The 57545-nt window shown below is 74.0% G+C and carries 51 protein-coding genes and 1 tRNA gene (1 of these 52 running past the window's edge); 33 read left to right on the top strand and 19 right to left on the bottom strand.

Features of this window, described 5'->3' with window-relative positions:
- The 9 genes from ACI79S_RS12330 to ACI79S_RS12370 form a co-directional block, all read left to right on the top strand.
- Window positions 1-782: hypothetical protein (locus tag ACI79S_RS12330; RefSeq protein WP_456593729.1), on the top strand; the 782-nt coding region annotated here is incomplete at its 5' end.
- Window positions 775-1713 (top strand): NADH-quinone oxidoreductase subunit H, encoded by a 939-nt coding sequence (locus tag ACI79S_RS12335; protein WP_456593730.1) that lies wholly within the window; start codon window positions 775-777, stop codon window positions 1711-1713. The genes ACI79S_RS12330 and ACI79S_RS12335, both read left to right, overlap by 8 nt.
- Before the next feature lie 10 nt (window positions 1714-1723).
- Window positions 1724-2305, top strand: a complete 582-nt coding sequence (locus ACI79S_RS12340; RefSeq protein ID WP_456593731.1) for an NADH-quinone oxidoreductase subunit J — start codon at window positions 1724-1726, stop codon at window positions 2303-2305.
- Window positions 2302-2619, top strand: a complete 318-nt coding sequence (locus ACI79S_RS12345) for an NADH-quinone oxidoreductase subunit NuoK (RefSeq protein ID WP_456593732.1) — start codon at window positions 2302-2304, stop codon at window positions 2617-2619. Before ACI79S_RS12340 ends, ACI79S_RS12345 begins: the two co-directional genes overlap by 4 nt.
- On the top strand, window positions 2616-4553 hold the full coding sequence (locus ACI79S_RS12350; protein WP_456593733.1) for an NADH-quinone oxidoreductase subunit 5 family protein: 1938 nt from the start codon (window positions 2616-2618) through the stop codon (window positions 4551-4553). Before ACI79S_RS12345 ends, ACI79S_RS12350 begins: the two co-directional genes overlap by 4 nt.
- A gap of 2 nt (window positions 4554-4555) precedes the next feature.
- Window positions 4556-6175 (top strand): complex I subunit 4 family protein, encoded by a 1620-nt coding sequence (locus ACI79S_RS12355; RefSeq protein ID WP_456593734.1) that lies wholly within the window; start codon window positions 4556-4558, stop codon window positions 6173-6175.
- 5 nt (window positions 6176-6180) lie between these two features.
- Window positions 6181-7632 carry an NADH-quinone oxidoreductase subunit N gene (locus ACI79S_RS12360; RefSeq protein ID WP_456593735.1) on the top strand — a complete coding sequence of 484 codons (1452 nt, stop codon included), beginning with the start codon at window positions 6181-6183 and terminating at the stop codon, window positions 7630-7632.
- Between the two features lie 276 nt (window positions 7633-7908).
- Entirely contained in the window at window positions 7909-8124 is a 216-nt protein-coding gene (locus tag ACI79S_RS12365; RefSeq protein ID WP_456593736.1) for a hypothetical protein, read from the top strand.
- A gap of 133 nt (window positions 8125-8257) precedes the next feature.
- A complete protein-coding gene (locus tag ACI79S_RS12370; protein WP_456593858.1) occupies window positions 8258-8554 on the top strand; it encodes a DUF302 domain-containing protein in 297 nt (98 codons plus the stop codon).
- On the opposite strand, the gene ACI79S_RS12375 is transcribed toward ACI79S_RS12370, so the two are convergent.
- Together ACI79S_RS12375 and ACI79S_RS12380 are read right to left on the bottom strand one after the other, a co-directional pair.
- Window positions 8490-9098, bottom strand: coding sequence for a polysaccharide deacetylase family protein (locus ACI79S_RS12375; RefSeq protein WP_456593737.1), 609 nt, complete (start codon window positions 9096-9098; stop codon window positions 8490-8492). The genes ACI79S_RS12370 and ACI79S_RS12375 overlap by 65 nt on opposite strands.
- A gap of 302 nt (window positions 9099-9400) precedes the next feature.
- A complete protein-coding gene (locus tag ACI79S_RS12380) occupies window positions 9401-11674 on the bottom strand; it encodes a phosphatase PAP2 family protein (protein ID WP_456593738.1) in 2274 nt (757 codons plus the stop codon).
- 790 nt (window positions 11675-12464) lie between these two features.
- On the opposite strand from ACI79S_RS12380, the gene ACI79S_RS12385 reads away from it, so the two are divergent.
- The 3 genes from ACI79S_RS12385 to ACI79S_RS12395 all read left to right on the top strand — a co-directional run bounded on the left by ACI79S_RS12385 (window position 12465) and on the right by ACI79S_RS12395 (window position 16963).
- Complete coding sequence (locus ACI79S_RS12385; RefSeq protein WP_456593739.1) at window positions 12465-14024, top strand: phosphatase PAP2 family protein; 1560 nt, start codon at window positions 12465-12467, stop codon at window positions 14022-14024.
- 74 nt (window positions 14025-14098) lie between these two features.
- Window positions 14099-16492, top strand: a complete 2394-nt coding sequence (locus tag ACI79S_RS12390; protein ID WP_456593740.1) for an HAD-IC family P-type ATPase — start codon at window positions 14099-14101, stop codon at window positions 16490-16492.
- Window positions 16493-16525: 33 nt separating this feature from the next.
- Window positions 16526-16963, top strand: a complete 438-nt coding sequence (locus tag ACI79S_RS12395; protein ID WP_456593741.1) for a hypothetical protein — start codon at window positions 16526-16528, stop codon at window positions 16961-16963.
- A 668-nt stretch (window positions 16964-17631) separates the two neighbouring features.
- Here the strand turns inward: ACI79S_RS12395 and ACI79S_RS12400 are convergent.
- From ACI79S_RS12400 to ACI79S_RS12410, 3 genes are read right to left on the bottom strand one after another with little or no spacing between them, the layout of a single operon-like run.
- Complete coding sequence (locus tag ACI79S_RS12400; RefSeq protein ID WP_456593742.1) at window positions 17632-20451, bottom strand: alkaline phosphatase D family protein; 2820 nt, start codon at window positions 20449-20451, stop codon at window positions 17632-17634.
- Between the two features lie 22 nt (window positions 20452-20473).
- Complete coding sequence (locus ACI79S_RS12405; protein ID WP_456593743.1) at window positions 20474-22840, bottom strand: PEP/pyruvate-binding domain-containing protein; 2367 nt, start codon at window positions 22838-22840, stop codon at window positions 20474-20476.
- The gene (locus ACI79S_RS12410) at window positions 22837-23109 is read right to left on the bottom strand and encodes a hypothetical protein (protein ID WP_456593744.1); all 273 of its coding nucleotides are present in this window, start codon (window positions 23107-23109) and stop codon (window positions 22837-22839) included. The genes ACI79S_RS12405 and ACI79S_RS12410 overlap by 4 nt, the downstream gene beginning before the upstream one ends.
- Window positions 23110-23296: 187 nt before the next feature.
- On the opposite strand from ACI79S_RS12410, the gene ACI79S_RS12415 reads away from it, so the two are divergent.
- The gene (locus tag ACI79S_RS12415) at window positions 23297-24367 is read left to right on the top strand and encodes an alcohol dehydrogenase catalytic domain-containing protein (RefSeq protein WP_456593745.1); all 1071 of its coding nucleotides are present in this window, start codon (window positions 23297-23299) and stop codon (window positions 24365-24367) included.
- A gap of 65 nt (window positions 24368-24432) precedes the next feature.
- On the opposite strand, the gene ACI79S_RS12420 is transcribed toward ACI79S_RS12415, so the two are convergent.
- From ACI79S_RS12420 to ACI79S_RS12430, 3 genes are all read right to left on the bottom strand, one after another.
- Entirely contained in the window at window positions 24433-24804 is a 372-nt protein-coding gene (locus ACI79S_RS12420) for an alpha/beta fold hydrolase (protein ID WP_456593746.1), read from the bottom strand.
- Window positions 24805-24830: 26 nt separating this feature from the next.
- Window positions 24831-24918: transfer RNA gene (locus tag ACI79S_RS12425), tRNA-Leu, on the bottom strand.
- Between the two features lie 38 nt (window positions 24919-24956).
- Window positions 24957-26015, bottom strand: coding sequence for a diguanylate cyclase (locus ACI79S_RS12430; protein ID WP_456593859.1), 1059 nt, complete (start codon window positions 26013-26015; stop codon window positions 24957-24959).
- 96 nt (window positions 26016-26111) lie between these two features.
- Here ACI79S_RS12430 and ACI79S_RS12435 point away from each other — a divergent pair, with 96 nt between their 5' ends.
- Together ACI79S_RS12435 and ACI79S_RS12440 are read left to right on the top strand one after the other, a co-directional pair.
- The gene (locus ACI79S_RS12435) at window positions 26112-27437 is read left to right on the top strand and encodes a M20/M25/M40 family metallo-hydrolase (protein WP_456593747.1); all 1326 of its coding nucleotides are present in this window, start codon (window positions 26112-26114) and stop codon (window positions 27435-27437) included.
- 12 nt (window positions 27438-27449) lie between these two features.
- Complete coding sequence (locus tag ACI79S_RS12440; protein WP_456593748.1) at window positions 27450-28253, top strand: SDR family oxidoreductase; 804 nt, start codon at window positions 27450-27452, stop codon at window positions 28251-28253.
- 3 nt (window positions 28254-28256) lie between these two features.
- Here ACI79S_RS12440 and ACI79S_RS12445 read toward each other — a convergent pair whose 3' ends face one another.
- Entirely contained in the window at window positions 28257-28820 is a 564-nt protein-coding gene (locus ACI79S_RS12445) for a class I SAM-dependent methyltransferase (RefSeq protein WP_456593749.1), read from the bottom strand.
- Between the two features lie 178 nt (window positions 28821-28998).
- On the opposite strand from ACI79S_RS12445, the gene ACI79S_RS12450 reads away from it, so the two are divergent.
- Window positions 28999-29910 (top strand): NADPH:quinone oxidoreductase family protein, encoded by a 912-nt coding sequence (locus ACI79S_RS12450; RefSeq protein ID WP_456593750.1) that lies wholly within the window; start codon window positions 28999-29001, stop codon window positions 29908-29910.
- A 77-nt stretch (window positions 29911-29987) separates the two neighbouring features.
- Here ACI79S_RS12450 and ACI79S_RS12455 read toward each other — a convergent pair whose 3' ends face one another.
- Window positions 29988-30191: a DUF5703 family protein gene (locus tag ACI79S_RS12455; protein WP_014376466.1), complete on the bottom strand. Its 204-nt coding sequence runs from the start codon at window positions 30189-30191 to the stop codon at window positions 29988-29990.
- A 133-nt stretch (window positions 30192-30324) separates the two neighbouring features.
- Here ACI79S_RS12455 and ACI79S_RS12460 point away from each other — a divergent pair, with 133 nt between their 5' ends.
- The 3 genes from ACI79S_RS12460 to ACI79S_RS12470 all read left to right on the top strand — a co-directional run bounded on the left by ACI79S_RS12460 (window position 30325) and on the right by ACI79S_RS12470 (window position 32031).
- Window positions 30325-30597 (top strand): hypothetical protein, encoded by a 273-nt coding sequence (locus ACI79S_RS12460; protein WP_456593751.1) that lies wholly within the window; start codon window positions 30325-30327, stop codon window positions 30595-30597.
- A 99-nt stretch (window positions 30598-30696) separates the two neighbouring features.
- Window positions 30697-31017 carry a hypothetical protein gene (locus ACI79S_RS12465; protein WP_456593752.1) on the top strand — a complete coding sequence of 107 codons (321 nt, stop codon included), beginning with the start codon at window positions 30697-30699 and terminating at the stop codon, window positions 31015-31017.
- Between the two features lie 216 nt (window positions 31018-31233).
- The gene (locus ACI79S_RS12470; protein ID WP_456593753.1) at window positions 31234-32031 is read left to right on the top strand and encodes a DUF2470 domain-containing protein; all 798 of its coding nucleotides are present in this window, start codon (window positions 31234-31236) and stop codon (window positions 32029-32031) included.
- Here the strand turns inward: ACI79S_RS12470 and ACI79S_RS12475 are convergent.
- Entirely contained in the window at window positions 32028-33998 is a 1971-nt protein-coding gene (locus tag ACI79S_RS12475) for an AAA family ATPase (protein ID WP_456593754.1), read from the bottom strand. The genes ACI79S_RS12470 and ACI79S_RS12475 overlap by 4 nt on opposite strands.
- Window positions 33995-34975, bottom strand: a complete 981-nt coding sequence (locus ACI79S_RS12480) for an aldo/keto reductase (protein WP_456587886.1) — start codon at window positions 34973-34975, stop codon at window positions 33995-33997. The genes ACI79S_RS12475 and ACI79S_RS12480 overlap by 4 nt, the downstream gene beginning before the upstream one ends.
- A 161-nt stretch (window positions 34976-35136) precedes the next feature.
- Here ACI79S_RS12480 and ACI79S_RS12485 point away from each other — a divergent pair, with 161 nt between their 5' ends.
- The gene (locus ACI79S_RS12485; RefSeq protein WP_456593755.1) at window positions 35137-36003 is read left to right on the top strand and encodes an undecaprenyl-diphosphate phosphatase; all 867 of its coding nucleotides are present in this window, start codon (window positions 35137-35139) and stop codon (window positions 36001-36003) included.
- Between the two features lie 87 nt (window positions 36004-36090).
- Here the strand turns inward: ACI79S_RS12485 and ACI79S_RS12490 are convergent, their stop codons facing one another.
- Complete coding sequence (locus ACI79S_RS12490; protein ID WP_456593756.1) at window positions 36091-37641, bottom strand: AMIN-like domain-containing (lipo)protein; 1551 nt, start codon at window positions 37639-37641, stop codon at window positions 36091-36093.
- A gap of 269 nt (window positions 37642-37910) precedes the next feature.
- Between ACI79S_RS12490 and ACI79S_RS12495 the strand changes: the two genes are divergently transcribed.
- The 5 genes from ACI79S_RS12495 (at window position 37911) to ACI79S_RS12515 (ending at window position 40934) form a co-directional block, all read left to right on the top strand.
- Complete coding sequence (locus ACI79S_RS12495) at window positions 37911-38609, top strand: histidine phosphatase family protein (protein ID WP_456593757.1); 699 nt, start codon at window positions 37911-37913, stop codon at window positions 38607-38609.
- 9 nt (window positions 38610-38618) lie between these two features.
- On the top strand, window positions 38619-39170 hold the full coding sequence (locus tag ACI79S_RS12500) for a DUF3090 family protein (protein WP_456593758.1): 552 nt from the start codon (window positions 38619-38621) through the stop codon (window positions 39168-39170).
- Window positions 39171-39183: 13 nt separating this feature from the next.
- Complete coding sequence (locus tag ACI79S_RS12505; RefSeq protein ID WP_456593759.1) at window positions 39184-39936, top strand: SCO1664 family protein; 753 nt, start codon at window positions 39184-39186, stop codon at window positions 39934-39936.
- Between the two features lie 108 nt (window positions 39937-40044).
- Complete coding sequence (locus tag ACI79S_RS12510; protein ID WP_456593760.1) at window positions 40045-40431, top strand: VOC family protein; 387 nt, start codon at window positions 40045-40047, stop codon at window positions 40429-40431.
- Between the two features lie 32 nt (window positions 40432-40463).
- Complete coding sequence (locus tag ACI79S_RS12515; protein WP_456593761.1) at window positions 40464-40934, top strand: SAM-dependent methyltransferase; 471 nt, start codon at window positions 40464-40466, stop codon at window positions 40932-40934.
- 16 nt (window positions 40935-40950) lie between these two features.
- Here the strand turns inward: ACI79S_RS12515 and ACI79S_RS12520 are convergent, their stop codons facing one another.
- Window positions 40951-41667 (bottom strand): maleylpyruvate isomerase family mycothiol-dependent enzyme, encoded by a 717-nt coding sequence (locus ACI79S_RS12520; RefSeq protein ID WP_456593762.1) that lies wholly within the window; start codon window positions 41665-41667, stop codon window positions 40951-40953.
- A gap of 109 nt (window positions 41668-41776) precedes the next feature.
- Here ACI79S_RS12520 and mshC point away from each other — a divergent pair, with 109 nt between their 5' ends.
- The 3 genes from mshC (at window position 41777) to ACI79S_RS12535 (ending at window position 44333) form a co-directional block, all read left to right on the top strand.
- The gene (mshC, locus tag ACI79S_RS12525; RefSeq protein WP_456593763.1) at window positions 41777-43027 is read left to right on the top strand and encodes a cysteine--1-D-myo-inosityl 2-amino-2-deoxy-alpha-D-glucopyranoside ligase; all 1251 of its coding nucleotides are present in this window, start codon (window positions 41777-41779) and stop codon (window positions 43025-43027) included.
- On the top strand, window positions 43027-44073 hold the full coding sequence (locus ACI79S_RS12530) for an HD domain-containing protein (protein ID WP_456593764.1): 1047 nt from the start codon (window positions 43027-43029) through the stop codon (window positions 44071-44073). The genes mshC and ACI79S_RS12530 overlap by 1 nt, the downstream gene beginning before the upstream one ends.
- 83 nt (window positions 44074-44156) lie before the next feature.
- Window positions 44157-44333, top strand: a complete 177-nt coding sequence (locus ACI79S_RS12535; RefSeq protein WP_456593765.1) for a hypothetical protein — start codon at window positions 44157-44159, stop codon at window positions 44331-44333.
- Between the two features lie 9 nt (window positions 44334-44342).
- On the opposite strand, the gene ACI79S_RS12540 is transcribed toward ACI79S_RS12535, so the two are convergent.
- Complete coding sequence (locus tag ACI79S_RS12540; protein WP_456593766.1) at window positions 44343-44777, bottom strand: GyrI-like domain-containing protein; 435 nt, start codon at window positions 44775-44777, stop codon at window positions 44343-44345.
- 70 nt (window positions 44778-44847) lie between these two features.
- Window positions 44848-45717 (bottom strand): PAC2 family protein, encoded by an 870-nt coding sequence (locus ACI79S_RS12545; RefSeq protein ID WP_456593767.1) that lies wholly within the window; start codon window positions 45715-45717, stop codon window positions 44848-44850.
- 225 nt (window positions 45718-45942) lie between these two features.
- Between ACI79S_RS12545 and metH the strand changes: the two genes are divergently transcribed.
- Entirely contained in the window at window positions 45943-49737 is a 3795-nt protein-coding gene (gene metH, locus ACI79S_RS12550) for a methionine synthase (protein ID WP_456593768.1), read from the top strand.
- Window positions 49734-50456 carry an HAD family hydrolase gene (locus tag ACI79S_RS12555; protein WP_456593769.1) on the top strand — a complete coding sequence of 241 codons (723 nt, stop codon included), beginning with the start codon at window positions 49734-49736 and terminating at the stop codon, window positions 50454-50456. The genes metH and ACI79S_RS12555 overlap by 4 nt, the downstream gene beginning before the upstream one ends.
- A gap of 243 nt (window positions 50457-50699) precedes the next feature.
- Here the strand turns inward: ACI79S_RS12555 and ACI79S_RS12560 are convergent, their stop codons facing one another.
- Entirely contained in the window at window positions 50700-51143 is a 444-nt protein-coding gene (locus tag ACI79S_RS12560; protein WP_456593770.1) for an N-acetyltransferase family protein, read from the bottom strand.
- The gene (locus ACI79S_RS12565; RefSeq protein ID WP_456593771.1) at window positions 51140-52096 is read right to left on the bottom strand and encodes a RecB family exonuclease; all 957 of its coding nucleotides are present in this window, start codon (window positions 52094-52096) and stop codon (window positions 51140-51142) included. The genes ACI79S_RS12560 and ACI79S_RS12565 overlap by 4 nt, the downstream gene beginning before the upstream one ends.
- 95 nt (window positions 52097-52191) lie before the next feature.
- Here ACI79S_RS12565 and ACI79S_RS12570 point away from each other — a divergent pair, with 95 nt between their 5' ends.
- Both ACI79S_RS12570 and arc read left to right on the top strand, forming a co-directional pair.
- Window positions 52192-53133 (top strand): tRNA (adenine-N1)-methyltransferase, encoded by a 942-nt coding sequence (locus tag ACI79S_RS12570; protein ID WP_456593772.1) that lies wholly within the window; start codon window positions 52192-52194, stop codon window positions 53131-53133.
- Window positions 53134-53272: 139 nt separating this feature from the next.
- Window positions 53273-55048, top strand: coding sequence for a proteasome ATPase (gene arc / locus ACI79S_RS12575; RefSeq protein WP_456593773.1), 1776 nt, complete (start codon window positions 53273-53275; stop codon window positions 55046-55048).
- Between the two features lie 201 nt (window positions 55049-55249).
- On the opposite strand, the gene ACI79S_RS12580 is transcribed toward arc, so the two are convergent.
- Window positions 55250-55873 carry a transglycosylase family protein gene (locus ACI79S_RS12580; protein ID WP_456593774.1) on the bottom strand — a complete coding sequence of 208 codons (624 nt, stop codon included), beginning with the start codon at window positions 55871-55873 and terminating at the stop codon, window positions 55250-55252.
- Window positions 55874-56164: 291 nt separating this feature from the next.
- Here ACI79S_RS12580 and dop point away from each other — a divergent pair, with 291 nt between their 5' ends.
- On the top strand, window positions 56165-57545 hold the 5' portion of the coding sequence (gene dop / locus ACI79S_RS12585) for a depupylase/deamidase Dop (RefSeq protein ID WP_456593775.1). 125 nt of this gene lie beyond the right edge of the window; the window shows 1381 of its 1506 coding nt (coding positions 1-1381); the start codon lies at window positions 56165-56167; its stop codon lies beyond the right edge, outside the window.

The raw sequence follows: 57545 nt of genomic DNA on the forward strand, positions 1-57545 counted from the left end.
ACGGCGGTGGTCACGAGGGCATGGACCACGGCGGTGGTCACGAGGGCATGGACCACGGCGGTGGTCACGAGGGCATGGACCACGGCGGTGGTCACGAGGGCATGGACCACGGCGGTGGTCACGAGGGTCACCACATGCACCACGGTGGTGAGGTGGCCGGGCTGCCGATGGCCTCGACCGGGCCGGACAGGGACGGTCTCGAGCTCGACGTCCTCCGGGTGGCGCTCGGGCCGGTCCTTCCCGGCTGGCCGACCGGTCTGGTCCTACGGGCGGACCTGCAGGGTGACATCCTCGGGTCCGCCGAGCTGGCCTGGCTCGATGCCGGCATTCTTCCCGCTGCGTCCCCGCCTCCGGACCCCCAGCGGGCGGCGCTGGATCGGCTCGCCCGATTCCTGGACGTTGCCAGCTGGCCGACCGCTGCCCGTGACGCACGCCGCGCCCGGGACGGGCTCGTCACCCACGGGTCCGGTCACGGTGGAGCGCAACGGCTCGCCGAGGCCGTGGCGCAGCGAGTGGGCCGGTCGCGAATCCTGTCGTGGGCGGCCGGTGGTATCGGGCAGATCCCGACGGAGCGCGGTTCCGATGAGGACGTCCTGGACCGCGTCCGGCGCTGGTGCGACATCGCGTCGGGGCAGCCGGTCGAGGAACCGCCCGCTCCCTCGCTGGAGGAGGTCGCGGCCCTGGTGGAGGGCGCGGAGGTCGGCAGCGCGCGCCTGATCGTGGCGAGCCTCGACCTGACCCCCGTGCCCGCGGCGCCGGCTCCGGAGCACGCGCATGCATGAGCCGAGCCTGGCGGAGGCATGGGGACTGGCGCCGGCGGTCCTCGGCATCGTGGTGATCGGCCTGGTCCTGGGTCTGTTGGTGGCGGCTGCCGACCGCGCCGTGGTCTTCGGCGCGCTGGGGAGCGCCCCTGAGCCGATCCGCTCGGGCGTGCGCCTGCTGATCGAGCAGCGGCGCACCACGGTGGCCCCGGACCGGCTCCTCTGGCGGCTGGGCTGCGCGGCGGTGCCGGCCCTGGCGCTGCTGTCACTGGCCGTCGTCCCGATCGGCGGCCGCACGCTGTGGTCCACCAGCGCCGACCTCGTGTGGTTCAACGCCATGGAGGCGCTGCTGTGGGCGGCGGTGTGGCTGGTCGGCTGGGGCCCCAACGCCGTCCACGCGCTGATCGGCGGCTATCGCTTCCTCGCGCAGGGACTGGCCTACGAGCTCCCCCTGATGTTCGCGCTCATCACGGCCGGCCTGGCAGCCGGATCGCTGCGGACGACGGACATCCTCGCCGCGCAGCAGGACCTGTGGTTCGTGGTCACGATGCCCGTCGCCTTCGTGGTCTTCGTGGCGAGCGCCGCGGCCTTCGCGTTCTGGGGGCCGTTCGCCGCGCCCACAGCCGCCGACATCGCCGGTGGTGTCGCCTCCGAGCTGTCCGGGGTGGACCGGCTGCTGGTCGAGGCAGGTCGCGCGGTCTTTCTCGGCGCCACGGCGGCAATGGCGGCGGCATTGTTCCTCGGCGGCGGTTCTGGCCCCGTGCTGCCCGGCCCGTTGTGGCACCTGCTGAAGACCCTCGGCGTCGTCGCTGCCCTGATCTGGGTGGGAAGACGGCTCCCGGTGCTGCGACCCGACCGGACGGTGGAGGTCGGCTGGATGGTGCTCGTCCCGGCGACCCTGCTCCAGACGTTGGTCGTCGCCGTGCTCGTTCTCAACGGGTTCTACGCGTGAGGAGGAGCCGATGCTGAGCGAACTCTCCGGCTGGGCGATCACCGCCGTCGCCGTTCTCGGGGTGCTGGCGGTCGCTGCGGGGATCGCCGTCTTCGTCGTCGACTCGATGGCCCGGGCGACCTTCGCCCTGCTGGTGTCGTTTCTCGCGGTGGCCGGGATCCTGCTGGCCCTCGATCTCGTCTACCTCGCCATCGTGACGGCGTTGATGATGACGATCGAGATGGCGATCATGGCCGTCTTCATGATCGCTTTCATGATGAACCCTGCCGGGCTCATGCCGATGACGATGGTGCACAACGCCAAGGGTTCGGCCGTCATGGGTGCGAGCGCGTTCGTCGTCCTCGCGGCCGGGATCTGGACGATTGACTGGCCGACGCGGAACCCGGTGCGCCCGGCCGACAGCACCCGGCAGCTCGGCGAGGCGATCATGGGCAGCCACATGCTGGTCATGCTGGTCGTCGGCATCGCGCTGTTCGCGACGATCCTGGCCGGCACGATCCTGGCCACCGCCCGCGGTCGCTACGACCGGCTCGGCCCCGGGCTGGACGCGACGCGCCCGGACGACCCGGTACCCGGGGGTTTGCCGCGATGACCTCCGAGTTGGTGCTGCAGATCGTGCTGACCGTGGCCGTCGCGCTGGTCGGCGTGGGCCTGTTCGGTGCGCTGTCCCAGCAGTCGATCGTCATGGTGATGATGGGCCTCGAGCTCGTGCTCAACGGGGTGCTGCTGGCCGGGGGAGCGGCGTGGTACTTCCTCGCGCCCGAACTGCCCGACGCCCAGATGCTCGTCGTTGTCGCGCTGGTGGTCATGGCGGTGGAGATGGCGATGGGCTTCGCCGTCACCGTCGCCATCTACCGGGCCAGGCAAGTGGACATGGTCGACATGGCCACGGACCTGCGCGGATGAGCGGCGCGCTCGCAGCCCTCGTCCTGCTGCCTGCCGTGTGCGGAGCGGGTCTGCTGGTCACTGGGCGGGGGGCCGACCGCATCGCCGGCCCGGTCGCCGTGGGTGTCACCGGCGGCGGCGTCGTGCTCGCGGCCCTGGTGGCGGCCGGCCGGCCGAGCGTCTCGGCGCCGTTCCTGGGCATCGTCGACGGCGGCGACCTGCGGCTGGTCGTCGACGGCCTGTCCGCGGTGCTCGTGGTGCTGGTCGCGGGTATCGCCCTGCTGGTCACCGTCTTCGCCGTCGCGGACCTGCCGGAAGACACGGCGCGGGCCCGGTTCTTCGGCTACCTGCTGCTGTTCGTGGCGGCGATGCTGGCAACGGTCACGGCGGCGACGCTTCCGGCCCTGCTGCTGTCGTGGGAGGTGATGGGAGCGACTTCGTACGCACTGATCGGCTTCCGCTGGGAGGAGCCAGGCAAGCTAGCGGCCGGCACGCGGGCCTTCGTGACCACCCGCGCCGGGGACCTCGGCCTGTACGTCGCCGCCGGCGCCGCCCTGGCGGCCACGGGGAGCCTGGCGCTTGCAGACCTCGGCGCGGTCGACGGCGGCTGGGCGGACGTGGCCGCGGCCGGAGTGCTTGTCGCCGCGCTGGGCAAGTCGGCTCAGCTGCCCTTCTCGGCCTGGCTGTCGGCGGCCATGCAAGGCCCCAGCCCGGTGAGCGCCCTGCTGCACTCGGCGACCATGGTGGCCGCCGGCGGGTACCTGCTGATCCGGCTGCAGCCATTGCTGACCGGGACCGGCTGGGCGTCGACGGCGGCGGCGTGGACCGGCGCACTCACCGCCCTCCTGCTGGGCGCGGTGGCGGTGGCGCAGACCGACCTCAAGCAGCTGCTGGCGGCGAGCACCGCCGCGCAGATCGGTTTCGTCGTCCTCGCCGCCGGCGTGGGTGCCACGGCGGGCGGCACCGCCCAGCTGGTCGCGCACGCCGCGGTCAAGGCCGGACTGTTCGTCGCCGCCGGCGCGTGGCTCACCGCGCTGGGCACCAAGGACCTCGCCGACCTGCGGGGTGCGGCGCGGCGCTACCCGGGCGTCGGGGCAGCGGCCGTCGTGGCAGCCCTCGCGCTGGCCGGAGTGCCGCCGCTGTCGCTGTGGGCCACCAAGGACGAGGTGCTCGCCGGGGTCGACGGGACGGCGCTGCACGTCGTCGGCCTCGCCGCCGCCGCGGTCTCGGCCGTGTACGCCGGCCGGATCCTGGCCGTCCTCCTCGCCCCGCCGGCGGGGGACGAGGCCGTCGACACCGAGGAGACCGGTACCCGCCGGATCCCGGTCCTGACCACCGCCGTCGCCGGTGTGCTGGCCGTGTTCGCCGCCGGGCTGGGTGTGCTCGCGCTCCCGGCCGTGGCCGAGGAGCTGAAGGCGGTCCTCGACGCGGGCGGGGAGCCGTCCCCAGGGCTGGGGGAGCTGCTGTTCTCCGGTGCGCTGGCGCTCGTCGTTCTCGGACTGACCGTCGTCGCTGTGTGCGCCCGTCCGGCCGTCGTGGACCAGCTCGTCCGGAGCCCGCTCGGCTCGTGGGCCGGGCTGGGCGGGTTGCTGTCACCTCGGCCGGCGATGGCGCTGGCCCGGGCGCTGGCCCGCGTGGACGACCGGGTCCTCGACCGGGCCGTCATGGGGGTCGCGGCGGGCGGGCGCCGCCTCGCGGTTCTGGCGGCCCGGGCCGATGACGGCGTCCTGGACGGCGCGGTGTCGGGAGTGGGCGCGGCGACACGACGGACCGCGGACGGGTCCGCGCGGATCGACGCCGGACTGGTGGACGGAGCGGTCCGGGCGACGGCGAGGGCGTTCGGCCGCGCGGGCAGCGCCGCGCGTCGTCCTCAGACCGGGCTGCTGCACCAGTACTACGCCCAGGCCGTCGTCGGCCTCGGGTTCCTGCTCGTCCTCCTGCTGGTGGTGAGGTAGTCGTGCTGCTGACCGTCGTCATCTTCCTGCCGCTGGTGGCCGCCGGCGTGCTCCTCGGGGCACGTGGACTCGGTGGCCGGGCGGCGATCTCCGTGTGGGTGGCGGCCTCGGCCGTCGACCTCGCTCTCGTCGGCTGGATGTGGTGGCGGTTCGACCCCGGCGACGGCGCCTCGGGCGTCGTCGACGGGCTGGCGTACGAGGCCGACCTGCAGTGGATCCCGACGGTGGACGCGGGCTACCACGTCGGCGTCGACGGGCTGTCGCTGCCGCTGCTGGCGCTGACCGGGGTGCTCTTCCTGGCCTGCGCGGTCTATTCGCTCCGGGAGCCCGACCGGCCGCGCACCTACGCCGCGCTGTTCCTGTTCCTGCAGACCGCCTGCCTGGGCACGTTCGCCTCGCTCGACCTCATCCTCTTCTTCGTCTTCTTCGACCTGACGATCGTCGGGATGTACTTCGTCATCGCCGGCTGGGGGCACGGCAACGCCCGGCGCAGCGCGCTCAAGTTCTTCCTCTACACGTTCGTCGGGTCGCTGGCGCTGCTGGTGGGCTTCATCGGGCTGTTCCTCGGCAGCGAGGAGCGGACCTTCGACATGGTCGCGCTGGCGGCGAACCCGCCGCTGGCCGACTCCCCGGTGGCCGGCGGACTGGTGCTGCTGGCGATCGGACTGGGGCTGGCGGTGAAGACGCCGCTGTTCCCGTTCCACACGTGGCTTCCCGACGCGCACACCGACGCCCCTGCCGCCGGCTCGGCCGTCCTCGCCGGCATCCTGCTCAAGCTGGGCACGTACGGCTTCGTGCGGATCGCCATGCCGATCCTGCCCGAAGCCTGGCAGCGATGGGCGATGGTGGCCGTCGTCGTCGGGGTGATCAGCGTGCTGTGGGGCGCGTTCGTCGCACTCGCCCAGACCGACGTCAAGCGGATGATCGCCTACACCTCGGTCAACCACATGGGCTACGTCCTGCTCGGGCTCGGTGCCGCAGGTCTGGTGGCATCCGCCGACGAGGCAGCACGGACCGTGGCCACCGTCGGCGCGATGTACCAGATGGTCAGCCATGGACTCCTCACCGGAGCGCTGTTCCTGCTCAGCGGCTGGCTGTGGTCCCGCGGGCGCTCCTACGCGTTCGACCGGTGGGGTGGGCTGGCCGGTCCCGCACCGGTGTTCGCCGCTTGCCTCGCGGTGGCCGCCTTCGGGTCGCTGGGGCTGCCCGGGTTCTCCGGGTTCATCGCCGAGTTCCAGGTCTTCACCGGGGCCCTGCAAGCCACGCCGGTGGCCACGGTGATCGCCGTCGTCGGCATCCTGGTCACCGCCGGGCTGTTCCTGCTCGCGCTGCAGCGGTTGCTCACCGGCGACACCGTCGCTCCGGAGGAGGCGGACGTCGGCCCCGTGACCGACGCCGACCAGAAGGGGGAGGGGCCGGCTCCGTCCCCGGCCCGCGCGGGCGGCAGCGCGATCGCCACCGAGGCCCGCGGGGCGACTCGGCTGCGTGACCTGCGCGGCCACGAGGTGGTCTCGATCGTCCCGTTGCTGGCGCTCGCCGTGGTGCTGGGGCTGTTCCCGCGCGTCCTGCTCGACGTCCTCGAGCCGGCAGCGATGGCGGTGGTGGAGCTGGTGGCCCGGTGACAGGCATGTCCGGGAGCGGGGAGGCCTGGTCGGCGCTGGTGCCGGAGGCGCTGCTGCTGCTGGGCGCGGTGGGCGGGCTGCTCCTCGGCCTGTGGACGCCCCAGCGGCAGCAGTGGCGGGTGCGGCTGCTGGTCACTGTCGCTTGCCTGGCCAGCGCGGTCGCGGCGGCAGCCGCGTTGCGCGATCCCGCCCAGCGGCTCTTCGAGGGCACCTGGGTCGTCGACACCTCCACCGGCGTCGTCCGCATCGTCGTCGCCCTCGGTGTTGCGGTCCTCGTGTGGCTGGCCGCCCCGTCGGTGGCTGGGCATCCCCGCGAGACCGAGGCCTACGTGCTCATGCTGCTCGGCGCGCTCGGCACGAACGCCTTGGCCGCCAGTGGCGACCTGCTGCTACTCGTCGCCGCCTACCTGCTGGCCAGCGTCCCGCTCTACGCCCTGGCCGGCTTCGCCAAGGAGTCGTCCGGGACCGAGGCGACGATGAAGTACTACCTGATGGGCGCCTTCGTGGGTGTCCTCCTGCTGGTCGGCGTCGCCGCCCTGGTGCTCGCCGCCGGCACCACCGGCTACGTGGAGCTGGCCGGTCTGCTCCCGGATGCCGCACCCGGCCTGCTGGCGGTCGGCGTCGTCGGCGTGCTCGCCGGGGTCGCCTTCAAGGCCGGCGCGGTACCGGTGCACTTCTGGGTTCCCGACGTCACCGCCGGCACCCTGCCGCCGATGGCGGCGTACATCACCACCATCCCGAAGATCGGCGCGGTAGCCGCAGCCTTCCGGCTGCTTGCCGAGCCCTTCGCCGACATACCGCTCGACGTGCCGCTCCTCGTCGCCGCGATCGCCGCGGCGAGCATGACGCTGGGCAACCTGGCCGCCTTCGCCCAAACCGACGTCCTCCGGCTGCTGGCCTACTCCACGGTCAGCCAGGTCGGCTACCTGTTCATGGTCGTCGCCGTCGCCGCGCGCAGCGACCTCGCGGTTCCGGCCCTCTCCCTCTACCTGGCCGGCTACGCCGTCACCAACATCGGCGCCTTCGCCGCCGTGGCAGCCACACCCACGGCGCGCACGATCACGGACTGGGCGACCGCAGTCGGGCGGCACCGCTGGATCGTGGTCAGCCTGGTCGTCTGCCTGCTCGGCCTGGTCGGGACTCCGCCGACGGCGGTGTTCGTCGGCAAGCTGGCCGTCTTCGCCGCCGCCTGGGACGGTGCTCTGGTCTGGCTGGTGGTCGTGGCGGCGGTCAACACCGTCGCCAGTCTCTTCTACTACCTGCGCTGGATCGCCCCCGCGTTCGCCGGCGTACCCGCCACGGCTGCCGTGGCCGCGGAGCCGGAGTGCACGGGTCCGCGGACCTCGGCTGGTACCGCGCAGAGGGTCCGCCGGATCCCGGCGCTGATCCTCCATGCGGCTGCGGTCGGGTCGGTCCTGCTGGGCGTGGGTGCCGGTGCGTGGTTGGGGGTGACGTGAGCGCACGTGATGGGCAACGGTGCTGTCAGCCTGCACCTCGGCCAACTGGTGCCCTCTCGCGCGTGGACCCGTCGGCGGAGGGTCGGAGGTCCCGCAGTCGCGACGAGGGTCCCGGTGCGGGGAGTCGTTGGGCCCTGCTCGCCCGGACGGGTCGCGGGGAAGCGTGTGAGGTGCGGACGTCCCGCGCGGAGCCGGACGGGGACCGCGGGCACGGAGGTGGACATGAACACGCACATGAGAAGGGTTGTGCTGCGGCGTCCCGTTCGACTGGGACCTGTGGCCGGCGGGCCGGTAGCGCTGCGAGCCGTCGCGGCCGGTGCGCTGGCCCTGGGGTCGTTCGCCGTCGGCGCGTTGGCGGTCGGCTCGATGGCCGTGGGCCGGCTGGCGGTGGGCCGGGCCGACCTCAAGCGGGTCCGCATCGCCCGGCTGGAGGTCGACGAGCTCGTCGTCCGGTCGGTCACCGGGCTGCCGGCCGCCGAGAACGCACGGTGAGCGGCTACGCCATAACGACGACGCTCGACCTCCCTTCGCCAAGGTGGTGGCGCGCACCGGCGAGGCGCGGGCCGACCAGTGGTTCGGCGTCCTCACCGAGATCGACGTCGCTGCCACGACGCGGGGAAGCTCGGTGTCGAGGTGCCGGCGCAAGTCGTCCTCGGCCCACCGCGGCCTGACGGCCGAGCCCGATCTCGGCCTCCTGCTGCCGTGCAACGTCGTCATCCGCGCCGACGAGCCGGGCGGCGTCCGGGTCACGGCGGTCGACCCTGGCGTGCTCGTCGCGATCTCGGGCAACCCTGAGCTGGCCGCGGTCGCCGACGGGGCGCAGACCCGCCTACGGCCGTCATCGACGCGCTGTCCGCTCAGCCGCCGGTCACTGCGTCGAGCGTCACGAAGGTGTAGCCGGCCGCACGCATCCGGTCGATGACGACTGGCAGCGCATCGGCATCGAACATCGTCCCGTCGTCGGGGTTGGACCCGATGTGCATGAGGGCGATCTCCCCGGGCTGCAGGGCCGCCACGGCGCGGTCGGCGACCGACCGGGCGCTCGCGCCGCCGGCCGTGCCCTGCCAGCCGAGCGTGTCCACCGTCCAGCGCACCGGAACGTAGCCCAGCGCGTTCACCGCGGCGATGGTGTGCGCGTCGCGGTCGCCGTACGGGAAGCGGAACAGCGGCCGCGGGTCGGGGCCGGCCGCGCGGAGGACCTGCTCCGCGCCGGACACCTCGTCGGCGACGGCCGCGTCGGACATCCCGGTCAGGTGCGGGTGTGTCATCGAGTGGTTGCCGATGCGGTGCCCGCCCGCGCGGATTGCGGCCACGCCGGCGGGGTCTGCCTGCGCCCACCGGCCGGTGAGGAAGAACGTCGCCTGCACACCCCGGTCGGCCAGCGTGGCCAGGATGCTCGGCAGGCCTGCGCTGTTCGCCCCGGCGTCGAATGTCAGCGCCACCACGTGCTCATCGGTGGGCAGCACCGTCACGTCCACCCCGCGCAGCGCAGGTGGGATTCCGGGGGGTGTCGTGGTCTGCGGCGTCGGGATGGGCGGGGGGACGGTGGTGGAGGGGGCGGACGGCTCCCAAACGGGTGTCGCCGTGCTCGTCGGCGCCGCCGGCGTGGTCGCCGTACCGGGCGACGCGGACGCCGACGGCCCCGCTGCGGGCTCGCCTGCGTCGTCGTCGCCACCGCTCAGGAAGATCACCAAAAGCACGGCGGCAAGCAGCACGACCGCGGTTCCGGTGGCGGCCACCCCCCACGGGTGCGTGGCTCGCTGCCGCATCACCACCTCGGCCCTCGTCGGGCGGTCACGGCCCCCAGCGCGGCGGGGAACCAGAAGGTCAGCGCCCGGGTGATCAGCACGGCCGCGCAGGCGTCGGCCAGCGGCACGCCGAGCGCGACGAGCAGGGCGAGCAGCGCGGCCTCTGCGGCGCCGGGGAGCCCGGTCAGTGGAAGGGCGGTCCACAGCAGGCGTAGGCCGGCGTACCCGGCGGCGACGGCGAGGACCGCGGCGCGACCTCCGGCCGCCTCGACCGCACAGACCAGGACGGCGGCCTCCAAGGCCGTCGCGGTCGCTGCCCAGCCCACCTGCGCGGCCCATCGCGGAGGCGGCGCGAGCAGGCGAGGCGGGCGCACGAGCAACCGCTCCCGCGCCGATCCGCCCTGGCCGGCGAGCACCTGCCCCGCCGCCACCAGGCAGGCCGCGCCCAGCGCGATGAGGGCCGGCCGGAGTGCATCCGCGGGCGACTGCCAGTGGCCGAGCCCAGGTCGGGCGAGCCCCAGGGCCAACGCGGTGATCAGCACGACGGCCGCGCCGGCCACGGTCCCGACGACCGTCCGTCGCACCGCTCGAACGGCGGCGTCGGGAAGCACCCCGGCGCTCTCGAGGAGGCGTTCGGCGGCCCGGCGCCGCCCGGCCCGGCCGTGCAGGAGCGAGGCGCTGTCCTGGACGGCCCGGACGCCCAGGATGCGTCCGACGGCGATCCGTCGGTCGACGGTGGCCAGCACCGCTGCCGCGGCCGCTACCCGGGCGAGGCCGGCGAGCACGACGGCACCGCCGAGCCAGCGCCAGCCGACGCCCTCGAGGGTGTCCAGGAAGGCGGTCCCGGACTCGATCAGGAGCAGGCCGAGGACCACGGCGCTGCCCACCGCCACCGCGGCCACCGCCGCCCGTCCGGGGCGGGGCCACGCAGACCGTGCTGGATCGGGCAGCCCCAGCCGGGCGCGCACCGCATCGCGCACCTCGGTCAGTTGCTCCGGCCGGTCGCGCAGCCGGCCACGGGTCTCCGCGGAAAGCGTCAGGGGGGCGAGGGATGGCAGCGCGCTCTCGACCGGCCCGGCCCCCAGCACTGCCACGGCGCCGTCGACCACGCGCGCCGGGTCGAGGCGGACGGCGAGCGAGGCCAGCAGCTCGGCGACGTCGTCGGCCATGGCGTCGTCGGAGGCGCCGGTCCGGGCGTTGCCGAAGTCGACGAGCCAAGGCTGGCCGTCACCGTCGACCAGGACGTTGGCGGCCACCAGGTCGTGGTGGGCGACACGGGCGTCGTGCAGCAGGTCCACCTGCTCCCACACCGCGCGCAGCAACTCGGGGGTCACCTCGGCGGGCTCCAGGGTGTCCAGCGGCCGGCCGGCCACGTGCTCTTGGACGACGACGGCGTCCCGGTCGGTGCCCGTGGCCACGATCAGCTCCGGTACCCGCACGCCCCGGGCGTGCGCGGTCATCGCGGCGACGGCCTCGTGCTCGGCCTGGTGCCCTAGCGGCGCGAGGGCATCGTCGTCCTTCACGTCCCGGACGGAGAGCAGCCGCCACAGCCGGTGCAGCCAGTCGCGCTCGGCGCGGTCGGGCTCCAGGTATTTCACGTACAGCACGCGGCCTCCGGGGGCGACCCCGAGGAGCGGGTGCGAGCTCCGGGCCTGCACCGGCGCCGGCCGCACTCGGGTGCCGGCGAGGCCCACGGCTGCGAGCAGCGCCTCCACCCGGTCGGGGCGCACGGTCCGGCGCGGGATGCCGAACATCAGGTGCACCGCGGAGCCGATCGCCCAGCCCAGCGCCAGGCCGCCCAGGATGTCCAGCGGCAGGTGGGCGCCGACGTAGACCCGCGCGAGGGCGACACTCCAGGCCAGGCACCACGCGATGCGCCTGCCCCGGCGGGTGAGATAGGGCGCCGCGGCGGTGGCCAGGGCCGCCGCCACGGCCGAATGCCCGGACACGAACCCGATGCCACCGATCGTGCCCTCGTGCAGCACGGCGCCGACCGGCAGGCCGCCTGGCCGCTCGCGCCCGACGATCGACTTCACCAGGTCGGCGGCGGCGTAGGCCAGCAGGCCCGAGACCAGCAGGTCCCGGGCCGCGCGCAGCCGCCGCAGCAGCGCCGCGACGGCCGCGAGCGCCGGGACCGCGACGAGATTGCCGAGCTGCATGATCGCCCAGACGGCCGGCAGGAACAGACCCGGCAGGTCGTTCAGGAGCCGGAACGCGTCGCGCTCGATGGTCGAGAGCTCGCCTTGCTGCGTCAGCAGGAAGCCGACGCCGAGGACGGCCAGGCCCAGTCCCACGCGTACCAGGTCCGTCGGGAGCCGGACGATGCGCGCCGGCCCGACCCCTACGGGGGCCGGCGCTTCGGCCGCGGGCACGTCGGGAGCCAGGCGAGTGGTCACCGGACCAGTGCAGCGGTCGCCGTGGCCGGAGGCTGCTGACCACTGGCCCCTCGCGTAGGGACGGAGGTCCCTACTGACGGCCGGCGCCGGTGACCAAGATCGTCGGCATGTCGCTCGTCGCTCCCGCCCTGGTGGACCCGCCGACCTCCCGTCGCTCCGCGCCGTCGATCGTCGTGCCGGTCACCGCCGGCCTGGACGCGCCCGCGGCCCTGGTGTGGGCGCTGCGTGAGGCGGCCCGCCGGGAGGCGATAGCGACATGCCCGACCGGCTGCGCACCGCGGCGCTGGCCACGCTCGACGCGACCGTCCTCGAGGCGGTCGGACTCACCGGCGTCCACGGCCGCGCCCGCACCGCGCTGATGGACCCACTCGTCTACGAGGCGCTCGTCGGGGCTGCGCGCGGCGGCGACCTCGTCGTCGTCAGGCCCGATGGGCAAGACGCTGCTTCGTCCGGCCACGCCTCGGCCGCCGGCTGCCCGTCCGCTCACCCGGGCCGCGTGAGCGCAGGGACCTCCGACCCACCGGGCGGGGCCCGGAGGCCCGGGCCCGGTGACGCACCAGGCGCGCACGATGACGAGGTGGCCGACCTGAGTTCCGCACTACCCGGTCCCGGGATCCGGCGGCCGTCGTGGCCGGACGGCGGGGGCGGCCGCCGGCCTTCAGGCCGGGAGCGGCTTCTGCGCCGGCCCGTGCCGCCCCAGGTGTGGGCGTGGCTGGCCGCCCTGACCGCCGCCGCACTGTTGCTGGTCCTCTGGTCCGGACGGCCGGGTGGGCTGCCCCCGCTCGACGGGGCGGCCACCGACCTGCTGGCGCCCGTCGGGCGACACCCGGACCTGGCCGCCGACCTGGCCCGGTTCGATGCCGAGGTGGGCTACCGGGTGCTGTGGGTTCCCACGGCGCTCGTCCTGGTCTGGACCGCGCGGTGGCGGCACCTGCTGGTCTACCTGGGCACCATCTCCGTGGTGGCCGCCCTGGCGCAGCTCGCCGCGGGGGAGGCCGTGCTCGTCAGGGCGGTTCGCGAGGGGCTGACCGGTTCCCCCGACGCGTTCACTCTCTCCGCCTGGCCGGACGTCGTCCTCGCCACGGTCGCGGTCGCGACTCTGTACGTGCTCACGCCCGCCGGCCGGGCCCGGCGATGGGGGTGGGTGGCCGTCGTCCTTCTGCTCGCCGCCTGCATCGCGCCCCGCATCGCCCTCGGGCTGGACGACGCCTCGACCGCCGTCGCCAGCGCCGTGCTGGGGAGCAGCGCCGCCGCTGTCGCCTTCTCCGTGCTGGCCCCGGAGGGCGCCTTCCCGGTCACCTACCGCCGCCGGGTCAAGGCGCACCTGGACCTCGACGCGCAGCGCACCGCGCACGTCCGCGCCGCCGTGCGCGACCAGCTGGGCCTCGAGCTGACGGCCATCGAGCCGTACCGCCTGGACGGCTCCGCCGGTTCCACGCCGTGCCAGCTGCACGTGGCCGGCGGACCGCCCGACGTGCTCTTCGGCAAGCTGTACTCGCTGACCCATCTGCGGTCCGACCGCTGGTACAAGCTCTTCCGGGTGCTGCGCTACGGCCGGCTGGAGGACGAGGCCCCCTTCTCCTCGGTGCGCCGGCTGGTGGAGCACGAGGACTACATGGTGCGGCTGCTGCGCGACGGCGGCGTCCGCGTGCCCGCCCCGGTCGGCGTGGTGGAGGTGGTGCCGGGCCGCGAGTACCTGCTGGTCACCGAGCTGGTCCTAGGTGCGGTGGAGATTCTGGACTCCGGCATGGGGGACCCGGTCGTGGACGACGCCCTGCAGCAGGTGCGGCTGCTGTGGGCCGCCGGCGCCGCCCACCGCGACATCAAGCCCTCGAACGTGCTGGCCCAGGGCGACCACGTCGTCCTCGTCGACGTCTCCTTCGGCGAGCTGCGGCCCTCGCGCTGGCGGCAGGCCGTGGACCTGGCCAACATGCTCCTGGTGTGCGCGCTGGTCGCCGGCCCCGATCGGGTCCTCGACCGGGCACTGCGCAGCTTCACCCCTGCTGAGTTGGCGGAGGCCTTCGCCACGACGAGCTCCCTGACCGTGCCGCGGCAGCTGCGCCGGTTGATGCAGGCCGACGGGCGTGACCTCGTCGAGGAGTTCCGCCGGCGACTGCCCGACCATCCGCGCATCCGGGTGCAGCGCTGGAGCGCCCGCCGCCTCCTGCTCGCGGTCGGGACGGTCGGGGGAGTGCTGCTCGCCGCCTGGGTCGTTGCGCTGAATCTGCGGGCCGGGGGCCTGCTGTGACGGCGGGCCCCGAGGCACCGGCACCAGCAGCGACCGGTCACGTCACGTCGTCGGCCGGCCTCACCGCCGCAGAGGTGGCCGAACGCGTGGCCGCCGGCGCGGTCAACGCCACGGCAGCGCGGACCAGCCGCACGCTGGGGGAGATCCTGTGGACCAACGTGTTCACGTTCTTCAACGGCCTGCTGGCCGCCCTATGGGTGGTGGCCGTGCTCGCGGGCCGCTGGCAGAACGCGCTGTTCGGCGGGGTCGTCGTCGCCAACTCGGCCATCGGCATCGTGCAGGAGTTGCGCGCCAAGCGGACGCTGGACCGCCTCGCCGTCCTGAGCGCTCCGCGGGCCCGGCCGGTGCGGGACGGCCGCGAGCAGGAGACGCCGGTCGAGGACGTCGTCCTCGACGATCTGCTCGTGGTGCAGGCCGGCGACCAGGTCCCGGTCGACGGCGTCCTGCGCGAGGGAGCAGGGCTGTCGGTTGACGAGTCGCTGCTCACCGGCGAGGCAGACGCCATCGCCAAGGCACCCGGGGACGAGCTGCTGTCGGGCTCCGTCGTGCTGGCCGGTAGCGGGCGGATGCAGGCCACGGCCGTGGGCGACGCCGCCTACGCCGCGCGGTTGGCAGCGGAGGCTCGAGCTTTCACCCGCACCCGGTCAGAGCTGCAGGCCGGGACGAACCGGATCCTGCGCTGGATCGCGGTCGGGCTGCTCGTCGTCGGACCGCTGGTGTTGTGGAGCCAGTTCCGCACCGCGGACAACGAGGACTGGCGCGACGCCGTCACCGGCACCGTCGGTGCGCTCGTCGGCATGGTCCCCGAGGGGCTGGTCCTGCTCACCACGCTCGCCTTCCTCGTCGCCACGGTCGGGCTGGCCCGTCGGCAGGTGCTGGTGCAGGAGCTGCCCGCCGTGGAGGGGCTCGCCCGCGTCGACGTCGTCTGCCTGGACAAGACCGGCACCCTCACCCACGGTGACGTCGGCTTCGACCACCTGGAGTCGCTTGCCGACGACGCGGCGAGCGCGCAGGCGCTGGCGCTGCTGGCCGTGGCCGACGGCGGCAACGCCACCGCGCGTGCCCTGGCCGCGGCCTTCCCCGCGCCGGACGGCGAGCGGGTGACAGACGGCGTGCCGTTCTCCTCGGCGCGCAAGTGGTCGGCCGTCCGTACCGCCGGTGGGGCCAGCTGGGTCCTCGGCGCGCCGGAGATGGTGCTGCCGGCGCCGGGCGCCTCCGCGCAGCGCGACGCACGGGCCCGCGCCGACGGGCTCGCCGCCGCAGGTCGCCGCGTCCTCCTGTTGGCCCGGTCATCCGAGCCATGGGCAGGGAGCGCGGCCGAGCCGGACCTGCCACCGGGCCTCGAGCCGGTCGCCCTCGTGGTGCTGGCGGAGCGCATCCGGGACGACGCCGCCGAGGTCCTGCGCTACTTCACCGACCAGGGCGTCGCCCTCAAGGTCATCTCCGGCGACAACCCGCGCACCGTCGGTGCCGTGGCCGCCGCCGTCGGCGTGCCCGGGGTGACCGGCGCCGCGGACGCCGTCGACGCCCGGAGCTTGCCCGAGGACCCCGACGAGCTCGGCGCCGTTCTGGAGACGGCGAGCGTCTTCGGCCGCGTCACCCCGCACCAGAAGCGGGCCATGGTGAGGGCGCTGCGGGCACGCGGTCATGTCGTCGCCATGACCGGGGACGGCGTGAACGACGCCCTCGCGCTCAAGGACGCCGACATCGGGGTCGCCATGGGCAACGGGGCGCCGGCTACGCGGGCGGTCGCGCAGCTGGTCCTGCTGGACGGGCGGTTCGCGCACCTGCCGCACGCCGTCGCCGAGGGCCGCCGGGTGATCGCCAACATCGAGCGCGCGGCGAACCTGTTCCTGGTCAAGAACGTCTACAGCCTGGTGCTGGCCCTGGTCACCGTCGCGACGCTGGTGGCGTACCCGCTGGAGCCGGTGCAGTTGACACTGATCTCGACGCTCACGATCGGGGTGCCCGGCTTCTTCCTCGCGCTGGCGCCCAACCGCCGCCGCTACGTGCCCGGCTTCGTCGGCCGGGTGCTGCGTTTCTCCGTGCCGACCGGGCTGGTGATCGGCGCCGCCGCCTACGCGGGGTACGCAGCCACCCGCTGGCTCGATCCGGGTGGCGGCGTGGCGGCGGCCCGGACGACCGCGACTGTCGTCGTCCTCGTCGTCGCGCTGTGGGCCCTCGCCGTCCTGGCCCGGCCGTTCACCGCGGGCAAGGCGGCCCTGCTCGCGGGCATGGCCGGGCTCGCCGCACTCGCCGTCTCACTGCCGGCGTTCCGCGAGAACGTCCTGCTGCTGAGGCCATCGGCGCCCGCGTTGCTGCTGGCGGCCGGGCTCGGGGCGGCCGGCGCGTTGCTCGTGGAGGTCATCGCCCGGGCCGGCGCAGTGGACCATGCACCGGAGGTCGGGGCTTCCGGCCCCGCGCCGGCGGACCTCCGGCCCGGGCCGGGACCCCGTCCCCGCTCCTAGCGTCGATCCTGATCCGACGATCCGGGAGAGACCATGACCGAGCTCCGCACCGCCCCTACACCCACCGCCGCGGGGCGCGTCCTCGGACACCTGCTGGGGGCCCTCGTGAACGGGGTACTGCTCCTGGCCATCCACGCCTGGCCGGGGTGGGAGGTCGTACCGTTCCTCACCGGCGAGACGCCGCAGGTGCTCGGGGTGATCGATGCAGCGCTCGTCGTCGGCATCGTCGTCCACCTCGTGCAGCTGGCCGGCGGCCCAGGCTGGGTGACCCCGGCCGGCCTCGTCATCACGTCGGCGTTCGGCGGCGCGGCGACGCTGCGTGTGCTCCAGGTGTTCCCGTTCGACCTCTCAGGGGGCTGGGAGACCGTCGCGCACGTCGTCCTCGTCGTGGGGGTGGTCGGCGCCGCGATCGGCGTGGTGGCGGCGTTGGTGTCGCTGGTTCGGCTCCGCAGCGCGGAGTGGGACCGCTGACACGCCGCCGCGGCACCTGCGCTGCCTCGTCTGACTGCGCGCGTGGGTGCGGACGCACCCCGACGGTGACCGCTACGAAGTGTCGAAGAACGCCTGTGCCGCTGCGGCAGGCGGACAGGGCCGCCGGAGATCCCCCGGGGTTCTTCTCCGGCGTGGGGACCGGCGGCGGCACGGCCTGGCCCGGGCGTGCGTCAATGTGTGAGCGACCCGGCTTGCTCCGCGGCCTCCGTGAGCCGGTCAGTCGCCTCGTCGATCTCTGAGGGATCAGCGAGCCCGGGGTGCTGTTTCCAGTCGGTCGGGTTGGGGAGGACCACCTGCACGCGCAGAGAGGAAGTGCCGGTCGAACGCCAAGGCGAGGACGACGTCCGCCGAGGGGTGCGCACGTGCCGGTACGGGACCCAGAGATAGGGGACGCCCCCGCCGACATACCCACCGGTCCGCCGGTCACGTGATCAGACCGGGACAGACCTGGCCCAGGACGAGGGCGGCGACGGCGAGCACGAGGTGAGTCAGCCAGCGGCGCAGGGCGGTCGGTGTCCAGCCGCGCTTCGGCACGCGAGGCCGCGAGGCCTGCAGCGCCGCACGTTGCCGGGACCGCCATGCACCGCGCAGGGCGCGCCGGTCGGAAGCTGCCCGAACGGCATCCGCACGCCCAGCTGACGCCCCGGTCAGACCGCCGGCGCCGGCAGCGTCACGGTGAGGCTGGCCAGCACCTCACCCGTGTGGGTCCGGCCCGCCAATCCGACATGAACGGTGGCGCCGCCGTCGTCGGTGACGGTCACGGTGCCGAACTGCCCGGCGCCCGGGAACGTCCCCTCGCTGTAGGGGCCGCCCTTCACGTGGCCGGGTGAGTCCAGCGCCGCCGCCTGGAGCAGTGGGAACCCCGCGCCGCCCGAGGTGCTGTAGTCGGTGTGGGAGCCGTCGTCGATGGCGACCATGTGGGCGTCCCCACTGAGCATGACCAGGTCGTCGACGCCGGCCGCGGCCAACGTGTCGGCGATGTGGCGGCGCTCGTCGGCGTAGCCACCCCAGTCGTCCCGGCCCGGCTGGTCGGGCGCGATCCACGGGGTCGGGTTCACCCACAGCACGAGGGCGTGGCTACGGCTGGCCGTCACCAGTTCCTGCTCCAGCCAGGCCAGTTGCCGGGCGCCGAGCATGGTGGTGTCGGTGCGCTCCGAACGGGTGTCGCTCACCACGACCCGGACCCGGCCCAGGGTGAAGGCGTGGTAGATGGCGCCGCCGGGCCCCTCGGCCAGCTCGTGGTGCGGGACGTAGGTGCGGTAGGCCTCCCGGGCGGCCGAGCGCGCCGGGGACGAGGCGTCGGAGCTCTCCGGCCCGAAGTCGTGGTCGTCCCACACGTAGTCGATCGGCACGTCCCGGTAGAGGGCGGCCTGCGCCGGGGCGGTGAGGACGTCCTCGTACCGGTCACCGAAGAGCGCGGGGTCATCGCGCTCAATGTTGGCGTAGTGCAGATCGCCGGTGTGCAGGAACAGCAGCGGGTCCACGGCGCGGATGGCGTCGAAGACCGCGCCGCTGGACCCGGTCCGGGCACACGAGGCGACGGCGAGGGTGAACGACGCCGGACCCTCCGGCGCGGTCGTCAGGCGGCCGCGGCCACGGGAGTCGTCGGGGTCACCGTCCACCTCCACGGTCCAGCGGTACGGGGTGCCGGGCTCCAGACCACCCACCTCGAGGCGCACGACACCCTCCGCGGACGGCTTGGCGGGTGCGGACCGGACTCGGTCGCCGCCGGCGGCCGGGACCACGGCCAGGCGCGCCGTTCCGCCGCCTGAGCTGAGCTCCGCCACCACCTGGGCCGAACGGCCGGTGACGGCGCCCGACCACGCCCACTCGACGGAGTCCACGGGCAGGACGACGGTCGCCGAGCGGGGGTGCAGCGGCCCGAAGAAGTAGTCGTTCGCCGCCGTCGCCCCGCCGAAGGTGCCCGCGAGTAGCACCGCCGTGGTCGTCGCCAGGATCACCACCGAGCGCATCGACCGGCGGTGCTGCCAGGCCACCCACATGAGGAACGCCGGGAGCAGGAACGCCGCGGCGACCAGCAGACTCACCCACGGCTGGTAGGTGGTCGCCGCGAAGACGGCCAGGGTGGTGCCGGCGAGCGCGGCCACCGCGGCGCCGACAGCGTGCCAGCGCAGCGCCACGAACCAGGCGAGCGCCGCCAGGCCGAGCAGTCCCAGCTGCAACTGCCGCGTCAGGGCCGGCCCGATGGCTTCGCCCTCCCGGCTGACCGGCAGGCCCTCGACCAGCGCCAGCCCGAGGAACAGCAGCACAGTCGCGGCCAGCCACCACCGGGCGGCGCGGCGCAGCACCCGTTCTTCTGCCGGTGTGACCGGCAGGAGTCCTGGTCCGGCCGCGGCGTCGTCCGCGGCCTCCCAGGGGCACACCGAGCAGCGCCGGTGCCGACGCGGCTGCTCCAGCGCCCACCAGGTCGCCAATACCAGGGCCAGCCCGATCAGGACGCCGGCCCCGGCGTCCGATGGCCAGGCCAGCCGAACCCGCACGACCTCGACCGCGACGACGAGGGCTCCCGTGCCGGTCAGCGCCAGCGTGACAAGCGCTGGGCCGCGTCGGCGGGTTCGCACGTAGACGGCCAGGGGCAGCAGTCCTGCGAAGAGCGTTGCCTGGAGCACCGGTGCGCTGGGCAGCGACCCGGTGAGCCCGGCCATCGCCCCGTCCGCCGGGTACGCGCGCTCCAGTCGGTCGGCGAGCACGGCGGTGCCGACCAGAGCCGCCGCCACGACGGTCAGCTGGCCGAGGGCGAAGGTCACGCAGCGCAGTCCCACGAGGCCGACGATGGCGGAGAGCACGATCGCCACGGGCACGGTGCCCAACTGACCCCACGGCAGGACGGGGGCGACGGGCGCGGTGATCTCGTCGTCGATCTCGGCGAGCATCTGCGGCGCGCCGGCGGTGGTGAAGACGAACTGCGCCGCCGCCACGGCGGCGATGACTGCCGCCCAGCCGAGCAGCAGCACCCCGCGCCGGGCACCGCCGCCCGGGGCCTGCCCCAGCGGCGTGCTCGCCAGCAGCGGACGCAGCCACCGGGGTGGACCGGGCCAGGTGGTGGCCGCGACCGCGGAGAGCACGGCGACGACCGCCATCCCGGCCGCGACCAGCAGCAGAAGGGCGTACATCCAGGCCAGGCCCTCGAACATGCCGCTGCGGGCCGGGGCGTAGTTCTTGGTCGCCCCACGAGCCCCGTAGACGGCCAGAGCGCCAGTGACCAGCGCCAGGAGCACGTAGTGCACCCGCGGGCGCAGGCCGACGGCGAGCGCGCCGTCGGGCGGCTCCCCGGTCCGGACGAACCGGGCCACGGCGGCGGCCTCGAGCGCGGTGGCGCGGGTCCGGCCGCGGCGATTCCGGCCGTGCAGGGCATCGCGCACGAGCGTGAACGCGGAGACGAGCAGGCCCGCGCCCATGATGGCCGGGACGAAGATCTGCCGCGGTCGATGTCGGCGTCGGACCACCAGTCCTCGCGGACGCGGCGCTTCACCGGTCCTCCTCCGGCTGGACGTCGACGGTGCCGGCGTCGCCGTCGACGGTGACGAGGCGGCCGTCGAGAGCCTCGGTTGCCCCGGCGACGTTGAGGACGGCGGGCAGGCCGAGCTCTCGCGCGACGATCGCCGCGTGCGAGAGCGGTCCACCGCGCTCGACGACGATCGCGCCGGCGCGGAGGAACACCGGGGACCAGCCGGCGTCGGTCGCCGCAGCCACGAGGACCTCCCCGGGCGCCAGCAGCTCGGGCTCCGGTGCGGCGAGCGTGCGGGCGAGGCCGGTGTGCCGCCCCGGGGCCGCCGCCCACCCGGTCAGCCGGTTCCCGGCGGGCGCGGCGGGCGGGGCGGCGTCCGGCGTCCCGGTGAAGCGCAGCGGCAGCGGGGGATCGGCCGCCCGCTGTTCCAGCCACCGCCGCCGGCGGGCCAGCTCGGCCGGCGCCGGCGGGGCGCCGGCCACCGCAGGTGCGAGCTCGGCGTCCCGCAGCAGGTCGACCTCGGGGGGGCCGGCGAGGACACCGAGCTCGGCCGTCAGCCGCCGGCCGAGCTCTTGGTGCGCACGGCGCACCTCGCCGCCGACGGCGAACACGGCCGCCTTGACCTCCTCTCGGCGGGTCAGCCCCTCGGCGGCGTCCGCGATCTCGCGACGGAGCACGTGCAGCCGGACGTCGACGAGCTGCCCCGTCAAGACGCGGACCCGCCGCCACCGCTTCTGGCCGGTCAGCGCCTCCTCCAGATCCCGGCGGGCCGCGTCGGGGTCCGGCCGAGCGGACCCCCCAGCCGGAGCCTGCACCCCGCCGGACTCGGCCCAGGTGGGGCCGGCGAACACCGACCTGTTGTCGGCAGGGCGGGGAGCGTGACGGGCGCCGGCGCCTGCGGTGACCCGCTGTGCCGCGGCCGCCGCGCCCACCTCGCCGAGGTACCCGGCGAGCCGGGCCTCGAGCCCTTGGTAGGCCGCCACCGCCGCAGAGGCGACGGCCAGCTCCACGGTCATGGCCCGGGCCCCGAGGTCGACGAGCCGGCGGCGGTAGGCCAGCAGCTCGTCGTCGGTCAGGTCCGCGAGCTGCGGTGGGTCGTCGAGCAGCGCCGGGACGGCGGCGAGGAGGATGCCGGCCTCGGTCGTGGCGCGGCGGCGGGCGGTGCCGGCGCGCAGCTGCAGCGAGATCGTGCGCCACCACGGGGCGGGAGAGCCCTCGTCGGCCTCCGGCAGCGCGGCGCCGAAGTACTGGCGCTCCAGCTCGGCCTCGGAGCCGCCGGGGAGGCAGCGCGCGGCGGCGCGCAGCGCGTCCAGGTCGAGCGCGGCGCGGCCGCGCACCCGGCGGATCAGGTCGTGCGGGCCATCGCGACCGTCGCCGAGGCCCCAGAGACGGCCGAGCACTTCGCGGAAGGCCTCCTCCACCAGGAAGGAGGAGACGTCCCAGACCAGCGGCGGGAGCACTCCGGGCAAGGTCTCGCCGATGCCGGCGGTCGTGAGTTCCGCATCGTCCTGCGGGGTGTCGCAGCCGTCGTCGGCCCGGGCGGGCCCCGTGGTGATCGGCCGCGCCTGCACCAGCCAGGTGCGCTCGCCATCCCAGGCCCACTCGATGTCCTGCGGCCGGCCGCCTTCAGCCCTCTCCACCTCGAGCGCGAGGGCTGCCGCCTCGCGGACCTGGGCGGGCGCGACCCCGTCGGCTGCGCCGTTGCGGGGGAGCAGCCACACGTCGGGTGTCCGGGCCACGGAGACGAGCGACTCGCCGAGCTCGGGCACCGCCTCCACACGCATCCGACCGGCTACGCCGCCCGGGTCGACGGTGAACACCACGCCGGCCGATCTCGCCGGCACCATCCGCATGAGGACGGCCGGCATGGCGATGTCGTCGTCCGAGATGCCCCACGCCCGTCGATACGCGCACGGAGCCGGGTGCCACAGGGAGGCCCAGGTCAGGCGGACGGCCTGCAGCGCCGACGCTGGACCGATGTCGAGGCTGGAACGGTACTGTCCCGCGAACGACGCGCCGGCCATGTCCTCCACCGTGGCCGAGGAGCGGATCGCCACGGGCCCGTCGCCGCCGGTCTCGGCGACCGCTGCGACGATCTCGGTCGCGATGCCGTCGGGCACCGGGACGGCCAGGAATGCGGCGTCGACCTCGGGGCCCGGCACGACCTCGCCGGCCCGCAGCCGGGCCAGCAGGTCCGCCAGGTCAGGATGCGCGGCGACGGTCCGGTACGCGGTCGCCGTGACGACCGCCGTGGGCGGCACCGGGAATCCGGCCTGCACCAAGCGGTCGAGTGATGCACCCTTGCCGCCGAGCTGCTCCGACGGGGCGGGGGCGCCTGGGCGGAGGGCGATGACGGCCGACAGGGTGGTCGACGGGGCGGCACTCACGCCCGGTCCCGCGGCTCGCCAACGAGGCCGGCGCGGTAGGCGGCGACGCAGCGGTCGGCCAGCCGGTCGAGCGGCTCACCGGTGGCGGCGGTCTGCCGCCGTAGCCAGGCGGCGAGGTCTGGGCGCAGGGCGACCGCGGACCGGCCGCGCAGGCAGGCGGCGAGGGCGGCGAGCTGCACGACCGCCACCGCCCCCAACAGGAGCGCGAGGTCGGTGTCGGCGTCGCGGAGAGCGTCGACCAGCGCGAGGGCGACACCGATCAGCGCCACGACCTGGAGGAGCGGGAGGGGCTACACGAGTGCCGTCCGGGGCGTCGGGGGAGGGACCTCTCGGACGCTAGGCGGCGGCGAGTTCCCGGTCCGGGGCCGAGGGACCCGTCCCGACGGGACCTTCGGCGCCTGCGTGTGAGGTGCTGAGAGCGGTGCACTGGGCGGACCGATAGTCAGGAGGTCCGCCATGAAGGCGTTGGTGTACTACGGCCCGGGCAAGCGGAGCTGGGAGGAGGTGCCCGATCCGCGGATCCAGGACCCGGAGGACGTCGTCGTCCGGGTCGACGGGTTCACCATCTGCGGCACCGACCTGCACATCCTCCGGGGCGACGTGCCCGAGGTCCCGTCCGGCACCGTCCTGGGCCACGAGGCCCTGGGCACCGTGACCGAGGTCGGGTCCGGCGTCCGCACCGTCGCGGCCGGGGACCGAGTCCTCGTTTCGTGCATCAGCTCGTGCGGCCGGTGCCCGTACTGCCGCGAGGGCCGCTACGGGCAGTGCCAGGGCGGCGGGGGCTGGATCCTGGGGCACACCACGCACGGGGTGCAGGCCGAGGCCGTGCGGGTCCCGTTCGCCGACGGATCGGTGCACCGGCTGCCCCATGGAGTGGCCGACGAGGCGGCGCTGATGCTGGCCGACATCCTCCCCACCTCCTACGAGGTCGGCGCGCTCAACGGCCGGGTCCGGCCCGGCGACACCGTCGTCATCGTGGGCGCGGGGCCGATCGGCCTGGCCGCGATCATGACCGCCGGCCTGTACACGCCGCAGCGCATCGTCGTCGTCGACCCGGTCGAGTCCCGGCGGGCAGCGGCAATCGCCTTCGGCGCGGACCTGGCCCTGTCGCCGGACGACGATGTACTGGCGGCGGTGCGTGACCTCACCGGTGGGCTGGGCGCCGACGTCGGCATCGAGGCGGTCGGAGTGCCGGCGGCGTTCGACCTGGCCGTCGACGTGGTGCGGCCGGGCGGGCGGGTCGCCAACGTCGGCGTGCACGGGAAGCCCACGACGCTGCACCTCGAGGACCTCTGGATCCGGGACGTCACCATCACCACCGGGTTGGTCGACACGGTCTCGACTCCGATGCTCCTGCGGATGCTGCAGGCCGGGAAGCTCGATGCGGGCCGGATGGTCACTCACCGCTTCGGCTTCGACCAGGTACCCGAGGCCTACGACTTGTTCGACGACCCGGTCGCCTCGGGCGCCCTGAAAGTCGCAGTCCTCGATGAGCCCTTATGTGAACTGGCGCCGACACGAGTTTGAAGCGGAAGGCCGTCGAGGGAAAGTACGTGGCGCTGCTCGACTAGGCGTACGAGCCCCGACGGCGGCTACCGGGTCAGCGTTGTCAGCATCTCGGTGAGGTGCCGCATCGAGCTCGGGTGTCCTTCCCCGGGGTAGACGACGAGGCGGGCATCGGCCAGATGTGCGGCCAGCCACCGGCCGTGGACGACGAAGATCGTCGAGTCCTGTTTCCCGTACCAGAGGTGGACCGGGCAGCGCACGGCGGACAGGTCGACGTCCCAGGGCCCGAGCCAGGCGACGTTGTCCCAGCCGCCGCCCGCGGCGCCCAGTCGAAGGCCCTCGCTGAGCATCGTGAACAGGTGGTGCCGCAGGACGGGGTCGACCAGGACGTCGGCGTCGCCGAAGGCGGCCTCCATGCCAGACATGGAGGTCGGCTCGTCGTCCTTGAAGGCGACCATGAGCTAAGTGGCAGCCGACCACTTAGTGGTGTCCGAGGGGGGACTTGAACCCCCACGCCCGATAAAGGGCACTAGCACCTCAAGCTAGCGCGTCTGCCATTCCGCCACCCGGACGAGTGCGTGGAGAAGACTACCCGACCACCGGGACCGGATCACGCACCCCCCATGCCCGCCGTGGCGGTCCCCACCGGCGCCAGGGCGACCCGACCACGCCCGGCCCGCTTGGCGTCGTAGAGGGCGGCATCGGCCGAGGTGTAGAGCCCCCGCCGATCCCGGGAGTGCTGCGGCACGTGGGCCACCCCGAGGCTGATCGACAGCGGCAGCTCCGTGCCGTCGGTGAGCACCAGCGGCTCCGACCGGACCGCCTGCAGCAGCTCCTCGGCGCGCCGGGCCGCAACGGCCCGATCACAACCGGGCAGCAGGACGGCCAGCTCGTCCCCGCCGAGGCGGGAGAGCACCGCATCGTGGATGCGGATGCGACCGCGCAGCACGGCGGCGAGGTGCACCAGGACGTCGTCGCCGACCGGGTGGCCGTGGTTGTCGTTGATCGCCTTGAACGAGTCGACGTCGATCAGCACCAGGGCCGTGCCCCGGGGCACCGACCGGCTGAGCGACCGCTCGAGCGCCTCGTCGAAGGCGCGCCGGGTCGCCAGCCCGGTCAGGGAGTCGACGGTGAGCTGGCGCTGCAGCGCATCGACGAGCACCTCCTGCGTGCGGTTCGCCCGCACGAGGAGGGTGGCCATGGCGACCAGCAGGGCGCCGAAGAAGAAGAAGTCGGCCAGCGCGGCAGCGGGCGGCAGGAGCACCAGCAGGGTGAGCAGGTCGGCGGCCAGCGCGCTCGCGGTCACCAGCACCACCGCCGGTGCTCGCAGGTGGACGGCCGTCCAGAGCACCGGAAAGGCGTAGAACGCCTGCGCGCCGGCCGACGTGTCCGACGTGAGCAGGTTGAGCGAGCCGGTGAGCGCCACGCCGGCCAGGCCGAGCGCCAGGAAGCCGTTCGCCTGGTCGATGCGCTCCGGCGGGAGCGTGCGGCAGAGCGCCGCGGCGCCCAGCAGCGCGGCCAGGCCCATCCAGTGCACGATTTGCGCCGGGGCGCCGCCGTCCGACTCGTAGAACAGCGGCAGGACGAACAGGACCGCCGCGCTGACCACCAGCAGGACCGAGGCGTTGGCGGCGGCGGCTCGGGGTTCACGGGCGCCGAAAGGGCGCATCGTCCTCACGGCCGGTCCATCGGCCGGGGGATTCGGACGGTGGAGTACCGTATCACTCGCCGGGGTGAGCACCGTCCAGGTGGCACGATCGCGGTCATGGCCGACACCCCCGCCCCGCTGGCCGGCGCCCAGGCCGAGGTGGCCGAGCTGCTCAGCGACCTTATCCGGATCGACACCACCAACACCGGCAGCACGTCGACCAGCGCGGGGGAGCGGACCGCCGCCGAGTGGGTCGCCGGCAAGCTCGACGAGGTCGGGATCGGCAGCGTCATCCACGAGTCCGAGCGCGGCCGGGCCAGCCTGGTCGCCCGCATCCCGGGCGCCGACCGCAGCCGGCCGGCCCTGCTGGTGCACGGCCACCTCGACGTCGTCCCGGCCGACCCGGCGGAGTGGAGCGTCCACCCGTTCTCCGGCGAGGAGCGGGACGGCTACATCTGGGGCCGCGGCGCGGTGGACATGAAGGACATGGACGCCATGGTGCTGGCGCTCGTGCGGGACTGGGCCCGCACCGGTGTGCAGCCGCCGCGCGACATCGTGCTGGCCTACGTCGCCGACGAGGAGGCCGGCGGGAAGCTCGGCGCGCACTTCCTCGTCGACGAGCACCCCGACCTGTTCGAGGGCTGCACCGAGGCGATCAGCGAGGTGGGCGGCTTCAGCATCACCGTCCGCGACGACCTGCGCCTCTACCTGGTGCAGACCGCGGAGAAGGGCCTGGCGTGGATGCGGCTGACCGCGGCCGGCAAGCCCGGGCACGGCTCCTTCGTGCACGACGACAACGCCGTCACCCGGCTCTGCGAGGCCGTCGCCCGCATCGGCAGCCACCGCTTCCCGCTCACCCTCACCCCGCCGATGCGGGAGTTCCTCGCCGCGGTCGAGGACGCCTACGGCATCGAGATCGACGCGGCCGAGCCCGAGCTCGCGCTGGCCCGTCTCGGCAGCATCAGCCGGATGATCGGTGCGGCGCTGCGCAACACCGCCAACCCGACGATGCTCGACGCCGGCTACAAGGCCAACGTCATCCCCGGCACGGCCAGCGCCACCGTCGACGGCCGCTTCCTCTACGGGCAGGAGGAGGAGTTCGAGCGCCAGCTCGCCTCGCTGATCGGTGAGGGGGTGCAGCGCGAGTGGCTGGTGCACGACCAGGCCGTGGAGACGACGTTCGACGGCCCGCTGGTCGACCAGATGGTCGCCGCACTCAAGGCCGAGGACGACGCCGCCCGCCCGGTGCCGTTCACCATGAGCGGCGGCACCGACGCCAAGAGCTTCCAGCGGCTGGGCATGCGCTGCTTCGGCTTCTCACCGCTGCGGCTGCCCGCCGACCTGGACTTCGCCTCGCTGTTCCACGGCATCGACGAGCGGGTGCCGGTGGAGTCGCTGCGGTTCGGCGTCCGGGTGCTCGACCGGTTCCTGCGCAACGCGTGATGTGATGCGGGGGTGACCTCTCCCACACCCCGCCCCGGTTCTGTCGCCCTGATCACCGGAGGGACCGGCGGCTTCGGCCGCGCCCTCGGTATGAAGCTCCGCGAGCGCGACGTCACCGTCGTCCTCGCCGACCTCGACAGCGAGCGCAACCGGCAGGTCGCCGCCGACCTCGGCTGCGAGTTCGCCGTCCTCGACGTCACCGATCGCGCGGCCAACGAGGCCCTCGTCGCCAAGATCGAGGCCGACCACGGGCGCCTGGACGCCGCCTACCTGAACGCCGGCATCTCCGCGGCCAAGAGCGACGACGCCCTCGACCTCGACGAGTTCATGCGCGTCGTCGACATCGACCTCTTCGGCGTGGTCTACGGCGTGGCGGCGGCCCGCCCGGCGATCAAGCGCGCCGGGGGCGGCGCCATGGTGGTCACCGCGTCGCTGGCCGGCCTCTCGCCCATGGCCACCGACCCCGGCTACAGCGTCGCCAAGGGCGGCGCCATCGCCTTCGTCCGCTCCATGGCGCCGCGGCTGGCCGCCGAGGGGACGACGATCTCGGCGATCTGCCCCGGCTTCGCCGACACCGCGATCATCGACCGCATCCGCGACCAGTTCACCGCTGCCGGCTTCCCGGTGCTCACGGCCGAGGAGGTCGCCGACGCGATGATCATGGCGTGGGGGTCGGCCGAGCCCGGTGCGGCCTACGTGATCCAGCCCGGCGTGGGCACGGTGCCCTACAAGTTCAAGGGCGTGCCCAGCGCCAGGACGACGACGGGCGAGACCGCCGTCGTGCCCGAGGCGCTGCGCCCGCCGTCGATGCGCTGAGGCTCAGTCCTGCCGGCAGGAGTACAGGAACGCCGGCGGCACGTTCCACGGCGTGATCCGCCACCGCACCGTCGTGAACCGCTTGCGGAGCTCGGGCAGCAGCAGCGGCGAGTACTGGATGACCACGGTGGTGCCGCCCGGCGCCATCGCCCGGGGGACCACGTCGAGGATCCGCCGCCGCAGGCCCGGCTCCAGCGAGGTGTAGGGCAGCGCGGAGACGACGACATCGGCGCGCGCGTCACCGAGGTGGGCCTCGAGGTTCTCCGCGGAGTCGCAGACCACCTGCACGCGGGGGTCGTCGAACCGCTCGTCCAGCAGCTTCGCCAGGCGCGGGTCGATCTCGAAGGTGATCAGCCGCGCGCCGGGGCGCAGCCGGGCCAGGATCTCCTGGGTCTGCGCCCCGGTGCCGGCGCCCAGCTCGACCACCAGCTCGGCGCCCGGCACGTCGGCCATGTCCAGCATGTCGCGCACCGCCGCACGCGAGGTGGGCAGCACCGCCCCCACCTGCCGCGGGTTGGCGAGGAAAGCGCCGAGGAAGCGCAACCGGTCGGTGAACTGCTCGATCATCGAATCCCCTCCTGGGCCGCCGCGGGGGAGGGCGGCCACCGTTGCGCACCCTGGCACGCCGGCCGCAGCACGGCTAGCCGGAGGGCGGGGGTCACGTGACGGCGGTCACCGGTGGTCTGGCAAGGTCGGGCCCATGCGTGCATGGCGGGTACACGAACTCGGTGATCCCTCGAAGGTCATGAGCCTCGACGAGGTCGACCAGCCCACACCGGGCGAGGGCCAGGTGCTGGTCAAGGTGCGGGCGGCGGCCCTGAACTTCCCCGACGTGCTCATGGCGATGGGCATGTACCAGGAGAAGCCGCCGCTGCCCTACACCCCGGGCGTCGAGCTGTGCGGGGAGATCGTCGAGACCGGCCAGCGGGTGATCGGCTCGCCGTCCGGCGGGCCGGGCGCGTTCGCCGAGTACGCGCTCATGGACGCCGCGGCCGCCTTCCCGGTGCCCGACGGCATGACCGACGAGAAGGCCGCCTCGCTCTACCTGACCTACCAGACCGGCTACGTCGGCCTGCACCGCCGCGCGCACCTGCAGGCGGGGGAGACGCTGCTGGTCCACGCCGGTGCCGGCGGCGTCGGCACGGCGGCGATCCAGCTGGGCAAGGCCGCCGGGGCCACGGTCATCGCCACCGCGGGCGGGGCGCGCAAGACCGAGGTGTGCAAGCAGTTGGGCGCCGACCACGTCATCGACTACACCAGCGAGGACTTCGTCTCCATCGTCAAGGACGTGACCGGCGGTCGCGGCGCCGACGTCGTCTACGACCCGGTCGGCGGCGACGTGTTCGACAAGTCCCGCAAGTGCATCGCCTTCGAGGGGCGCCTGGTCGTCGTCGGCTTCACCAGCGGTCGCATCCCCGAGGCCCCGGCCAACCACCTGCTGGTCAAGAACTACAGCGTCGTGGGGCTGCACTGGGGCCTGTACCGCAAGCACGACCCCTCCGTCTTCACCGAGACGCACGAGCAGCTGGTCCGGCTGGTCCAGGACGGGAAGGTCGACCCGCTGGTCGGCGAAATCCTGCCGCTGGACCAGGCGCCTCAGGCGCTGCTGAAGCTCGCCTCCCGCGACACCGTCGGCAAGGTCGTGCTCGTCCCGTAGGCAGCCCCGGCGCGTGCGCCGGCGCCCGGTTCCGACGCGCAGAACCGGGCGCCGGCGCACACGGCTCCGGGCTCGCCCTAGATGACCGGCTTCGGCAGGTAGGAGAGGCGGGCCCGGCGGCGCAGGATGACCTTGCGGGTGCCGTCGGCGTGCAGCTGCAAGCGGGCCAGCTCCCAGCCGCCGACGTCCGACTGCAGGCTGAGCATCGTCGCCGCCGCGGACCGGGAGGTGCCCGGCGGGATCCGCAGCGGCGCGAACTCGTAGTCCCCGGCGGTGTCCATCGGCCCGATTGTGCCCGCCGTTCGCCTCGACGGCACGTGTTGTTCGCCTCCCTCACCCCGCCCCGTCCTGCCGGTTCGCCGGTCGGACGGCACGATGGGGCGCAGACCGCACCCGCTTCTCAGGGAGGACGACGTGACCGAGCCCGGTTTCTCGAGCGACGTGCCCGACGCCGACCGCGCGGAGCAGGAGGCGCTCCTCGACCCGCCCGCCCCGTCGCGCGCGGGGGAGGCGACGCCGCCCTCCGGCGACGTGCCGGAGGCCGATGCGCTGGAGCAGCAGCTGGCCGCCCGCCCGGGCGAGGCCGGCGCCCCCCGCGGCCCGATCGGGTACCGCGAGGCCGACGATGCCGACGTGCTGGAGCAGGACGCCGACGTGCCCGTCGACGAGGACGACCCCCGGACCTGATCCCTCGCACGGTCCGCCGGTCGGGTGAATCACCCGCTCCGACCCGCCCCGGTCGGGCGGACCGGTGAGGGTGGGCGGTGGATCACGGGAGGTGGGCGGATGACCGGCGACGCGGACGGTCCGGCCGTCTCCGACGCCCAGGTGCAGGCGGCCGCCGAGCGGTGGGCGCGAGCCGCCGGCGTCCCGCTCTCGACCGTGCGGGGCACGGCACCGCAGAGCGGATCGGTGACCCTGCGCGTCCTGCGCGGTGTCCTGCTGGGCGCCGCGGCCGGCGTGTTCCTGATGGTCCTGGCGCGCGCTGACGGGGCCTCGGCCGCACTGTGGGGGCCGCTCGCACTCGGGGCCGGGCTGCTGGCCTGCCGGATGGCCGCCCAGCGGCGGAACCGCGTTCCCGGCCGGGCGGCACCGTCCCGGGGATGACCGCCGCGCTGGTCTCCAGCCTCGTCAGGTCCGGCTGCTCGTCGCCGTCCGGGTGCGGCGACCCGGGCACCTGCGCCGGGCGGTCGAGCTGAACACCGGTCCCATTCCCGCCGAGCCGGCGCGCCGCCCGTCCTGAACCCGGCCGGTCGCCGAGCGCACCACTTCCCGCCCGGCCGGCTCTTTGGTTAGGCTGCCCTAACTGATCGAGGAGGGGCCATGCCGAGCAGCCCGACCCACCCCGCGCCCGAGCGCCGTCCGGAGGCCGACGGGCTGCGGCCCGCGCCGGCCGAGCGCGCCCGCACCGTCGCCACCCGTTCCGCCGCGACCGTCTGCGCACCCGGCGTCGAGGGCGGCCGGCTGCTCGCCCACACCGTCACCCACGCCGGGCAGGTGCTGCTGGTCGTCCCCGCCGACGGCGACATCGCCGAGGCCGTCCACCGGGCGCCCGACCAGGACCTCTCGGCCCTGCTGATGGTCAGCGACCACGCACCCGTGCCGCTGCGCCGGCCGGTCCGGGCGCAGCTGTGGCTCTCCGGCTGGGCCACGCCGGTTCGGCCCGAGGACCAGCGGGCCGCCGTCCTCGCCTTCGCCGAGACCCGGCCCACCGAGGTCCTCCTCGACGTCGGCCGCACCGCGCGGCTGCTGCGCCTCGACCTCGCCGAGGTGGTACTGGGGGAGGGCGGCGACGGCGTCGACGTCAGCCCGCAGGAGTTCGCGGCGGCCCGCCCCGACCCGCTGGCGGCCATCGAGGCCGACCACCTGCGCCACCTCGCCGGAGCGCACGCCGACGTCCTCGCGCTCATGGCCGGCCGCATCCCGGCCGACGTGGTGGGCCCGGCCGGCGTCGTCCGCCCGCTGGGGCTGGACCGCTTCGGCTTCCGGCTGCGCGTCGAGCGGCCATTCGGCCACACCGACGTGCGGGTGCCGTTCACCCGCCCGCTCACCTGCGCCGGCCAGCTCGGCGCCGCCGTGGGGCAGCTGCTCTGCGCGGCCCGGGCGGTACCGCGCAGCTAGCCGGCGATCTCGCGCAGCAGCTCGGCCAGCCGGGTCCGCCGCGGCCGCACGTCGACGTCGCGCACCGCCCGGGCCAGGGCGGCCCCGCTGGCGTGCACGATCGACAGGTGCTTCTGCGCGCGGGTCAGCGCGGTGTAGACCAGCGGGCGGGACAGCATCCCGCCGGCCTCGGGCGGGAGCACCACGACGACGCCGGGCCACTCCGACCCCTGTGCGCGGTGCACGGTGATCGCCCAGCCGTGGCGCAGGTCGGGCAGCGCGTTGCCGGTGACCGTGACCGGGCCGGAGCTGAAGTCCACCGTCAGGGACCCGTCCCCGGTGCCGGTGACGACGCCGACCTCGCCGTTGGCGAAGCCGGTGGGCTCCAGGTCCAGGTGGTTCGCGGTGGCCACCACGCGGTCGCCGACGTCGAAGCCGAACACCGTGCCCTCACCCGGGTTCAGCTGCGCCTTGAGCGCCTTGTTCAGCTCGATGGTCCCGGACGGCCCGCGGTGCACCGGGGTGACGACCTGCACCCCGCCGGGGTCGATGCCCAGCGCACGCGGGATGGAGTCGGTGACCAGCTGCACCACGCGGCGGGCGGCCTCGCCGCTGCCGGTGGCCGGGACCACGACGACCTCGCGGTCGGGGGAGTCGACCGGCGGCAGCTGCCCCTCCCGCACGGCCGACGCCAGCCGCGCGATCGCCCCGCCCTCGGCCTGCCGGTAGAGGGTGGTCAGCTCCGTCACCGGGACGGCGCCGGAATCGATGAGGTCGCCCAGCACGTGCCCGGGGCCGATCGAGGGCAGCTGCGCCGGGTCGCCCACCAGCAGCAGGTGGGTGCCGTCGGGGCAGGCCTCCAGCAGCGCGGCGGTCAGCTCGACGTCGAGCATGGAGGCCTCGTCGACCACGACGACGTCGGCGTCCAGCGGCCACTCCTCGTTGCGGGAGAACCCACCGGAGGCGCCCTGCGCGCCGAGCAGCCGGTGCACGGTCACCGCCGGGTGGTCGGTGAGCTCCTCCAGGCGCTTGGCCGCCCGGCCGGTGGGCGCCGCGAGGGCGACGTCGGTGCCCTTGGTCCGCAGCAGCTGCACGACCGCGGCGACCGTACGGCTCTTCCCGGTGCCCGGGCCACCCGTGAGCAGGCTGACCCCGGCCGAGAGCACCTGGGCCACCGCCTTCTTCTGCGCCTCGTCCAGGCCCTTGGCCACCGAGCGCACCGAGGCGGGGTCGGCGATCCGCTCGGCGGCGGCGGCGAGCCGGGCCACGTTCTCGGCCACCGCCTCCTCGGCCATGCCGTAGCGGGCCAGCGACAGCATCCGCAGCGCGGGATCGGGTTCGGCGTCCTCTGCGTCGTCATCCCCACCCGCCCGGTCCTCGTCGAGCTCCGGCTCGGGGGGTTCGTGGTCGAGCACGTCTCCGGACTCGACGGCGGCGACGATCGCGGCCGCCGGGTCGGCGATGCCCTCGGCCTGCAGCGCGGCGACGACCAGGTCGACGGGCAGCACGGTGTGCCCGTCGCGGGTCGCCGTGCGCAGCGTGAGCCCCACGATGGCGCGGCCGCGCCGGGAGTCCTGCCGGTCGGCGCCCTTGAGGAGGGAGATCGCGAGCCGGTCGGCGTCGGTCAGCGTGACCCCGGAGAGCCCCAGCAGGGCCCACGGGTCGTCCCGCAGCCGGCGGGCGGCGTCCGGGCCCAGCGCGTCGGCGACCCCGGCGGCCAGCTTGGCCGGCAGCCCGGCGCGCACGAGCAGCTCGACCACCTCGTAGGTGGGGGCGGCGGCCAGGAAACTGGAGAACAGCCGCTCGGCGCGCTGCCGGCCCACCCGCGGCAGCTTCAGCAACCGGTCGGCGGTGACGTCGTCCGGGGTGGTGATGCTGGCGGCCGGCAGCTCGGCCGCGGCGCGCTTGCCGAGGCCCGGCCACAGTCCGGCCGTGCAGAAGGCGGCGAAGACCAGGTCCGGGCCCGGGGTCGTGGGGTCGGCGCTCACCGGTCCGACCGGCGATCGGGATAGCTGAAGTGCGGGGCGGAGACGTCCTCCAGCGCGGTGCGGATCGCGGCGGGCAGCCGCACGCCGTCGGAGTCCAGGGACGCCTGCAGCTGCTGGGCGGTGCGCGCGCCGACCACCGGGGCGACGACGCCGGGGCGGTCCCGCACCCAGGCCAGCGCCACGGCCAGCGGCGTGGTGCCCAGGCCCTGGGCCGCGGTGATCACCGCCTCGACGATGCGGTCGGCCGCGGCCGACCGGAGGTTGTCGATGAAGCCCTGCCACTGGGCCGATGCCCCACGGCTCTCCGACGGCGTGCTGTGGCGGTACTTGCCGGTCAGCAGGCCCCGGCCGAGCGGCGACCAGGCGAGCACGCCGAGGCCCAGCGCCTCGGCGGCCGGCACGACCTCCCGCTCCACGCCGCGCTGCAGCAGCGAGTACTCGACCTGGGTGCTCACCAGCGGCGTGCGACCCGGCCAGGCCTTCTGCCAGGTCGCGGCCTGGGCGGTCTGCCAGCCGGTGAAGTTGCTCACCCCGACGTAGCGCGCTCGCCCCGAGGAGACGGCGAGGTCGCAGGCGGCCAGCGTCTCCTCCAGCGGCGTCGTCTCGTCCCAGGCGTGCAGCTGCCAGAGGTCGACGTAGTCCAGGCCCAGCCGCTCCAGCGACGCGTCCAGCGCCGAGATGAGGTGCCCCCGGGAAGCTCCCCGGCCCATGGGACCGGGCCCCGTGCGCCCGACTGCCTTGGTGGCGACCAGCACCTGCGAGCGCGGGACGACGTCGGCCAGCAGGTGGCCGAGGGTGCGCTCGCTCTCGCCGTCGCAGTAGACGTCGGCCGTGTCGACCAGCGTGCCGCCCGCGTCGACGAAGGCCGTCAGCTGCATGGCGGCCTCGTCCTCGTCGGTGTCGCCGCCCCAGGTCATCGTGCCCAGCGCGAGCCGGGACACGATCAGACCGCTGCGCCCCAACGCCCGTTGCTCCACGACCGGCCAACCTACCGCCGCCACCCGGCCGGCACCCGGGAGCACCGGCGGCTCCGGGGCGGCGTGCCGGAGCCGGAGCGGCCGCCACCTAAGGTCAGCGTTCGTGCCCGACCGACCCGTTCCCCGTCCGGCCGCCAGCCTTCCCCGCGGAGGGCGCTGAGATGGGCTGGATCGAAGCCGTCGTCCTGGGCCTCGTGCAGGGCCTCACCGAGTTCCTCCCGATCTCCTCGAGCGCCCACCTGCGGGTCGTGGGGGAGGCCTTCGGCTGGGAGGACCCCGGCGCGGCGTTCACCGCGATCACCCAGATCGGCACCGAGGCCGCGGTGCTCCTCTACTTCCGGCACGACATCTGGCGGATCATCACCGCCTGGGTGGCCTCGCTCGGCGGGCGGCGGAAGGGCGACCCCGATGCCCGCATGGGCTGGCTGATCATCGTCGGCACCCTGCCGATCGTCGTCCTGGGCCTGCTGTTCCAGGACTCCATCGAGACGACCTTCCGCGACCTGCGCATCACGGCGACCGCGCTGATCCTCTTCTCGCTCGTGCTGTTCTGGGCCGACCGGATCGGGGCCAAGCGGCGCGAGCTCGACCGCTTGACGGTCGGGCACGGCATCACCTTCGGCTTCGCCCAGGCGATGGCGCTGATCCCCGGCGTCTCCCGCTCCGGCGGCACGATCACCGCCGGCCTCTTCCTCGGGTACACCCGGTCGGCCGCGGCCCGGTACTCGTTCCTGCTGGCCGTCCCGGCGGTGCTGGGCGCCGGGTTCTTCCAGGTCTACGAGGTGCTCACCGGGGACGTCGCCGGCCCGCCGATCGCCTGGGGGCCGACCATCCTGGCCACCGTCCTGGCGTTCGTCGTGGGTCTGGCCGTCATCGCGTGGCTGCTGCGCTACCTGGACCGGGGCAGCTACGTGCCCTTCGTCGTCTACCGCATCGTGCTGGGGCTGCTCATCCTGGGCCTGGTGTTCGCCGGCGTCCTGGACCCCACCACCCCCGTCGACGTCACGCCCACGCCGATCCCGCGCTGAGGTCCGCCGCCCGCCGACACGCTCGGGAACGGGCCGGCGGCGACCCGGAGCCGGTCGGGCTCCGGGTCGCCACGGGAGACGTGCGGCTCAGTCCTCCGTGCCGGCGTCGAGGTCCAGCGTCCCGATCATCGCGTCGAGCACCTCGACGTTGCGCTGGTAGTCGAACCGGGGCAGGCCGATGGTGTCCGCGACGAGGGTGCGCGGGCCGTCCTCACCGTCGGCCAGTTCGACCGCGTACCGGGTCGCCGGCGTGCCCTCGGGCCAGAACCCCTCGCCGGTGGCGGTGCGCTCGATCCGCACGGCGTCGCGGTCATCCACCGTCAGCTCACGGCGGGCCTGCTCCCCGGGCTGCTCCTGCGTGACCCGGTCGAAGGCCACCGGCTCGATCGAGAAGGCGATCGCGGCGACGCGCACGTCGGTGGCGTCGGGCACGTCGAAGTCCTGCGGGGAGAACCGGCTGCAGGCCGGCACGGTCTCACCGGCGTTGACCGACCAGTCCGACGGGTGGTCGACCGCGAACCCGGCCGGGCTGGTGCAGCGCTCGCCCAGCGTCACGCCGTCGGGCTGCCGCTCGAGGACGTCGATGACGATCCGCTGCGGGTCGGCCAGGCGGGCGACGGCGAACGGGCGCTGCTGGTCGAGCCCGGCGTAGAAGGCGTACCGCCCCTCGTAGAGGGTGTCGGCGACCAGGGCCTCCAGCGTGCTCGTCCCGGCGATCTCCAGCCGCTCCTGACCGTCCCACGGTTCGACGCCCTCGGGCGCGTCGGCCGGGTACAGCAGGCCGGACAGCGTGATCCCCAGCGTCGCCTCACCGGGGACCTCCAGCGGGTGGCCCGAGCCCGCGCTGCGCGGCTCCTCGGTGTAGCCGATCTCGTAGCCGGCCTCGCCGTCGCCGGCGAGCTCGAAGACGATCCGGTCGAAGCCGTCGTGGGCGCCCAGCCGGACGTCGGTCAGCGTGACCGACGATCCGGTGGCCTCGACGTCGACGTCGGCGGTGTCACCCTGACCGACCGGCTCGAGGCCGTCGGACCCGCCGGGCTGGTGCAGCACGTCGACGACCAGCCGCGCCGGGTCGGAGAAGGTGGTGACGCCGAAGGGCACCCGCTCCTCCAGACCGATCGTCCAGGTGAGCATCGCCTCGAAGTCGCCGGTCTTGACCGCCTCGGCGATCACCTGACCGCCGGGTGCGGTGATCTGGTCACGCCCGGGATAGGTCTCCCGGGGCTCGTCACCGGAGAGGTCGACGCCGCTGGCCGGGCTGACCCGCACCTCCAGGAACGCCGAGCCGGCCACGCCGACCTGCCGGCCGGAACCGTCCTCGGTGATGGGTGGCTCGACGTAGCCGACCCGGTAGCTGGGGACCTCCTCGCCCTCGAACTCGAGGACGAACCGGTCGAAGTCCTCGTGCCCGGCGGCACGGACGTCGGTCAGGTAGGCCGGGGTGCCGCCGCCCGGGAAGTCCCCGGTCTCCACGGTGTCGGTCCCCGGGTTCCCCACCGGGGGCAGTGGCTCGGCCGGCTGCACCGCGCCCGGTGCGGTGGGCCCGGCCGGGACGATCGCCGGGGACGGAGCGGTCGGGGCACCGGTGGTCACCAGCAGCGTGCTGGCGCCCAGTCCGGCGAGGAGCAGACGCATCATCGCGATCTCGCTTCCTGGTCTCGGATATCCGGTCCCCGTGACCCCTGCCCGTGCCCCGCGTCCTCGAACCCGCCTCGTCATGCCGTCACCCGATCGTCATGCCGTCACCGGATCGTCATGTGCGCCGGCGGCCGGCGGGTCCCCGGCCGCCGCCGTGCTGCTGCCGGCGAGCGCGAGCGGTGGTCGACGGCCGCCACGACGACGTGCTGGGCGCCGCCGGGCCGCCCGAGGGGCCGGGGGCGGGACGGAGCACCGCCTACGCTCGCCCGGTGACCACCGTCATCCTCCTGCGGCACGGCCGGAGCACCGCGAACACGGGCGGGGTGCTCGCCGGGTGGACCCCCGGTGTCCAGCTCGACGAGACCGGGCAGACGCAGGCGCAGGCGGTGGCGCAGCGGCTGGCGAAGGTGCCGCTGGCCGCCGTCGTCAGCAGCCCCCTGGAGCGGTGCCGGCAGACGGCGGGCGCCGTCGCCGCCGGGCGCGACCTGGAGCCGGCGATCGAGGACCGGCTGGGGGAGGCGCGCTACGGCGACTGGACCGGCCGCCCGCTGAAGGAGCTGGTCAAGGAGCCGCTCTGGAAGGTCGTGCAGCAGCACCCGTCGGCCGCGGTGTTCCCGGGGTCGGAGGGGGAGGGGCTGGCCCAGACCCAGGCGCGGGCCGTGGCCGCCGTCCGCGAGTGGAACGCGCGGCTGGGCCCGGACGCGGTCTGGCTGGCCTGCAGCCACGGCGACGTGATCAAGGCGGTGCTCGCCGACGCCCTGGGGCTGCACCTCGACCAGTTCCAGCGGATCGTCGTCGACCCGGCCTCGATCTCGGTGGTCTCCTACACCGACACCCGGCCCTTCGTGGCGCGGATCAACGACACCGGCGGCGACGTCTCCGCGCTGATCCCCCCGCCCCGCAAGGGGCGCCGGCGCAAGGCCTCGTCGGACGCCGTGGTGGGCGGCGGGTCGGGCGCCCCCGCGTAACCTGGGCGCGTGCCCCGTCAGGTCCATCTCTTCGATCGCCCCAGCCGGTTCGTCGCGGGAACGGTGGGTCAGCCCGGGGACCGGACGTTCTACCTGCAGGCCACCGACGACACCGGCCGCACGGTCAGCGTCGCGCTGGAGAAGACGCAGGTGCAGGTCCTGGCCGACCGGATGAACGACCTGCTCGACGAGGTCAGCGGCCGGGCCGGCACGGTGATCCCGCCCGAGGCCGACGTCGACGACCTGGAGCCGCTCACCGCGCCGGTCGACGAGGAGTTCCGCGTCGCCGCGATGGGCCTGGCCTGGGACGGCACCGCCGAGGCCGTCGTCGTGGAGGCGGTGGCCGCCGGCGAGGAGCCGATCGAGGAGGACGTGATCCTCTCCGACAGCGAGGAGGGGCCCGATGCGCTGCGGGTGACGATCACCCCCATGGCCGCGCGTGCCTTCATCGCCCGCGCCCGCCGGGTGGTCGCCGCCGGGCGCCCGTCCTGCCCGCTGTGCTCCCTGCCGCTGGACCCGGTGGGCCACGTGTGCCCGCGGCAGAACGGCTACCGCCGCTGAGCGGCGGCCCGCGGTGAGCGAGCAGCCGGCGGAGCGGAGCGACCTCCGCCCGCCCGCCGACGACGCCGAGGCCCTGCAGCTGCTGCGGACCGGCGTGATCGACGTCGAGGGCCGGATGCTCGACGCGTCCAACGTGACCCTGGTCGGCGCCATCCGGTCCGGCGACCTCGCCGCCGAGTGCGTCTACAAGCCGGTCGCGGGGGAGCGGCCGCTGTGGGACTTCCCCGACGGCACCCTCGCCGGCCGGGAGATCTCCGCCTACCTCGTGTCCGAGGCGACCGGCTGGCGGATCGTGCCGCCCACGGTGCTCCGCGAGGGACCGTTCGGTCCCGGGATGGTGCAGCTGTGGGTCGACGGCGACGAGGAGGTCGACCTGGCCGCCTTCGTGCGGCGCGACGACCCGGCGCTGCGCCGGATGGCCGTGTTCGACGCCGTCGTGAACAACGCCGACCGCAAGGGCGGGCACATCATCCCGATGCCCGGCGGCCACGTGCACGGCGTGGACCACGGCATCTGCTTCTCCGTCGACCCCAAGCTCCGCACCCTGCTGTGGCGCTGGGCCGGGTCGCCGTTGACCGCCGAGGCGCTGGCGGTGCTCGAACGCCTCGCCGACGGGCTGCGCGGCGACCTCGGGGAGCAGCTGCACGAGCACCTGACCCGCGCGGAGGTGCGCTGCACGCAGCGGCGGGTGGCCGAGCTGCTGCGCACCGGCCGCCACCCCGAGCCGAGCGGGGAGTGGCCCGCTCTGCCCTGGCCGCCCTTCTGACGGCAAGATCTGCACACTGGCCCGCATCAGCGCGCCGCAGAGGGCAACATCGCCGAAGTCGCGCAGGGCACCGCCGACCTGTCGGTGCGGTGCACCACCATCCCGCTCATGCCGCACCGCAGCCGCCTGTCCATCCTCCTGCTCGACCTCCCGCCGGAGCACCACGCCGCGGGCACCGCTTTCTGGGCCGGGGCGACCGGCCGCACCGCGCAACCCGATGCCGACGACGCCGACTGGGCGTCGCTGGGATCGTTCGCCGACGGCTGGCACGTGGAGATCCAGCGGACGGGGGAGGGAACGCCCCCGCGGTGGCACGTCGACGTCGAGACCGATGACATCCCGGCCGAGGTGGCCCGGCTGGAAGCCCTGGGCGCCACCCGCCACCGGGACATGGGCTCGTTCTGGCAGATGCTCGACCCGGCCGGCCTCGTGTTCTGCGTCGTCGGCGTCCAGACCGGCGAGGAGTTCGACCGCCACGCGGTGACCTGGACGTGAACCGCGCCGACGACCGGTGCCAGGATGCCGGCATGCTCGTCGAACCCATCGGCACGGTCACGTCGGCGCGGGCAGAGCCGGTCGACGACGACTGGGATGCGGTCCCGGCGTCGATCAGCCTCGACGGCGGGCGGTTCGCCCCCGACGCGCTGGCCGGGCTCGACCAGTTCTCCCACGTCGAGGTGGTCTACCTCTTCGACCGCGTGGACCCCGGCGCCGTGCAGACCGGGGCGCGGCGGCCACGCGGCAACCCCGAGTGGCCCGAGGTCGGGATCTTCGCCCAGCGGGGCAAGGGGCGCCCCAACCGGATCGGTGCGACGGTCTGCCGGCTCCTCGATGTGGACGGCCTGGTGCTCCACGTGCGCGGCCTCGACGCGATCGACGGCACCCCCGTCCTGGACATCAAGCCGTACATGGCCGAGTTCGGACCGCGTGGTGAGGTGCGGCAGCCGGCCTGGTCCCACGAGCTCATGGCCCGCTACTGGTCGACCGCCGTCACCTGAGCGGCCGGCCGGCCCGTCAGTCGAGCCGCACGAGGGCGATCATCGCGGCCGCCTGGAGGCCGTCGCCGTCGACGGTGAGCACGTCCAGCGGTACCCGGCGCCACACGGCAAGGAGCAGGTCACCGGCGGTCCCGGTGAGCGCGGCGATCGGGAACGGCTTCGTGCCGGGGAAGAGGGTGCGCTCGGCGTCGGCGTCCACGGCGTGCAGGACGACCGGGTGCGCGTCCTCGGGCGGGCCGTCGGGCAGCGCCGCGGGGACCATGAGCTCCAGCCACTCGTCCAGGCCGTCCAGCCCGACGGCGGTGGGGATCGGGCGGACGTCGCCGAGCACCTGCTCGACGTCGACGGTGTGCACGGTGGCCTCCTGCAGCTGCCGGCGCAGGACGAACGCGACGTCCTTCTGCGGCGCCCACGTCCACACCCGCTCGGCCGGGTCGGCCGCGGCGAGCGCTGCCTCCAGCTCGGCGCCCTGCGCGGCCACGTACCCCAGCAGCTCGTCGTCGGCCCGTCGCGCCGGCTCGACGTAGGTGGCGAGGTCCTGGGCGCGGGTGCGCACCACCCACGCCCAGAAGTGCTGCACCTCGGACAGGTGCCACACCAGGTCGGCCAGCGTCCACCCGGGACACCCGGGGACCGGGACCGCCCACCCGCGGGCGAGGACCGCCTCCGCTGCGGCGTCGGCGAACCGGGCGTCGACCCGCCGCAGGGCCGGCAGGTACTCGTCGAGCTGCATCGCTCCTCCTCCTGCGGTGGGGGCGCCACCGGCGCCTTGCCCTCCGACGTGATGACCCGCACGGACCTGCGGGGCCGGTGCCGTCGGACCGCGGCTCTAGGCTCGTGCCGTGCTCTCCTGGTCCGCCCCCCTGCTGCCGACCCTGCCCGGCACGGGCTCCGTGCTCAAGGTCTACGACACCGCTCGCGGTGAGATCGTCGCGACGACGCCGGACCGGACTGCGCGGATGTACGTCTGCGGCATCACGCCCTACGACGCCACGCACCTGGGCCACGCCGCCACCTACCTGGCCTTCGACCTGGTCAACCGGGTGTGGCGCGACGCCGGGCACGCCGTCCACTACGTGCAGAACGTGACCGACGTCGACGATCCGCTGCTCGAGCGCGCCGCGCGCGACCGGGAGGACTGGATCGTCCTGGCCATGCGCGAGACGGCCCTGTTCCGGGAGGACATGACAGCGCTGCGCGTGCTGCCCCCGGAGGACTACGTGGGCGCGGTCGAGTCGATCCCGCGGATCGTGGCGCACATCGAGCAGCTGCTCGACGCGGGTCTGGCCTACGTCCTGGCCGACGGCACCGGCGACATCTACCACGACGTCGCGCAGGCGCCCGGCTTCGGCGCGGAATCCGGCTACGACGAGGCCACGATGCTGTCCTTCTTCGCCGAGCGTGGCGGGGACCCCGACCGGGCGGGCAAGCGCAACCGCCTGGACCCGCTGCTCTGGCGCGGCGAGCGGCCCGAGGAGCCGGCCTGGCCCGGGCCGCGGGGCACGCGCGGGCGGCCGGGCTGGCACATCGAGTGCGCGGCGATCGCGTTGGACACGATCGGCATGGGGTTCGACGTCCAGGGCGGCGGCAGCGACCTGGTCTTCCCGCACCACGAGTTCTCCGCCCTGCACGCCGAGGCGCTCACCGCCACCAAGCCCTTCGCCCGGGCCTACGTGCACGCCGCGATGGTCGGCCTGGACGGCGAGAAGATGAGCAAGAGCCGGGGCAACCTGGTCTTCGTCTCCAAGCTGCGCGGCGAGGGCGTGGACCCGATGGCCATCCGGCTGGCCCTGCTGTCCGGGCACTACCGCACCGACCGGGAGTGGAGCGACCGGCTGCTCACCGAGGCCCAGGAGCGGCTGGCCACCTGGCGGAGCGCCGTCGGCCGCGAGGCCGGTGCCCCGGCCGGCCCGGTGCTGCACGGGCTGCGGGAGCGGCTGTCCGACGACCTCGACAGCCCTGGCGCGATCGCCCTGGTCGACGCCTGGGCGGCCCGCACGCTGGCCGGCGGCGAGGATCTGGAGGAGCACGCGCCGCAGGTCGTCTGCGACGCCGTCGACGCGCTCCTGGGCGTGGAGCTGCAGGGCTCCTGATGGCCGGCGTCCCCGACCGTCCGTTCCGGCTCACCGATCGCGCGGCGCGCGAGCGGGCCGAGGAGCAGCTCGCCCCCGCCGCGACCCGGGCGGTGGCGAGCCGGGGCCGGGCGCGCCCGGAGCCGGAGGACGCGCTGCGCACCGCCTTCGAGCGGGACCGGGACCGGATCCTGCACGCGAAGGCGTTCCGCCGGCTCAAGCACAAGACCCAGGTCTTCCTCAACCCCGACGGCGACCACTTCGTCACCCGGCTCACCCACACGCTGCAGGTGACCCAGGTGGCGCGCTCGCTGGCCCGGGCGCTGGGGCTCAACGAGACGCTGGCCGAGGCGATCGCCCTGGGCCACGACGTGGGGCACTCGCCGTTCGGGCACATCGGCGAGGAGGCCTTCGACCCCTACGTCGTCGGCGGCTGGCACCACGCCGCCCAGGGCGTGCGCATCGTCGAGGTGCTGGAGGACCTCAACCTCACCTGGGAGGTGCGCGACGGCATCCGCGCGCACAGCTGGAAGATCGACCCGCCACCGGCCACCCGCGAGGCCGAGTGCGTCCGCTACGCCGACCGGATCGGCTACCTGTCGCACGACGCGCTGGACGCCGTCCGCGCCGGGGTGATCCGCCCCGTCGACCTGCCGGCGCGCGCCGTCGCCGTCTTCGGGCAGCCGGGCAGCGAGATGGTCGGGTCGATGATCGACGCCGTCGTCGAGGGCTCGCTGGCCCCGGGCAGCACACGCGTCGTCATGGCGCCGGAGCCGCTGCAGGCGATGCACGAGCTGCGCGACTTCATGTTCGCCCGCGTCTACGCCTCCGACGTCGCCGCCGGGCAGAAGCACCTGGCGGTCGACGTCATCCGCCGGCTCGTCGACCACCACCTGGCCCGCCCCGAGCTCATCCCGGCCAGCTACCGCGACACCGAGGCAGATCCGCTCACCCAGGTGGTCGACTACGTCTCCGGGATGACCGACCGGTTCGCGCTCGCCGTGCACGACCGGCTGTTCGACGCGGACGCGTCGGCGCAGATGCGGCCGCTGCTGCGCAGCGACTGACGACGAACTCCGCCCACGTGCGGCCGTGGGCTGCCTCGATGACGTCGGCCACGGAACGGGCCCGCGGCGACGGAGGGATCCGCGTGGCGCACCGGCTCCCGACCCGCCGCGTCGCGGAGCTCATCGCCGACGGCCGGGGGGAGCCGTGCTCACCGCGGCCGGGGCGGCCCATGAGGGAGTGGGTCAGCATCCCGGACCCCGACGAGGAGACCTGCCTGGTCCACCTGCGGGAGGCGCGGGCGTTCGTCGTGGCGGGCTGAGCCGCCGGTTCAGGCGACGACGATGTACAGGTCGTGCGGCTGCGGGATCCCGTCGGCGGTGTAGCCGACGTCCAGCTTGACGTCGCCCAGCCGCAGGTCGCGGGTGGCCGCCCAGTCGTAGATCTCCTGGAAGCCTGCGGCGATCTCCTCGACGGCGCCGTCGTGGCGGTGGTGCACGTAGCGACCGGCGGGCGCCGGGGTGACCACCATCCCCCCGGGCACTGCGAGCGGGGCGTCGAGCAGGACCCCGACGGTCTCGCGGTAGCGGCCGTCCCCGAGGTGCCGGCTGGTCTCGGCGAACCCTCCGGCACTCGGTGCCGGCAGCTCGTCCCGCCGCGCGAAGACCTCCTGCCAGGCCGCCGGAACGGCGGTCGCCAGCTCGTCGAACCGGGCCTCGACGCCGGTGCCCAGCACGAACGACTCGGCGCGCTCCACGATCTCCACTGCCGGGACCTCCGACCCATGCCGCCGTCCGCGGCCCGGGGTCACCGTAGGGCAGGCCGGCCGGGCACGGTCACGCTCCGCCCGCGGAGCCGCCGCGGCGGCGCAGATACCTCTCGAACTCCCGGGCGATCTGGTCGCCGTTGGCCTGTGACAGGTCGACCTCGGTGGCCCGCTCCTCGAGCGAGCGCACGTACTCGACGACCTCGGCGTCCTCGCTGGCCATCTCGTCGACGGTCTTCACCCAGTCGTCGGCCTGCTGGGGCAGGGCGCCGAGCGGCACCGTGATCTCCAGGACCTCCTCCACCCGCTGCAGCAGGGCGACGGTGGCGCGGGGCGACGGCGGCTGGGACACGTAGTGGGGGACGGCGGCCCAGAAGCTGATCGCCGGCAGCCCGGCCTGCACGCAGGCGTCCTGGAACACGCCCAGGATCCCGGTCGGGCCCTCGTACCGGGAGGTCTCCAGCCCGTAGGCCCGCGCGGACTCCTGGTCGTACGCCGACCCGGTGACCGGCGTGGGCCGGGTGTGCGGGGTGTCGGCCAGCAGGGCGCCGAGGGCGACCACGATCGAGGCGTCGAGCTCGTCGAGGATCTCCAGCAGCTCCTCGCAGAAGCTGCGCCAGCGCATGTTCGGCTCGATGCCCCGGACGAGGACCACGTCACGGTCCAGCCCCTCGGGCCGGGCCACGGAGATCCGGGTGGTGGGCCACTCGATGCGCCGGCTCACCCCGCCGACCAGCGAGACCGTGGGCCGGTTGACCTGGAAGTCGTAGTAGTCCTCGGGGTCGAGCGCGGCCAGCGGCTTCGCGTCCCAGATCAGCTCGAGGTGCTCGACGGCTCCCGTGGCGGCGTCCCCGGCGTCGTTCCAGCCCGCGAACGCCACCACGACCACCGGGTCGGTGAGCTGCGGCAGGTCATCGGCGTCGGACTGAGGATCGATCACCTCTGCCAGCCTACGTCGCTCCGGCCGTCCCGCCCGGCCGCACGCCGCGGGTCCGGCCCCGGACGCCGTCGTGACGGGCGTGCGCCCACCACGCCTGCTGCACCGCCGGTGTGCCAGGTGCGAAGATGGCAACCGACATCGGGAACGCCCAGGCCTGGGCCAGCCCGCCGGGGTGACGGAGCGCGAGGCCCGCACGCCCAACGAGTTAGAACCCTGGGGATCACCGTGTCCGAGTCACCCGTTCTCCGACCCGATGCGACCGCGCAGCTCCGAGCGCTGCTGGAGCAGCGGATCCTGGTGCTCGACGGCGCGATGGGGACGGCGATCCAGCGCGACCGTCCCGACGAGGCCGGCTACCGCGGGGAGCGCTTCGCCGACTGGCCCAGCGACGTGCAGGGCAACAACGACCTGCTGAGCATCACCCAGCCGCAGATCATCGCCTCGATCCACCGCGAGTACCTCGAGGCCGGCGCCGACCTCATCGAGACCAACACCTTCAACGCCACGACGATCTCGCTGGCCGACTACGGCATGCAGGAGCTGGCCTACGAGCTGAACGTCGCCTCGGCCCGGCTCGCCCGCCGCGAGGCGGACGCGATGACCGCCCGCACCCCGGACAAGCCGCGCTTCGTCGTCGGTGCGATCGGTCCGACCAGCCGGACGGCGTCCATCTCGCCCGACGTCAACGACCCCGGCGCCCGCAACGTCGGCTTCGACCAGCTGGTGGAGGCTTACCTGGAGCAGGCCAACGGCCTGGTCGACGGCGGATCGGACGCGCTGCTGATCGAGACGATCTTCGACACGCTCAACGCCAAGGCGGCGATCTTCGCCCTGGAGACGCTGTTCGAGGAGCGCGGACGCCGCTGGCCGGTCCTCATCTCCGGCACGATCACCGACGCCTCCGGCCGCACCCTGTCGGGTCAGACGTCCGAGGCGTTCTGGCACTCGGTGCGGCACGTCAAGCCGCTGCTGGTGGGCCTCAACTGCGCGCTCGGCGCCAAGGAGATGCGGCCCTACATCGCGGAGATCGCGCGGGTGGCCGACACCTTCGTCTCCTGCTACCCCAACGCGGGGCTGCCCAACGCCTTCGGCGAGTACGACGAGGCGCCCGAGGAGACCGCCGCGATCGTCGCGGAGTTCGCCGAGAGCGGCTTCGTCAACCTCGTGGGCGGCTGCTGCGGCACCACCCCGGCACACATCGCCGCCATCGCCCGGGCCGTGGAGGACCAGGCGCCGCGTGTCCCGGTCGAGGCTCGGCCGGCGCTGCGGCTGTCGGGGCTGGAGCCGCTGACCGTCGATGAGGACTCGCTGTTCGTCAACGTCGGCGAGCGCACCAACATCACCGGCTCGGCCCGCTTCCGGAACCTGATCAAGGCCGGTGACTACCCGACCGCGCTGACCGTGGCGCGGCAGCAGGTGGACGCCGGCGCGCAGGTCATCGACGTCAACATGGACGAGGGGATGATCGACGGCGTCGAGGCGATGGACCGCTTCACCAAGCTGATCGCCGCCGAGCCCGACATCTCCCGCGTGCCCGTCATGGTCGACTCCTCCAAGTGGGAGGTCATGGAGGCCGGCCTCAAGAACATCCAGGGCAAGGCGATCGTCAACTCCATCTCCCTCAAGGAGGGTGAGGAGAAGTTCGTCCACCACGCACGGTTGTGCCGCAAGTACGGCGCCGCGATCGTGGTCATGGCCTTCGACGAGGACGGCCAGGGCGACACCCTGGAGCGCCGCACCCAGATCTGCCGCCGGGCCTACGACATCCTCGTCGAGCAGGTCGGGTTCCCGGCCGAGGACATCATCTTCGACCCGAACATCTTCGCCGTCGCCACGGGCATCGAGGAGCACGCGAACTACGGCCTGGACTTCATCGAGGCCACCCGCTGGATCAAGCAGAACCTGCCCGGCGCGCTGGTGTCCGGCGGCGTCTCGAACGTGTCGTTCTCCTTCCGCGGCAACAACCCGGTGCGCGAGGCGATCCACTCGGTCTTCCTGTACCACGCGATCGCGGCGGGCCTGGACATGGCGATCGTCAACGCCGGCCAGCTCGAGGTCTACAGCGAGGTGCCCGAGCTGCTGCGCGAGCGGATCGAGGACGTGATCCTCAACCGCCGCCCGGACAGCACCGAACGGCTGCTCGAGATCGCCGGCGACTTCGCCGGGGACGGCTCGGTCAAGGAGGTCGCCACCGAGGAGTGGCGGTCGCTGCCGGTGGGGGAGCGGATCACCCACGCCCTGGTGAAGGGCATCGACGCGCACGTCGAGGACGACACCGAGGAGCTGCGCGCCGAGATCGCCGCCCGCGGCGGCCGGCCCATCGAGGTCATCGAGGGCCCGCTGATGGACGGCATGAACGTGGTCGGGGACCTGTTCGGGGCTGGGAAGATGTTCCTGCCGCAGGTGGTGAAGTCCGCCCGGGTCATGAAGAAGGCCGTCGCCTACCTCATCCCGTTCATCGAGGCGGAGAAGCAGCCGGGCGACGCCGAGCGCAGCAACGGGAAGGTCGTCATGGCGACGGCCAAGGGCGACGTCCACGACATCGGCAAGAACATCGTCGGGGTCGTCCTGCAGTGCAACAACTACGACGTCGTCGACCTCGGCGTCATGGTGCCGCCGCAGAAGATCCTGGACGCCGCCAAGGCCGAGGGCGCCGACATCATCGGGCTCTCCGGGCTGATCACGCCGTCGCTGGACGAGATGGTCACCCTCGCCTCGGAGATGGAGCGGCAGGGTTTCGACATCCCGCTGCTCATCGGTGGTGCGACCACCTCGCGCGCGCACACGGCGGTGAAGATCGACAGGAAGTACCACGGGCCGGTCGTCTGGGTGAAGGACGCGTCCCGGTCGGTGCCGGTGGTCGCCGCGCTGCTCTCCGACGAGCAGCGCCCGACGCTGCTGGCCGAGACCGACCGCGACTACGAGGCCCTGCGCGAGCGGCACGCCGCCCGGCAGGACAGCCGGAAGCTGCTGCCGCTCGCGGACGCCCGGGCCGCCGCGACCCCGGTGGACTGGAGCGACTACACGCCGCCGCGGCCGCGGATGCTCGTGCAGCAGGCCAAGGACGTCTGCGAGGGCCCGACCTGCGCCCTCGGGCAGGCCACCCAGTTCGTCCGGCACTTCCACGACTACCCGCTCGAGGAGCTGCGCGGCTACATCGACTGGCAGCCGTTCTTCAACGCCTGGGAGATGCGCGGCCGGTTCCCCGACATCCTGCACAACCCGGCCAGCGGTGAGGCCGCCCGGCGGCTGTACGACGACGCCCAGCAGATGCTGGACCGGATCGTCGCGGAGAAGTGGCTGCGGGCCAGCGGCGTCCTCGGGCTGTTCCCGGCCAACCGGGTCGACGGCGAGGACATCGAGGTCTACACCGACGAGTCGCGGACCGCCGTGCGGGCGACGCTGCACCAGCTGCGGCAGCAGACCGAGGGCCGCGACGGCTCGCCGCGGAAGTCCCTGGCGGACTTCGTGGCACCGAAGGACACCGGCCTGCGCGACTACGTCGGTGCGTTCGCGGTGACGGCCGGGCTGGGCGCGGCCGAGCGGGTGGCGGCGTTCAAGAAGGACAACGACGACTACAGCGCGATCATGCTCGAGGCCCTGGCGGACCGGCTCGCCGAGGCGTTCGCCGAGCGGCTCCACGAGCGGGTGCGCCGGGAGTTCTGGGGCTACGCCGCCGACGAGTCGCTGGACAGCGAGGCCCTCATCGCCGAGAAGTACCGCGGCATCCGGCCGGCCCCGGGGTATCCGGCGTGCCCCGAGCACACCGAGAAGCTGACGATCTGGGACCTGCTCGACGTCGAGGCGGCCGCCGGCATCCAGCTCACCGAGAGCCTGGCCATGTGGCCGGGTGCGGCGGTGAGCGGCCTCTACTTCGCCCACCCGCAGGCGCAGTACTTCGTGCTGGGCCGGGTCGGGCGCGACCAGGTCGAGGACTACGCCCGGCGCAAGGGCTGGACGCTCGCGGAGGCGGAGAAGTGGCTGTCGCCCAACCTCGGCTACCGGACCGAGGACGAATGAGCGACCCGGCGCAGCTGCGGGCGGTGCTGTTCGACATGGACGGCACGCTCGTGCAGACCGAGGAGTACTGGGGGGAGGCGATGTTCGAGCTCGCCGGCTCGCTCGGCGGGCGCATGTCGGCCGAGGCCCGCGCCGCCACGGTCGGCACGAGCATGCGCCACTCGATGCGGGTGCTGTACGCCGACCTCGGCGTGGTCCGGTCGGAGGACCAGCTGCAGGCCGACGCCCGCCGCGTCGAGGACCGAGCGGGCGAGCTGATGGCGACCGCCGGCATCCCGTGGCGTCCCGGGGCCCGCGAGCTGGTGGAGGCGGTGCGCGACGCCGGCCTGGCCACCGCCCTGGTGACGACGACGCCGCGCCGGCTGGCCGCGGTCGTGCTCGCCAGCATCGCCGAGGACCTCGGCGGCGAGCCGTTCGACGTCACCGTCTGCGGCGACGAGGTACCCGCCCGCAAGCCCGATCCGGCGCCTTACCTGCAGGCGGCCACCGCGCTCGGCGTCGACGTCGAGGCCTGCGTGGTCGTGGAGGACTCGCTGGTCGGCGTGACCGCCGGGCTGGCCGCCGGGATGGCGGTGCTGGGCGTGCCGGCGATGCAGCCGGTCCCGCCCGCACCGGGGCTCACCGTGCGCGAGACGCTCGTGCAGGTGGGCGTGCCGGAGCTCGAGGCGGTGCTCGTCGCCCGCGAGGTGGTGGCCGCCGCCGCCCCGCGAGGGGGCTGATCCCGACACGCGATCTGCGTCCTGCGTCGGCGGCCGCCTCTGCGCGCAGCTGAGGGAGAGGATCGAATCCGCCGTGGGTCGGCGCGCACCCTGACGATGGCGAGGTTCTCCTCGGGCGCACGGACACGGCGTCGCTGTCCGCTCGTCACGACGACGGTGCATCCGGTGTCGGTCCCGCGGGCGCGCAGGTGACGTGAGGCGAGGACCGCGGGGTCGGAGGTGTGGACCGCACGCTCCGGTCGGTCAGCCGAGGTACTCCTTGTACGTCCGGGCGGCTGGGCGCAGCCCGGCGGCCTCGTAGAACGCGAAGGCAGCCGGGTCGTCGGCCGAGAGCTGCACCTTGTAGCAGCCGGTCCGGTGCCCGTGCTCCCGTGCGGCGCCGAGAAGGGCCGTACCCACGCCGGAGCGCCGATGGGCGCTGTCCACGACGACGTTCTCCACGAGCAGGTACGGCTCACCGGCGTGAGCCGCGTTGGCGAGCACCGTGACATCCGCCGTCCCGACCACGGTTCCGGCAGCCTCGGCGACGAGCACCGTGCGTCCGGGTGTCGCCATGGTGCCGGCCCAGGCGTCCCGCACCGCCGCCGTCGCGTCGTGGTCGAGTTCCGGGTACAGGTGGCGGTACAGGCCCAGCACGGCGGCGAGATCCGCCGGCACGGCGGCGCGGACGGTCACCGCCCCGGTCACACCGGCGTCACCGGCGTCACCGGCAGCGTCGTCCGCCAACCCGCTGACGCCGCGGCCTCCGCCGGGAACGGCGGGGGAGTGCCGCCGAACGCCGGGCACAGCGCCTGGTGGTCGCACCAGCCGCAGAGCCGGCTCTTGTTGGGCCGGAACTCACCCGTGGCGACGGCCCGCTCGATCGCCGACCAGATGGCCAGCAGCGTGCGCTCGAAGCGGACCAGCTCGGCCTCCTCGGGGGCGTAGGTCAGCGCGTCGCCGTCACCCAGGTAGAGCAGCTTGAGCTGGGCGGCCACCACCCCGCGGGTGCGCCAGAGCACCAGCGCGTAGAACTTCATCTGGAACAGCGCCTTGGACTCGAACGCCTCGCGCGGCATCGACCCGGTCTTGTAGTCGACCACCCGCAGCGCGCCGTTGGGGGCGACGTCCAGCCGGTCGACGTAACCGCGCAGCAGCAGCCCGTCGGGCAGCGTCACCTCGACGAGCTCCTCTCGACCCGCCGGCTGGATGCGGCGCGGGTCCTCCAGCGAGAAGTACTTCTCGACGAGCTTCCCGGCCGAGGCCAGCCAGGCCGCCACCGACTCGGGCGCGTTCGCGTCGCTCTCCGCGCCCTCGTCCTGGCCGGTCTCGAACAGCTCGGCGATGCCGGGCTCGTCGCGCAGCTCCGCCCACGCCGGCTCGAGCAGCTCCAGGGCGCCCTCCGGGGTGCGCTGCGCCGGGGGCAGGTCGTAGAGGCGTTCCAGCACGGAGTGGACGAGGGTGCCGCGGACGGCGGCCAGGCTCTTGCGCTCGGGCAGCCGGTCGATGGTGCGGAAGCGGTAGAGCAGCGGGCACGTCTTGAAGTCGGCCGCCCGGCTGGGCGAGAGCGACGGGCGGCGCGGTGCCGTCACGTCACCGGGCACCCCGGCACCCTCGGCGGGCGTGTCGGTCACCGGGTCGGTCTGCACCATCGCCGTCATGCACCCGAGGCTAGGTGGCGCCTCCGACAGTTCCGAGCGCCCGCGCCGCATCGGCGTCCCGGGTCACACCGCCGCCGTCCGTACGCTGGTCGCCCGTGACCAGTGAGCAGGAGCCCGGGACCGACGTCGTCGAGGAGGCGCAGCCCGCGCCGGGGGAGGCGCCGGCCCCGGAGGACAGCGGGGGAGCGGCTGCCGAGCAGCGGGCCGAGCCGGTGGAGGGGGCCTTCGTCGCCGGTGACCGGGTGCAGCTCACCGACCCCAAGGGGCGGCTGCACACCGTCGTCCTGACGCCCGGCAAGCAGTTCCACACCCACCGCGGCGCCATCGAGCACGACGACCTCATCGGCGCGCCCGAGGGGTCGGTCGTGCACTCGACGGCCAACACCGGCTACCTGGCGTTGCGCCCGCTGCTCGCCGACTACGTGCTCTCCATGCCGCGCGGCGCGCAGGTGATCTACCCCAAGGACGCCGCGCAGATCGTCGGCTTCGGCGACATCGGCCCCGGCATGCGGGTGCTGGAGGCCGGCGCCGGCTCCGGCGCGCTCAGCTGCTCGCTGCTCCGGGCCGTGGGCGCCGAGGGCTCGCTGACCAGCTACGAGCGGCGCGAGGACTTCGCCGACGTCGCCCGGACCAACGTCGGCGCCTTCTTCGGCGAGGTCCCGGCCAACTGGAGCCTGCGGCTGGGCGACCTCGCCGACCACCCGGTGGACGAGGTCGTCGACCGGGTCGTCCTGGACATGCTGGAGCCGTGGGCGGTCCTGCCGACGGTCGCCGCCGCGCTGCGTCCCGGCGGCGTGCTGGTGGGCTACGTCGCCACCGTCACCCAGCTGTCCACCTACGTGGAGGCGCTGCGCGCGCAGGGCGTGTGGACCGAGCCCTACGCCTGGGAGACCCTCCTGCGGCCGTGGCACGCGGTCGGCCTCGCCGTGCGCCCGGAGCACCGGATGGTCGCCCACACCGCTTTCCTCGTCACCGCCCGCCGCCTGGCCGAGGGCGCGGTCGCCCCCGTCCGTCAGCGCCGCGCGCAGAAGCACTGAGGAGAGGCCCCGCGTTCGGCGCGGGGCGGTGGACGCCGACCACTAGCAGCCGCCGACGACCTCCGCGAGCCCACGGCGAAGTGTCGTCGTGCGTGTATAGATTTGCGTCCTGGCTCCCCCGACAGTGCGGAGGTGCGTGATGGGCCTGGGTCCTGACGAGATGAAGGCGCGGCGTGAGCGTGACGTCGCCTCGCTGCTCAGCCAGATCTCCTACCTCGAGGAGGAGATCGCCCTGCTCCGCCGCAAGGTGGCCGACAGCCCGCGCCAGGTGCGCGCGCTGGAGGAGCGGATAGCCGAGGCGGAAGGCCGGGCGGCCTTCCTCTCCGAGCGCAACGACAAGCTGGCCGGCACGCTGCGCGACGCGCGGGAGCAGCTGGTCACGCTCAAGGAGGAGGTCGACCGCCTCGGGCAGCCGCCGTCGGGCTACGGCGTCTTCCTGAGCTCCTACGACGACGGCACGGTCGACGTGTTCACCGGCGGCCGCAAGCTGCGCGTCTCGGTGTCGCCGAACGTCGCGGTCGAGGAGCTCCGCGCCGGCCAGGAGGTCATGCTCAACGAGGCGATGAACGTCGTCGAGGCGCGCGCGTTCGAGCGCCAGGGCGACGTCGTCATGCTCAAGGAGCTGCTGGAGCCGGTCGACGGCGTCACCCCTCGGGCCCTGGTCATCGGGCACACCGACGAGGAGCGCGTCGTCTACCTGGCCGACTCGCTCACCGGCCAGCCGCTGCGGGTCGGTGACTCGCTGCTGCTGGAGAGCCGGTCGGGCTACGTCTACGAGCGGATCCCCAAGAGCGAGGTCGAGGAGCTCGTCCTCGAAGAGGTCCCCGACATCGACTACGCCGACATCGGCGGCCTGTCCCGGCAGATCGAGCAGATCCGCGACGCCGTCGAGCTGCCGTTCCTGCATGCCGATCTCTTCCGCGAGTACCAGCTGCGCCCGCCCAAGGGCATCCTGCTGTACGGCCCGCCCGGCTGCGGCAAGACGCTGATCGCCAAGGCCGTGGCCAACTCGCTGGCGAAGAAGGTCGCCGCCGTCCGTGGCGAGGGCGTCCACCAGGCGAAGTCCTACTTCCTCAACATCAAGGGCCCCGAGCTGCTCAACAAGTACGTCGGGGAGACCGAGCGGCACATCCGGCTGGTGTTCCAGCGGGCACGGGAGAAGGCCAGCGAGGGCACGCCGGTCATCGTGTTCTTCGACGAGATGGACTCGATTTTCCGCACCCGCGGCTCGGGGGTGTCCTCCGACGTTGAGTCGACGATCGTCCCGCAGCTGCTCAGCGAGATCGACGGCGTCGAGGGCCTGGAGAACGTGATCGTCATCGGCGCCTCCAACCGGGAGGACATGATCGACCCGGCGATCCTGCGGCCGGGCCGGCTCGACGTGAAGATCAAGATCGAGCGTCCCGACGCCGAGGCCGCTCGCGACATCTTCAGCAAGTACCTGGTGCCCGACCTGCCGCTGCACTCCGACGACCTCGCCGAGCACGGTGGCAACCGCGAGTCGACGATCGCCGGGATGATCCAGCGCACCGTCGAGCGCATGTACACCGAGAGCGAGGAGAACCGCTTCCTCGAGGTCACCTACGCCAACGGTGACAAGGAGGTCCTCTACTTCAAGGACTTCAACTCCGGCGCCATGCTGCAGAACATCGTCGACCGCGCGAAGAAGATGGCGATCAAGGAGCGGCTGGAGACCGGCACCGGGGGCCTGCGGGTCGGCCACCTGATGCAGGCGTGCCTCGACGAGTTCAAGGAGAACGAGGACCTGCCCAACACCACCAACCCCGACGACTGGGCGCGGATCTCGGGCAAGAAGGGCGAGCGGATCGTCTACATCCGCACGCTCATCAGCGGCAAGGGGAACGAGGCCGGCCGCGCCATCGACACCGCGACCAACACCGGCCAGTACCTCTAGGCACGACAACGGACGGCCCGGCCACCTGCGTGGTGGCCGGGCCGTCCGTCCGTCTGTCCGTCAGGGGCTCGTCGACGATCAGGTGACCTGATCATGGCGCGTCCTCCCTCACCGCACACCGCGAGGGAGGACGCGCCACGGTGAGGGAGGACGGCGGTGCGGAGCCGGAGCCGGAGCCCCGGACGCGCCGGTCGGGCCGGGTCAGCCCAGGTGGAGGACCTGGCCGGGGTAGATCAGCCCCGGGTCGGCGCCGATGACGTCGCGGTTGGCCTCGTAGACGGCGAGCCAGTCGACACCAGCGGACGCCGCGATCCGCGAGAGGGTGTCACCGGCCTGGACCGTGTACTGCTGCCCGGCGTCGGCCGGAGCGGGCGCCGGAGCCTCTGCCGCGCGCGCGGGCGCGGGAGCCGGGGCGGCCGCTGGCGCCGTGGCGCTGCCGGCCTTGTCCGCCTCGGTCAGGCCCAGCTTCGCCGAGCAGGCCGGCCAGGCGCCCCACCCCTGGACCGCCAGGGTCTTCTCGGCGATCGCGATCTGCTGCTCGCGGGTGGCGAGGTCGGCCCGCGGGGCGTACTCGGTGCCACCGAACCCCTCCCAGGTGGGCTGGTAGAACTGCAGGCCGCCGTAGTAGCCGTTCCCGGTGTTGATCGACCAGTTGCCGCTGCTCTCGCACTGCGCGAGGCGGTCCCAGGTCTCGTCGTCGGCGGCGGCAGCGGTGCCCGTGCCCAGGAACGGTGCGAGGAGCAGGGCGCCGGTGGCAGCGACGCCGGCGGTGCGACGCCGGAGGGCGCGGGTGGACGGGCCGGAGGTGGTGCTCGGGTTCGTCATGATCCTCTCGAACGGCGGTCGCCCACGCGGCCGACCCCGCGACGGGGGCAGCGCGCTCCACCCACGGAGCCGGATCGACGGAGAAGGAGCACTGCCGCTGGGCGGAGAGGGCGCACGGCGCGTCCGAAGGGTGCGGGGTACCGGCTCGACGGCCGTGGCCCGCGTAGTCCCGATGACCGCGCGGGTGCGGCCGGGGCACCACCGAGGCTACGGAACCGATCCGGTATGTGCCACGTCCACTGCTCGATGCCGGCACCGGTCGCCGGCGCGGCCGCGGCCTAGGGTTGGGCCATGAGCGTGCGGCGGGTCATGGGCACCGAGGTGGAGTACGGCATCTCGGTGCCGCGGCAACCGGGGGCGAACCCGACGACGCTGTCGAGCCTGGTCGTGAACGCGTGGGCGGTGGCCGATGCGCCGACGCCCCGCCGTCCCCGGTGGGACTTCGAGGAGGAGTCACCGCTGCGCGATGCCCGGGGGTTCGACCTCACCCCGGCGCAGGCCCTCGACCACAACGACCTCGACGAGGACTCCGGGATGGCCAACGTCATCCTGACCAACGGCGCGCGGCTCTACGTCGACCACGCGCACCCGGAGTACTCGACGCCGGAGGTCACCAGCCCGCGCGACATCGTCCTGTGGGACAAGGCAGGGGAGCGGGTCATGGCCGAGGCCGCCCGCCGCGCCGCGCAGATCCCCGGCACGCACCCGATCCAGCTCTACAAGAACAACACCGACGGGAAGGGCGCGTCCTACGGCGCGCACGAGAACTACCTGATGGACCGGCGGACGCCGTTCATCGACATCATCCGCGGGCTGGTGCCGTTCTTCGTCACCCGGCAGGTGTTCGCCGGGTCCGGCAAGGTCGGCATCGGGACGGAGAGCCGGACGCCGGGGTTCCAGCTCTCGCAGCGCGCCGACTTCTTCGAGGTCGAGGTCGGCCTGGAGACGACCCTGAAGCGGCCGATCATCAACACCCGCGACGAGCCGCACGCCAACCCCGACGAGTACCGCCGGCTGCACGTGATCATCGGGGACGCGAACCTGGCGGAGCTGTCGACCTACCTCAAGGTCGGGACCACGTCCCTGGTGCTGGCCATGATCGAGGCGCGGGCCCTGCCAGCGGACCTCGCGATCGAGGAGCCGGTGGCCGAGCTGCAGGCGGTCAGCCACGACCCCTCGCTCACCCACCGGGTCCGGCTCCGCGACGGACGGCAGCTGACCGCGATCGAGGTGCAGCGGCTCTACCTTGAGGCGGCCGAGCGCTTCGTGGCGACGCGCGGGGAGGCCGACGAGCAGACCACCGACGTGCTGCAGCGGTGGGCGGCCGTCCTCGACGACCTGGCGGCCGACCCGATGCGCCTGGCCGACCGGCTGGACTGGCCGGCGAAGCTACGGCTGCTGGAGGGGTACCGCTCCCGCGACGGCCTGGAGTGGGACGACGCACGGCTGCAGATGGTGGATCTGCAGTACTCCGACGTCCGGCCGGACAAGGGGCTGTACAACCGGCTGGTGGCGCGTGGTGCCATGCAGCGGCTGCTCACCGACGACGAGGTGACCCGCGCGATGGTGACACCGCCGGCGGACACCCGGGCGTTTTTCCGCGGCGAGTGCCTGCGCCGCTTCCCGATGCAGATCGCCGCTGCCTCCTGGGACTCGGTGGTCTTCGACCTGG

Source organism: Blastococcus sp. SYSU DS1024 (assembly GCF_054050795.1).

Coding starts and splice junctions, on each gene's coding strand:
- ACI79S_RS12345 (WP_456593732.1), top strand. CDS start 2,302: ATGACCTCCGAGTTGGTGCTGCAGATCGTGCTGACCGTGGCCGTCGCG.
- arc (WP_456593773.1), top strand. CDS start 53,273: ATGGGCCTGGGTCCTGACGAGATGAAGGCGCGGCGTGAGCGTGACGTC.
- ACI79S_RS12465 (WP_456593752.1), top strand. CDS start 30,697: ATGACCGGCGACGCGGACGGTCCGGCCGTCTCCGACGCCCAGGTGCAG.
- ACI79S_RS12360 (WP_456593735.1), top strand. CDS start 6,181: ATGTCCGGGAGCGGGGAGGCCTGGTCGGCGCTGGTGCCGGAGGCGCTG.
- ACI79S_RS12455 (WP_014376466.1), bottom strand. CDS start 30,191: ATGGACACCGCCGGGGACTACGAGTTCGCGCCGCTGCGGATCCCGCCG.
- ACI79S_RS12565 (WP_456593771.1), bottom strand. CDS start 52,096: ATGACGGCGATGGTGCAGACCGACCCGGTGACCGACACGCCCGCCGAG.
- ACI79S_RS12530 (WP_456593764.1), top strand. CDS start 43,027: ATGGCCGGCGTCCCCGACCGTCCGTTCCGGCTCACCGATCGCGCGGCG.
- ACI79S_RS12420 (WP_456593746.1), bottom strand. CDS start 24,804: ATGGTCGCCTTCAAGGACGACGAGCCGACCTCCATGTCTGGCATGGAG.
- ACI79S_RS12415 (WP_456593745.1), top strand. CDS start 23,297: ATGAAGGCGTTGGTGTACTACGGCCCGGGCAAGCGGAGCTGGGAGGAG.
- ACI79S_RS12580 (WP_456593774.1), bottom strand. CDS start 55,873: ATGACGAACCCGAGCACCACCTCCGGCCCGTCCACCCGCGCCCTCCGG.
- ACI79S_RS12520 (WP_456593762.1), bottom strand. CDS start 41,667: ATGCAGCTCGACGAGTACCTGCCGGCCCTGCGGCGGGTCGACGCCCGG.
- ACI79S_RS12515 (WP_456593761.1), top strand. CDS start 40,464: ATGCTCGTCGAACCCATCGGCACGGTCACGTCGGCGCGGGCAGAGCCG.
- ACI79S_RS12430 (WP_456593859.1), bottom strand. CDS start 26,015: ATGCGCCCTTTCGGCGCCCGTGAACCCCGAGCCGCCGCCGCCAACGCC.
- ACI79S_RS12395 (WP_456593741.1), top strand. CDS start 16,526: ATGACCGAGCTCCGCACCGCCCCTACACCCACCGCCGCGGGGCGCGTC.
- ACI79S_RS12490 (WP_456593756.1), bottom strand. CDS start 37,641: ATGATGCGTCTGCTCCTCGCCGGACTGGGCGCCAGCACGCTGCTGGTG.
- ACI79S_RS12510 (WP_456593760.1), top strand. CDS start 40,045: ATGCCGCACCGCAGCCGCCTGTCCATCCTCCTGCTCGACCTCCCGCCG.
- ACI79S_RS12435 (WP_456593747.1), top strand. CDS start 26,112: ATGGCCGACACCCCCGCCCCGCTGGCCGGCGCCCAGGCCGAGGTGGCC.
- ACI79S_RS12335 (WP_456593730.1), top strand. CDS start 775: ATGCATGAGCCGAGCCTGGCGGAGGCATGGGGACTGGCGCCGGCGGTC.
- ACI79S_RS12450 (WP_456593750.1), top strand. CDS start 28,999: ATGAGCCTCGACGAGGTCGACCAGCCCACACCGGGCGAGGGCCAGGTG.
- ACI79S_RS12555 (WP_456593769.1), top strand. CDS start 49,734: ATGAGCGACCCGGCGCAGCTGCGGGCGGTGCTGTTCGACATGGACGGC.
- ACI79S_RS12350 (WP_456593733.1), top strand. CDS start 2,616: ATGAGCGGCGCGCTCGCAGCCCTCGTCCTGCTGCCTGCCGTGTGCGGA.
- ACI79S_RS12340 (WP_456593731.1), top strand. CDS start 1,724: ATGCTGAGCGAACTCTCCGGCTGGGCGATCACCGCCGTCGCCGTTCTC.
- ACI79S_RS12445 (WP_456593749.1), bottom strand. CDS start 28,820: ATGATCGAGCAGTTCACCGACCGGTTGCGCTTCCTCGGCGCTTTCCTC.
- ACI79S_RS12470 (WP_456593753.1), top strand. CDS start 31,234: ATGCCGAGCAGCCCGACCCACCCCGCGCCCGAGCGCCGTCCGGAGGCC.
- ACI79S_RS12485 (WP_456593755.1), top strand. CDS start 35,137: ATGGGCTGGATCGAAGCCGTCGTCCTGGGCCTCGTGCAGGGCCTCACC.